The organism is Paraburkholderia sp. GV068 (assembly GCF_003058125.1).
GTDB classification, from domain to species: domain Bacteria; phylum Pseudomonadota; class Gammaproteobacteria; order Burkholderiales; family Burkholderiaceae; genus Paraburkholderia; species Paraburkholderia graminis.
Window position 1 is genome coordinate 1 of record NZ_QBUB01000025.1, and the last position, 57,671, is coordinate 57,671.

At 62.4% G+C, this 57,671-nt stretch carries 47 protein-coding genes and 1 tRNA gene (1 of these 48 running past the window's edge); 27 read left to right on the forward strand and 21 right to left on the reverse strand.

All coding sequences use genetic code 11. The features are described 5' to 3' along the window. The 8 genes from C8K18_RS30940 to C8K18_RS30975 all read right to left on the reverse strand — a co-directional run. The coding region (locus C8K18_RS30940; RefSeq protein WP_181325350.1) for a non-ribosomal peptide synthetase at positions 1 to 11,180 on the reverse strand (11,180 nt) is incomplete at its 3' end. A 103-nt stretch (positions 11,181 to 11,283) separates the two neighbouring features. After that, positions 11,284 to 14,877 (reverse strand): condensation domain-containing protein, encoded by a 3,594-nt coding sequence (locus tag C8K18_RS30945; RefSeq protein ID WP_107710854.1) that lies wholly within the window; start codon positions 14,875 to 14,877, stop codon positions 11,284 to 11,286. A 227-nt stretch (positions 14,878 to 15,104) separates the two neighbouring features. Next, positions 15,105 to 15,929, reverse strand: a complete 825-nt coding sequence (locus tag C8K18_RS30950) for an ATP-binding cassette domain-containing protein (RefSeq protein WP_029972050.1) — start codon at positions 15,927 to 15,929, stop codon at positions 15,105 to 15,107. A gap of 16 nt (positions 15,930 to 15,945) precedes the next feature. After that, entirely contained in the window at positions 15,946 to 17,592 is a 1,647-nt protein-coding gene (locus tag C8K18_RS30955) for a cyclic peptide export ABC transporter (RefSeq protein WP_107710855.1), read from the reverse strand. 39 nt (positions 17,593 to 17,631) lie between these two features. Then, positions 17,632 to 18,516 carry a YqcI/YcgG family protein gene (locus C8K18_RS30960; RefSeq protein WP_107710856.1) on the reverse strand — a complete coding sequence of 295 codons (885 nt, stop codon included), beginning with the start codon at positions 18,514 to 18,516 and terminating at the stop codon, positions 17,632 to 17,634. 167 nt (positions 18,517 to 18,683) lie between these two features. Then, complete coding sequence (locus tag C8K18_RS30965; RefSeq protein WP_107710857.1) at positions 18,684 to 20,120, reverse strand: peptide synthetase; 1,437 nt, start codon at positions 20,118 to 20,120, stop codon at positions 18,684 to 18,686. A 70-nt stretch (positions 20,121 to 20,190) separates the two neighbouring features. Next, the gene (locus C8K18_RS30970; protein ID WP_107710858.1) at positions 20,191 to 21,081 is read right to left on the reverse strand and encodes a thioesterase II family protein; all 891 of its coding nucleotides are present in this window, start codon (positions 21,079 to 21,081) and stop codon (positions 20,191 to 20,193) included. 18 nt (positions 21,082 to 21,099) lie between these two features. Beyond that, positions 21,100 to 21,333 carry an MbtH family NRPS accessory protein gene (locus tag C8K18_RS30975; protein ID WP_107710859.1) on the reverse strand — a complete coding sequence of 78 codons (234 nt, stop codon included), beginning with the start codon at positions 21,331 to 21,333 and terminating at the stop codon, positions 21,100 to 21,102. A gap of 354 nt (positions 21,334 to 21,687) precedes the next feature. Between C8K18_RS30975 and C8K18_RS30980 the strand changes: the two genes are divergently transcribed. From C8K18_RS30980 to C8K18_RS30995, 5 genes are all read left to right on the forward strand, one after another. Continuing rightward, positions 21,688 to 22,311, forward strand: a complete 624-nt coding sequence (locus C8K18_RS30980) for a nitroreductase (RefSeq protein ID WP_107710860.1) — start codon at positions 21,688 to 21,690, stop codon at positions 22,309 to 22,311. A 509-nt stretch (positions 22,312 to 22,820) separates the two neighbouring features. Then, a complete protein-coding gene (locus C8K18_RS30985) occupies positions 22,821 to 24,041 on the forward strand; it encodes a site-specific integrase (protein ID WP_107710861.1) in 1,221 nt (406 codons plus the stop codon). A 150-nt stretch (positions 24,042 to 24,191) separates the two neighbouring features. After that, positions 24,192 to 24,398, forward strand: a complete 207-nt coding sequence (locus tag C8K18_RS34200) for an AlpA family phage regulatory protein (protein ID WP_107710862.1) — start codon at positions 24,192 to 24,194, stop codon at positions 24,396 to 24,398. Then, on the forward strand, positions 24,355 to 24,705 hold the full coding sequence (locus C8K18_RS33135) for a hypothetical protein (protein ID WP_132384641.1): 351 nt from the start codon (positions 24,355 to 24,357) through the stop codon (positions 24,703 to 24,705). Before C8K18_RS34200 ends, C8K18_RS33135 begins: the two co-directional genes overlap by 44 nt. Then, on the forward strand, positions 24,702 to 25,943 hold the full coding sequence (locus C8K18_RS30995) for a virulence-associated E family protein (protein WP_107710863.1): 1,242 nt from the start codon (positions 24,702 to 24,704) through the stop codon (positions 25,941 to 25,943). The genes C8K18_RS33135 and C8K18_RS30995 overlap by 4 nt, the downstream gene beginning before the upstream one ends. Positions 25,944 to 26,479: 536 nt before the next feature. On the opposite strand, the gene C8K18_RS33435 is transcribed toward C8K18_RS30995, so the two are convergent. Beyond that, positions 26,480 to 26,632, reverse strand: a complete 153-nt coding sequence (locus C8K18_RS33435; RefSeq protein WP_165919886.1) for a hypothetical protein — start codon at positions 26,630 to 26,632, stop codon at positions 26,480 to 26,482. A gap of 25 nt (positions 26,633 to 26,657) precedes the next feature. Here C8K18_RS33435 and C8K18_RS31000 point away from each other — a divergent pair, with 25 nt between their 5' ends. From C8K18_RS31000 to C8K18_RS31025, 6 genes are all read left to right on the forward strand, one after another. Next, complete coding sequence (locus tag C8K18_RS31000) at positions 26,658 to 26,921, forward strand: hypothetical protein (RefSeq protein ID WP_132384642.1); 264 nt, start codon at positions 26,658 to 26,660, stop codon at positions 26,919 to 26,921. A 227-nt stretch (positions 26,922 to 27,148) separates the two neighbouring features. Then, positions 27,149 to 27,544 carry a hypothetical protein gene (locus C8K18_RS31005; RefSeq protein WP_107710865.1) on the forward strand — a complete coding sequence of 132 codons (396 nt, stop codon included), beginning with the start codon at positions 27,149 to 27,151 and terminating at the stop codon, positions 27,542 to 27,544. A 99-nt stretch (positions 27,545 to 27,643) separates the two neighbouring features. Further along, positions 27,644 to 28,591, forward strand: coding sequence for a hypothetical protein (locus C8K18_RS31010; protein ID WP_107710866.1), 948 nt, complete (start codon positions 27,644 to 27,646; stop codon positions 28,589 to 28,591). Next, positions 28,588 to 28,977, forward strand: coding sequence for a hypothetical protein (locus C8K18_RS31015; RefSeq protein WP_107710867.1), 390 nt, complete (start codon positions 28,588 to 28,590; stop codon positions 28,975 to 28,977). The genes C8K18_RS31010 and C8K18_RS31015 overlap by 4 nt, the downstream gene beginning before the upstream one ends. 14 nt (positions 28,978 to 28,991) lie before the next feature. Then, the gene (locus C8K18_RS31020; protein ID WP_132384643.1) at positions 28,992 to 29,174 is read left to right on the forward strand and encodes a hypothetical protein; all 183 of its coding nucleotides are present in this window, start codon (positions 28,992 to 28,994) and stop codon (positions 29,172 to 29,174) included. A 163-nt stretch (positions 29,175 to 29,337) separates the two neighbouring features. After that, a complete protein-coding gene (locus C8K18_RS31025) occupies positions 29,338 to 30,063 on the forward strand; it encodes a hypothetical protein (protein ID WP_107710869.1) in 726 nt (241 codons plus the stop codon). Between the two features lie 67 nt (positions 30,064 to 30,130). On the opposite strand, the gene C8K18_RS31030 is transcribed toward C8K18_RS31025, so the two are convergent. Both C8K18_RS31030 and C8K18_RS31035 read right to left on the reverse strand, forming a co-directional pair. Further along, positions 30,131 to 31,600 (reverse strand): PIN-like domain-containing protein, encoded by a 1,470-nt coding sequence (locus C8K18_RS31030; RefSeq protein WP_107710870.1) that lies wholly within the window; start codon positions 31,598 to 31,600, stop codon positions 30,131 to 30,133. Between the two features lie 148 nt (positions 31,601 to 31,748). Next, positions 31,749 to 31,839 (reverse strand) — tRNA-Ser (locus C8K18_RS31035). 110 nt (positions 31,840 to 31,949) lie between these two features. Between C8K18_RS31035 and C8K18_RS33440 the strand changes: the two genes are divergently transcribed. Genes C8K18_RS33440 through C8K18_RS31045 form a run of 3 tightly spaced genes read left to right on the forward strand, consistent with a single transcriptional unit; the run spans position 31,950 to position 33,334 of the window. Beyond that, complete coding sequence (locus C8K18_RS33440) at positions 31,950 to 32,090, forward strand: hypothetical protein (protein WP_161966567.1); 141 nt, start codon at positions 31,950 to 31,952, stop codon at positions 32,088 to 32,090. A gap of 50 nt (positions 32,091 to 32,140) precedes the next feature. Then, on the forward strand, positions 32,141 to 32,953 hold the full coding sequence (locus C8K18_RS31040; protein ID WP_107710871.1) for a hypothetical protein: 813 nt from the start codon (positions 32,141 to 32,143) through the stop codon (positions 32,951 to 32,953). A 12-nt stretch (positions 32,954 to 32,965) separates the two neighbouring features. Then, positions 32,966 to 33,334 (forward strand): hypothetical protein, encoded by a 369-nt coding sequence (locus C8K18_RS31045; RefSeq protein ID WP_107710872.1) that lies wholly within the window; start codon positions 32,966 to 32,968, stop codon positions 33,332 to 33,334. Positions 33,335 to 33,388: 54 nt separating this feature from the next. Here C8K18_RS31045 and C8K18_RS31050 read toward each other — a convergent pair whose 3' ends face one another. The 3 genes from C8K18_RS31050 to acs all read right to left on the reverse strand — a co-directional run bounded on the left by C8K18_RS31050 (position 33,389) and on the right by acs (position 38,030). Continuing rightward, positions 33,389 to 35,407: a sodium:solute symporter family protein gene (locus tag C8K18_RS31050; RefSeq protein WP_006051181.1), complete on the reverse strand. Its 2,019-nt coding sequence runs from the start codon at positions 35,405 to 35,407 to the stop codon at positions 33,389 to 33,391. Between the two features lie 4 nt (positions 35,408 to 35,411). Continuing rightward, on the reverse strand, positions 35,412 to 35,870 hold the full coding sequence (locus tag C8K18_RS31055) for a DUF4212 domain-containing protein (protein ID WP_107710882.1): 459 nt from the start codon (positions 35,868 to 35,870) through the stop codon (positions 35,412 to 35,414). 177 nt (positions 35,871 to 36,047) lie between these two features. After that, positions 36,048 to 38,030, reverse strand: a complete 1,983-nt coding sequence (gene acs, locus C8K18_RS31060) for an acetate--CoA ligase (protein WP_053858991.1) — start codon at positions 38,028 to 38,030, stop codon at positions 36,048 to 36,050. Between the two features lie 703 nt (positions 38,031 to 38,733). On the opposite strand from acs, the gene C8K18_RS31065 reads away from it, so the two are divergent. From C8K18_RS31065 to C8K18_RS31100, 8 genes are all read left to right on the forward strand, one after another. Next, on the forward strand, positions 38,734 to 39,300 hold the full coding sequence (locus C8K18_RS31065; RefSeq protein ID WP_006051184.1) for a TIGR00645 family protein: 567 nt from the start codon (positions 38,734 to 38,736) through the stop codon (positions 39,298 to 39,300). A gap of 51 nt (positions 39,301 to 39,351) precedes the next feature. Further along, positions 39,352 to 40,875 carry a fumarate hydratase gene (locus C8K18_RS31070; protein ID WP_006051185.1) on the forward strand — a complete coding sequence of 508 codons (1,524 nt, stop codon included), beginning with the start codon at positions 39,352 to 39,354 and terminating at the stop codon, positions 40,873 to 40,875. Positions 40,876 to 41,054: 179 nt separating this feature from the next. After that, on the forward strand, positions 41,055 to 41,534 hold the full coding sequence (gene bfr / locus C8K18_RS31075; protein ID WP_006051186.1) for a bacterioferritin: 480 nt from the start codon (positions 41,055 to 41,057) through the stop codon (positions 41,532 to 41,534). Between the two features lie 142 nt (positions 41,535 to 41,676). Beyond that, positions 41,677 to 42,564 (forward strand): glutamate racemase, encoded by an 888-nt coding sequence (gene murI / locus C8K18_RS31080; RefSeq protein ID WP_107710873.1) that lies wholly within the window; start codon positions 41,677 to 41,679, stop codon positions 42,562 to 42,564. A 238-nt stretch (positions 42,565 to 42,802) separates the two neighbouring features. Further along, positions 42,803 to 43,036: a bacterioferritin-associated ferredoxin gene (locus tag C8K18_RS31085; protein WP_029972066.1), complete on the forward strand. Its 234-nt coding sequence runs from the start codon at positions 42,803 to 42,805 to the stop codon at positions 43,034 to 43,036. A 314-nt stretch (positions 43,037 to 43,350) separates the two neighbouring features. Then, entirely contained in the window at positions 43,351 to 44,085 is a 735-nt protein-coding gene (locus C8K18_RS31090; RefSeq protein WP_107710874.1) for an energy transducer TonB, read from the forward strand. 27 nt (positions 44,086 to 44,112) lie between these two features. After that, complete coding sequence (locus C8K18_RS31095) at positions 44,113 to 44,841, forward strand: MotA/TolQ/ExbB proton channel family protein (RefSeq protein WP_006051190.1); 729 nt, start codon at positions 44,113 to 44,115, stop codon at positions 44,839 to 44,841. A 26-nt stretch (positions 44,842 to 44,867) separates the two neighbouring features. Continuing rightward, on the forward strand, positions 44,868 to 45,287 hold the full coding sequence (locus C8K18_RS31100) for a biopolymer transporter ExbD (RefSeq protein ID WP_006051191.1): 420 nt from the start codon (positions 44,868 to 44,870) through the stop codon (positions 45,285 to 45,287). Positions 45,288 to 45,680: 393 nt separating this feature from the next. Here the strand turns inward: C8K18_RS31100 and C8K18_RS31105 are convergent, their stop codons facing one another. After that, positions 45,681 to 46,667 carry a LysR family transcriptional regulator gene (locus C8K18_RS31105; protein WP_053857838.1) on the reverse strand — a complete coding sequence of 329 codons (987 nt, stop codon included), beginning with the start codon at positions 46,665 to 46,667 and terminating at the stop codon, positions 45,681 to 45,683. Positions 46,668 to 46,788: 121 nt separating this feature from the next. On the opposite strand from C8K18_RS31105, the gene C8K18_RS31110 reads away from it, so the two are divergent. The 4 genes from C8K18_RS31110 (at position 46,789) to hemP (ending at position 49,363) form a co-directional block, all read left to right on the forward strand. Beyond that, the gene (locus C8K18_RS31110; protein WP_107710883.1) at positions 46,789 to 47,667 is read left to right on the forward strand and encodes a pirin family protein; all 879 of its coding nucleotides are present in this window, start codon (positions 46,789 to 46,791) and stop codon (positions 47,665 to 47,667) included. A gap of 213 nt (positions 47,668 to 47,880) precedes the next feature. Further along, the gene (locus C8K18_RS31115; protein WP_029972119.1) at positions 47,881 to 48,279 is read left to right on the forward strand and encodes an OsmC family protein; all 399 of its coding nucleotides are present in this window, start codon (positions 47,881 to 47,883) and stop codon (positions 48,277 to 48,279) included. A gap of 86 nt (positions 48,280 to 48,365) precedes the next feature. Further along, positions 48,366 to 48,848, forward strand: coding sequence for an SRPBCC family protein (locus C8K18_RS31120; protein ID WP_006053096.1), 483 nt, complete (start codon positions 48,366 to 48,368; stop codon positions 48,846 to 48,848). Between the two features lie 251 nt (positions 48,849 to 49,099). Continuing rightward, the gene (hemP, locus tag C8K18_RS31125; RefSeq protein WP_006053097.1) at positions 49,100 to 49,363 is read left to right on the forward strand and encodes a hemin uptake protein HemP; all 264 of its coding nucleotides are present in this window, start codon (positions 49,100 to 49,102) and stop codon (positions 49,361 to 49,363) included. Between the two features lie 296 nt (positions 49,364 to 49,659). Here the strand turns inward: hemP and C8K18_RS31130 are convergent, their stop codons facing one another. The 5 genes from C8K18_RS31130 to uvrB all read right to left on the reverse strand — a co-directional run bounded on the left by C8K18_RS31130 (position 49,660) and on the right by uvrB (position 55,401). Further along, positions 49,660 to 51,066: a 4Fe-4S binding protein gene (locus C8K18_RS31130; RefSeq protein WP_107710875.1), complete on the reverse strand. Its 1,407-nt coding sequence runs from the start codon at positions 51,064 to 51,066 to the stop codon at positions 49,660 to 49,662. Next, positions 51,063 to 51,908, reverse strand: a complete 846-nt coding sequence (locus C8K18_RS31135) for an FTR1 family protein (RefSeq protein ID WP_029972116.1) — start codon at positions 51,906 to 51,908, stop codon at positions 51,063 to 51,065. Before C8K18_RS31135 ends, C8K18_RS31130 begins: the two co-directional genes overlap by 4 nt. A gap of 79 nt (positions 51,909 to 51,987) precedes the next feature. Beyond that, complete coding sequence (locus C8K18_RS31140) at positions 51,988 to 52,320, reverse strand: cupredoxin domain-containing protein (protein WP_006053100.1); 333 nt, start codon at positions 52,318 to 52,320, stop codon at positions 51,988 to 51,990. 128 nt (positions 52,321 to 52,448) lie between these two features. Then, a complete protein-coding gene (locus C8K18_RS31145; RefSeq protein WP_006053101.1) occupies positions 52,449 to 52,997 on the reverse strand; it encodes an iron transporter in 549 nt (182 codons plus the stop codon). A 310-nt stretch (positions 52,998 to 53,307) separates the two neighbouring features. Beyond that, positions 53,308 to 55,401, reverse strand: coding sequence for an excinuclease ABC subunit UvrB (uvrB, locus tag C8K18_RS31150; protein ID WP_029972115.1), 2,094 nt, complete (start codon positions 55,399 to 55,401; stop codon positions 53,308 to 53,310). Positions 55,402 to 55,732: 331 nt separating this feature from the next. Between uvrB and C8K18_RS31155 the strand changes: the two genes are divergently transcribed. Continuing rightward, complete coding sequence (locus C8K18_RS31155; protein WP_107710876.1) at positions 55,733 to 56,932, forward strand: amino acid aminotransferase; 1,200 nt, start codon at positions 55,733 to 55,735, stop codon at positions 56,930 to 56,932. Between the two features lie 110 nt (positions 56,933 to 57,042). On the opposite strand, the gene C8K18_RS31160 is transcribed toward C8K18_RS31155, so the two are convergent. Then, positions 57,043 to 57,671 carry the 3' portion of a patatin-like phospholipase family protein gene (locus C8K18_RS31160; protein WP_029972113.1) on the reverse strand. 610 nt of this gene lie beyond the right edge of the window, so 629 of the gene's 1,239 nt are visible here — the last part of the coding sequence; the start codon falls outside the window, past its right edge; the stop codon is at positions 57,043 to 57,045.

Consider the following 57,671-nt stretch of genomic DNA (forward strand, 5'->3'; position numbering starts at 1 on the left):
CACAGCGCCGTCGGAATCCGCGCGAATGTCACTTGCCGTTTCACCAGCCGTTCGCTCAGGCTTTGCAGATCCCACGGCTGCATCCCGCGCATTTCCACCGTCGCGCCGCGCAACAGCGCGGGCAGCGTTTCGTGCAACGCGACGTCGAAATTGATCGTCGATGAGTGGAGCACTGTATCGTCGTCGCTGATTCCGTAGGTTGTGAGGAAGTCCCGCAGGTGGGTCCATAACGCGCCGTGGCTCACGCCCACACCCTTCGGTCTGCCGGTCGAGCCCGAGGTGTACAGCACGTAGGCGAGCTGGTCGGGGTGCAGCGCGATGTCGGTGTGGTTCGCTGACTCCGGCTCCATCAGTGACTGCGAACCCACGTCCAGTACTTCACATTCAGCAAGCACCTCCGCCACCCGCGCCGCGCTCGCCGCATCCGCCACCACCTGCACGATCCCGGCATCGCCGATCATCTGCGCGAGGCGCGCGGCCGGGTAATCCGGGTCGAGCGGCACGAACGCACCACCGGAGCGAATAATCCCAAGCAACGCCGCGATCAGCGCCGGCCCTCGCGCGACACACAATCCCACGCGCCGCTCAGCACCGACACCTCGCGCGATGAGCCGCGAAGCAATTGCCGCCGACCACGCATCGAGCTCCGCATACGTGAGCGACTCATCTTCACAGCGCAGCGCAATCGCCTGCGGCGTACGCTTTGCCTGCGCCGCAAGCGCCATCCCAAGCGACTCGAACGCATAAGACGTCAGCGGCTTCGCTTCACGCTGCAAAGGCAACGTCAACGACCCAACCCGTCGCTCCACATCATCGACCATCTGCACAATCACCGCTTCGTACTGCGCTTCGATCCGCTCCACGGTCTCGCGGTCGATGCGCTCGCCGTCCCACGCCCATTCGAGCGAAAGCGCCTGCCCGCGCGGAATGATCGCGAGCGCGAGCGGGTAATGCGTCGGGTCAATTGAATCGACGGACGCGACCTTCAGGCCCGCATCGCCGTTTCGAGCGGCATCGACGGGATAGTTTTCGAACACGACGATGCTATCGAACAGCGCATCGCCGCTGCGCCCGCTCCACTGCTGCACGCGCGCGAGCGGCGTGTGTTCGTGCTGGCGCAGCTCGGTCAGTTCGCCTTGCAGTTTGCGCAACCATGCGCCGAGTTCAGCGCTCGCGTCCACATCGACGCACACCGGCAACGTATTGATGAACAGCCCGAGCATCCGTTCGACGCCCGGCAGATGCGCCGGCCGTCCCGCGAACGTCGTGCCGTAAGCGACGCCGCGCCGATGTCCATAGCGCGCGAGCAGCACCGCCCACGCGCCCTGCATCAGCGTATTGAGCGTGATCTCGTGACGACGCGCCGTCGCCTGCAAGCGCGCGACGAGCGTTTCGTCGAGCGCGCGGCGCCGCGCATGCGCGCCGGGCTCGGCCGCGCGCGGTTCGCCGAGACTCGCGGTGAGCGTCGCGGGATCGTCGGCGCGCGCGGCCCACGCGCGCCACCATGTCTCGGTCGCGGGATCGTCGGCGGCCTCGCGAATCCATTCGACGTACTGACGATATGGCGGCGCCGTTTCGAATGCCGCAGCAGCACCGCTCGCGCGCATCCGATAATCGCGCAGAACTTCGGCGAACAGCAGCGACACGCTCCAGCCGTCGAGCAACAGATGATGGTGCGTCCACACGACGTCGGCGGTGTGCGCGTCGCGAACGAAGAGCGCGATGCGCATCAGCGGCGCGGCGTCGGGCGCAATGCCATCGGCGAGGTCGCGCGCGCGCCACTCGGCGAGACGCGCGTCGTAGTCCGCGGCGGCTGACCAGTCGTGCGTCTCGAACGGCAGTGCGATCTTGCGATGGACGATCTGCATCACCGCACCGCCGTGCTGCCACGCGAAAGCCGTGCGCAAAATCGCGTGACGTTCAAGCGCGGCCTGCCACGCGGCCTGCATCGCGGCGACGTCGAGCGCGCCGGACAGCGTCGCGCGCATCTGATTCAGATACGCGCCCTGCCCCGCGTCGGCGAGCGTGTGATAGAGCAAGCCGGCTTGCAGCGGCGTCGCCGGATACACGTCCTCGATATGCTCGGGCGTGAGGCCGAGCGCGCGCCACAAATCGGACGATGACGAACCGTTCGCGCCAGGCACGGCGTCCGCAGCCGTGGTGGACGTGAACGTGGACGTCGATGTCGACCCCGACTCAGCGGCCAACGGTCGCGCCGCGCGCGCGAGCTGCTGCACGGTCGGCGCTTCGAACACCATGCGCGGCGTGACCAGAAAACCGGCATCGCGTGCCTTCGAGACGATCTGCAGACTCAGAATCGAATCGCCGCCGATCACGAAGAAATTGTCGGTCACGCCAATGTCGTCGCGCCTCAGCACCGCGCGCCAGACGGTCAGCAAAGCAGCCTCGGCAGGCGTCGATGCGGCGACGGCTTGCGCGGCGTTGGCGACGTCCTCGGGCGCAGGCAACGCGCGTCGGTCGAGCTTGCCGTTGGGCGTCAGCGGAAAGCGCTCCATCTCCACATACGATGACGGCACCATGTGCGCCGGCAAGCGCGCGGCAAGCCATGTCTGCCAGCGCGCGATGTCGCGCGTATGCGGTTCTTCGCGCGGCACGATGTAAGCGACGAGGCGCTGGTCACTGGCGTTTGCGTTCGCACCGCCGCCCGACACCAGCACCGCAGCCTCGCGCACTTCGGGATGCGCAAGCAGTGCGGACTGGATCTCTCCCAGTTCGATCCGGAAGCCGCGGATTTTCACCTGATCGTCGTTGCGGCCCATGTATTCGAGGTCGCCATCCGGCAGCCGTCGCGCGAGATCGCCTGAGCGATACAGACGCGTGCCAGGTGCGCCGTATGGATCGGGCACGAAGCGTTGTGCGGTCAACTCGGCGCGGCCCTGATAGCCGCGCGCGAGACCCGCGCCGCCTACATACAGTTCGCCCACCGCGCCCACTGGCACGCGGTTCATATCGGCATCGAGCACATGCAGCGTGAGATCGTCGAGCGGCGCGCCGATCACGCTGCGGGCATCGCGCAACGCTGGCTCATCAAGCGCGCGATGCGTGACGTGAACCGTCGTCTCGGTGATGCCGTACATGTTCACGAGCGTCGGCAGTACGCCCTTGCGACGCGCGCCGTCGGCCCATCGCGCGAGCGATGCGGGCTCGAGACGCTCTCCGCCGAAGACCACCACGCGCAGTGAATCGAGCGTGTTGTCATCGTCGGCGTGCGTCAGTTGCGTGAATGCCGAGGGCGTCTGGTTCAGCACCGTCACGCGCTCTTTGCGCAGCAGCGCATGAAACGCCGCGGGTTCGCGTGCGCTCCAGTGCGGCACGATTACGAGCCGTGCGCCATGCACGAGTGCGCCGAAGATTTCCCATACTGAGAAGTCGAATGCGTACGAATGGAACAGTGTCCAGACGTCGGATGAATCGAATGCGAAGCTCGATTGCGTTGCGTCGAAGAGGCGTGCGATGTTTTCGTGTGTGATGCCCACGCCCTTTGGCACACCCGTCGAGCCCGAGGTGTAGATCACGTAGGCAAGCTGTTGCGGACGCGGATACATCGCGACGTCGAGCGGCTCATCATTCTGCAACGCATCGCGCAACGCTAGAGCATCAAGCGTCGGCCGCGTGCCGAACAACGCCGCATGCTGCGCGAGACTCGGCGCATCGGTGACGATCAGACGCAACTGCGAGTCATCGACGATATGCGCAAGGCGCTCCGCCGGATACGACGGATCGAGCGGCACATACGCCGCGCCCGCGCGGAGCACGCCGAGCAACGACGCAACCAGCGCCGTCGAGCGCTGCATCGCGACACCTACGCGCACTTCCGCTCCCGCGCCGAGACGAATCAACTCCTGCGCAATCGCGCCCGACCACGCATCGAGTTGCGCATACGTCACCTCTTCATCGCCATCGACGAGTGCAACAGCGTCAGGCCGCGCGTGTGCCTGCGCAACAATGCGCGCAGTCACCGGCTCGTATGCAAACGCGGCGGGCATACAACGCGCCGCGTCGTCACGCAACTCACGCAATTCGAACGACGCAAGCCTTCCCTGCGGCGCCGCGCTCCACTGCTCGAGCAATCCCGTGAAATTGTGCGCGAGCCGTTCGATAGTCGACGCGTCGAACACATCGGTCGCGTAGGTGAACGTCAGGTCGATCGCGTCGCGGGCACTCTCAGCGATGTTGAGCATCAGATCGAACTGCGCCTCGCCGTTGTCGACTTCCTGCAGCGACACGCGCAACCCATCGCCAAACGATGCCATCAGATTGTGGCGCTGCTGCTGATTCACGAGCACCTGAAAAAGCGGCGTGTGCGTGAGATCGCGCTCGGACTGCACCGCCTTGACGACGCTCGCAAACGGCACGTCCTGGTTGGCATATGCGTCGAAGAACCGCTCGCGCACATCGTCGATGAGTTGCGCCGCGCGCATCTCGCCGCGCGGCGCGGTGCGAATCACGACGGTGTTGACGAAAAAGCCCACGACGTTCGCCGTATCCGGCGAATCGCGGCCCGCGAGCGGCACGCCGATGCGAATGTCGGATTGGCCCGAGTATCGATAGAGCAACGCGTCGAACGCAGCGAGAAGCGTCATGAAGAGCGTCGCGCGATGCGTGCTCGCGAGCGCGCGCAGCGCATTCGCGGTGGCGGCCGGCACGCGTGTGCGATGGCGCGCGCCAGGCGCGCGGCGCGTGCCGGTGCGAACGCGGTCGTAGGGTAGCGCGAGCGTCGCGGGGGAATCGTCGTCGGTGGCGAGCGTGGTGCGCCACCATGCGAGTTGTTCGGACTCGCGCTCGGGTGTGAGTTGCGCGGCGCGTGCGGCGACGATGTCGCGATAGGCAGCCGCTGATTCGGCTGCGTCGTTCGCATCGTTAGTGGCGGGTTCGACGGAACCCGTGAGCGCTGCCGCGCAATGCTCGCGATACAGACGCGAGAAGTCGGCGAACAACAGGCCGATCGACCAGTCGTCGCTAACGATGTGATGCAGCACCAGATGCAGCGCGTGACGATTTTCGTCGATGCGCACAAGCGTTGCGCGGACGGGCGGCTCAGCGGTGAGATCGAAAGGGATGCGGGCGAGCGCTGAGAGACAATCGGCCAGTGCTTTGTCGCCGGCGTTGTCTGTGTCATCGGACGCGGACTTCTCTTCTGTCGGCGGCAGTTCGAGCAGGTGGATCTCGCTGTGGCTCGCGGCGTCGATATGTTGAAACGGAACGCCCTCTACTTCGGCGAAACGCATTCGCAGTGCGGGGTGTCGTTGGGTCAGCGCGCGGAACGCGGCACGCAACGCATCGACATAGAGGCGGCCGTCAAAACGCAGCGCACCGTTCACGTGGTATGCCGCGCTTTGCGGGTCGAGCTTCCATAAAAACCACAGGCTTTGCTGGGATGGCGATAGAGGGATCGGTGCGGTTAGGGTGGATTGAGTGGGTGTGTTGGTGAATAGTTGTTCTGTGGTGGCTGGCACTGCGCGCGCATCAGACGAACTGGTGTCCACAGTAGCAATAAAAGCGCCGACTACTTCCGACGCCTGCGCCAGCGCATCACCGCTGAAAATTTGCGCGCCGCGCAGCAGCGTCGCAAAGTCGTCGAGCCGCGGATGCTCGAATAACGCGCGCAATCCTGGCGCATCGCCGAAGGCCGTCCGCACCGCCGATACAACGCGCACCGCCAGCAGCGAATGCCCGCCGAGCAGGAAGAAATCGTCGAGTGCGCCGACACGCTCAACCCCGAGCACCTGTTGCCAGATCGCTGCAAGCCGCGCCTCGGTTTCGTCGCGCGGGGCGACGTAAGATGCACGGCCCTTTGCGTTGGCGACGTCCTCGGGTCCGGGCAACGCGCGTCGATCAAGCTTGCCGTTGGGCGTCAGCGGAAACCGCTCCATCTCCACATACGATGACGGCACCATGTGCGCCGGCAAGCGCGCGGCAAGCCATGTCTGCCAGCGCGCGATGTCGCGCGTATGCGGTTCTTCGCGCGGCACGATGTAGGCGACGAGGCGCTGGTCACTGGCGTTTGCGTTCGCACTGCCGCCCGACACGAGCACCGCAGCCTCGCGCACTTCCGGATGCGCAAGCAGTGCCGACTGAATCTCTCCGAGCTCGATCCGGAAGCCGCGGATTTTCACCTGATCGTCATTGCGGCCCAGGTATTCGAGGTCGCCATCGGGCAGCCGTCGCGCGAGGTCGCCCGAGCGGTATAAACGCGCGCCCGGCGCACCATACGGATCGGGCACGAAGCGTTGTGCGGTCAACTCGGCGCGGCCCTGATAGCCGCGCGCGAGACCCGCGCCGCCTACATACAACTCGCCCACCGCGCCCATCGGCACGCGGTTCATATCGGCATCGAGCACATGCAGCGTGAGATCGTCGAGCGGCGCGCCGATCACGCTGCGGGCATCATGCAGCGCTGCGTCATCGAGAGTGCGATGCGTGACATGAACCGTTGTCTCGGTGATGCCGTACATGTTCACGAGCGACGGCAGCACACCCTTGCGACGCGCGCCGTCCGCCCATCGCGCCAATGACGCAGGCTCGAGACGCTCGCCGCCGAAGATCACCACGCGCAGTGAATCGAGCGTGTTGTCATCGTCGGCATGCGTCAGTTGCATGAACGCCGAGGGCGTCTGGTTCAGCACCGTCACGCGCTGTTCGCGCAGCAACGTATGAAAGGCCGCGGGTTCGCGTGCGCTCCAGTGCGGCACGATTACGAGCCGTGCGCCATGCACGAGCGCGCCGAAGATTTCCCATACCGAGAAGTCGAATGCGTACGAATGGAACAGGGTCCAGACATCGGCTGCATGGAATGCGAAGCGGGATTGTGTTGCGTCGAACAGGCGTGCGATGTTTTCGTGTGTGATGCCTACGCCTTTTGGTGTGCCCGTTGAGCCCGAGGTGTAGATCACGTAGGCAAGCTGTTGCGAATGCGGATAGATCGCGACGTCGAGCGGCTCATCATTCTGCAACGCATCGCGCAACGCTAGAGCATCAAGCGTCGGCCGCGTGCCGAACAACGCCGCATGCTGCGCGAGACTCGGCGCATCGGTGACGATCAGACGCAACTGCGAGTCATCGACGATATGCGCAAGGCGCTCGGCCGGATACGACGGATCGAGCGGCACATAAGCGGCACCCGCGCGCAACACGCCGAGCAGCGATGCAACCAGCGCCGCCGAGCGCTGCATCGCGACACCTACGCGCACTTCCGCTCCTGCGCCGAGGCGAATCAGCTCACGCGCAATCGCGCGCGACCACGCATCGAGCTGCGCATAGGTCACCTCTTCATCGCCATCGACGAGTGCAACAGCGTCAGGCCGCGCATGCGTCTGCGCAGCAATGCGCGCGGTCACCGGCTCGTAGGCAAACGCCGTTTTAGCAACGGCGACAGAATCCGCAGCAAGACCACTCGTCAAATCACGCAGCCGCACATCGGTGCCATTGCTGTCGACAAGCGCCTTCGCGATCCCATCCAGCATCCGCTCGAAATATTCGGCGACGCGTGCAACGTCTTCCGCCGGCACACGCGCCGCATGCCGATGCCACTCGAGCCTCAGTGCATCGCCGCCGCCGACGTGACGCGGCGCGACGACCAGCATCAGCGGAAAATGACTGCGGTTGTGCGCGTCGACGGCGCGCACGCGCGGCACGCCGCCGATCGCATCGAGCGCGTCGTCGAGCGGATAGTTTTCGAACACGATCAGGCTGTCGAACAACGCATCGACGGTCGAGTCCGCCCACTGCTGCAAGCTCGCGAGCGGCGTGTGCTCGACTTCGCGCAACTCCGCGTTATGCCGCTGCAACGCGGTGAGCCACGAGCGCAACGGCGCATCGGATTTCACATCGACCCACAGCGGCAAGCTGTTGATGAAGAGACCGACGATCGACTGCGCATTCGGCAGATCCACGGGCCGACCGGACACGGTCATGCCGAATGCCACTTGCGTGCGCCCCGAAAAACGCGCGAGCACGAGCGCCCACGCTGCCTGCACGAGCGTGTTCAGCGTGACCTGTGCACGCTGCGCGGCGCGCTTCAGGCGCGCGTGTGAGTCGCCGTCGACTTCGCGGATCAGTGCTTGCGCCACCGAACCGTCGACACCGTTCGACGACGATGACCGCAACGCACTGCCGAGCGCGTCGGCAAGGCGCGCTGGGTCATCGCGCGTCGCGAGCCGTGCGCGCCAGAACGCCTCGGTGTCGGGTTGGTTGCGCAGCCAGTCGACGTAATTCGCATACGGCGCGCCAGGCGACGCATCGGCCGCACGGCCTGCGTCGAGCGCGGCGTACGCGCGCGCCACTTCGGTGACGACCTGCGCGGTGCTCCAGCCGTCGGTCAGCGCATGATGGTGAGTCCACAACAGATCGTGCGCGCCGTCGGGACGCTCGAATACATCGACGCGCATCAGCGGCGCGACGCCCGGCTCGAAACCACGCGCGACGAGCGCCGTCCGCGCGGTTTCATATGCGTCGTCGTACTGAGCATTTATCGACGTGGTATCCGACGAACCAGGCGCAACAGGAACGATGCACGCATGGACTTCGAACGGCATACGTACGTGCCGCTCGACGACTTGCAACGGCTCGCCGCCAGCAGGCCACACGAAACGCGTGCGCAAAACCGGATGACGCGCGATCACCGCGTGCCACGCCGCGCGCATCGTGTCGAGGTTCAGCGCGTCGATCGTCAGACGCAATTGCGATACGTACATGCCGGGCTCGCCGTCGAGCATCCCGTGAAATAGCAGACCCTGCTGCATTGGCGTGGCCGGATAGACGGCCTCTACTGACTCGCGGGAGGCGCCGGCTTGTGCGAACAAGAGGTCGTCGCCGGCCGCGAGTTGCGCGGTGGGCGATGGATGTGTGGTGGCGTTCGTGGCTTGCGCTGCCGCGATTGGGGTGGCGTTGGTTGCGTTGGTTGCGTTGGTTGCGTTGGTTGCGTTGGTTGCGTTGGTTGCGTTGGTTGCGTTGGTTGCGTTGGTTGCGTTCGTGGCGCTGCTGGCGTTGTTGCCGGCGTTGGTGCCGACGCGAGTACCCACGAAGTCATACGCAGACGCACCGCCCGATGCGCCAACGCTTCCCCCACCGCTCGCCTGCATGCCCGCCCCAGCATTCGCACTCGCATTCCCCACCACCGCCACCGCGACCCGCGCCGCGGCCTCGATCGTCGGATAGTCGAACATCTGCTTCGGCGTCAGCTTGAGCCCTGCGCTGCGCGCCTTCGCGATGATCTGCAAGCTGAGAATCGAATCGCCGCCGATCTCGAAGTAGTTGTCCGTTACGTCGATGTCCTCGCGTTTCAGCACACGTTTCCAGATCCCGGCAAGCGTGCGCTCGGTGTCGTTGCGCGGCTCGACGCGCGCGGCATTCGCGGCCTCGTGTTCGCGCGGCGCGGGCAACGCGGCGCGATCGATCTTGCCGTTCGCGGTGAGCGGCAACGCGCCGAGCACTTGCAGCGACGACGGCACCATATAGTCGGGCAGTTCCGCGGCGAGACGCGCGCGGATCGCGTCAACGTCGAGCGCCTCGGCGGAACTCAGATAGGCGACGAGGCGCGGCGCGCTGCTGGCCGCGCCCTCGCTATCCGTGTGCGCGATCACGACCGCGTCGCGCACGCCATCCTCGGCACGCAGACGCGCCGCGATCTCTTCGGGCTCGACACGAAAGCCGCGGATCTTCACCTGGTCATCGAGACGGCCAAGAAACGCGAATTCGCCGTCCGGCAGACGGCGGCTGCGGTCGCCCGTTCGATAAAGCCGCGTGCCCCGACCGTCGGGGTCGGGCACGAAGCGCTCAGCCGTCAGCGACGGCCTGTTCAGATAACCATACGCGACACTCGCGCCGCCGATGCACAGCTCGCCCGCCGCGCCCTTCGGCACCGCGTTGCCGTCAGCATCGACGATGCGTGCGTCGACGTGCGCGAGCGGATGCCCAAGCGGCAACGTCGCCGCGCGGCTTTGCGCGCCGCAGCGCGTGAGCACGCCGACAGCCGTCTCTGTCGGCCCGTAGTGATTGATCAACCGGCATTCGGGACGCAGCGTCGCGATGCGCTCGGCAAGACGCGTCGGCGCGGGCTCGCCGCCCATCACGAGGCAACGGCGCGGCAGCACGCGCTCGGGCAACTGCGCCTGCAACAGCGCGTCGAGATGGCTCGGTACGATCTTTAGGAGCTCGACGGAATGCGTGTGCATGTAGACGGCGAAGGCATCGGGATCGGCGGCGATGTCGGCATCGATCAGATGCAGCGTCCAGCCGTGCCAGAGCGCGCCGAACAACGACGTGTGGCCGAGATCGGCGGCAGGCGTCGACAGATATGCGGCGCTCGCGATGTCCCCGGGCAGCCGCTCGGAGACGCCGCGCAGATATGCAGCGAGCGCGGCATGGCTTTGCACGACGCCCTTCGGGCGGCCAGTGGAGCCCGATGTGTAGATCACGTAGGCGGGCCAGACGAGGATGCCGTCGTTGAGTTGCGGATAGGCGGCGGCATCGCCGAGATGAGCGGCGAGTGCGGCGCTGTCAGTAGCGTCGCGTAGCGTGTGTGGGTTCAGCGTCGCGATGCCGTCGGGTAGCCATGAGGGCGCGGCTGACTTTGGTGTGGCGTTAGCGTCCGAGTTCGTGGCGGCAGTTGTAAAGAGATTCGTTGAAGCGTTCGCTGCGGGCTTCGTTGCAATGTCGGCTACGGCGCTCGCTGCCGTCTTCGTTGCAATGTCGGCCACGGCGCTCGTTGCCGTCTTCGATGCAATGTCGGCCACGGCGTTCGCTGCGCGATGGACCGTGACATTGGCCACATCATCGAAGCCCGCATCGCTCGCTGCGCTAACCACTGCGTCCAAAGCCCCGCCCATCACAACCACCCGCGCGCCGCAATCCTCAGCCTGCCAGCGCAGCCGCGCTTGCGGCGACGCCGGATCGAGCGGCACGTAACACGCGCGCAATCGCCACACAGCCAGTATCGCCGCGACGAGCGCCGAGCAGCGCGGTAGCGCGAGCACCACGCGGTCTCCCGGCCGCACGCCCTGGTCGGCGAGCGCCGCGGCAAGCCGCCCCGACCACGCCCACAAATCGTGCCACGAAAGCGGCCCGTCGCTATCGACAAGCGCAACGGCGTCAGCCCGTTCGATGGCAAACCGCGCGACGCGGGCGGGCAGGAAATCGGTATCGAAATGGATGGCTTGCATGGTGTCCGTGAAGAATGCAGATGTATTCAGATGTCTGACGCCCGCGCGCGTAAGCGCGGGCCGAGATGAGTCGATGCGCGTCGACACGCGATAAGCAGCGCGCTCAGAACGCGTACGCGCCCGCAACCGGCGACGCGCTGTTGGCCGCTTCTTCGTCATCAAGACGCAATTCGCCGATCGCGCAACGCGGCGTGTCCACGACCTGTTCGAGCAGCGAGACGTAGTGCCGCGCGAACTGCGCGACGAACGCATCGTCGTAAAGCTCGGCCGCGTACGCGAACACGCAGCGCAGTCCGTGGTCGCCCTCGCGCAGCACGTCGAGCGCGAGTTCGAAGCGCGCGTCGCTTGCGTCCGCATCGATCAACGCGCAATGCACGCCATCGAGGTCGAGCGCGGTGTCGAACTCGTCGTGCAGCACGAACTTGATCTGCGCGAGCGGACTGCCGCCCGCGCGGCGCCCCGAGTGCAACGCGGCCACGACGCGCTCGAACGGCACGTCGGCATTCGCCTGCGCGTCGATGCTGTCGTCGCGCACTTCGCGCAGCAATGTGGCGAACGGCTTCGCGCCCTTCACCGACGCGCGCATCGCGAGCGTGTTGACGAAGAAGCCGATCAGCGGCTCCGTTTCCAGCCGGTCGCGGCCGGCGACGGGCACCGCGATCGCCACGTCCTGCGCGCCGCTGTAGCGCGAGAGCAGCGCGGCAAACGCGGCGAGCAGCACCATGAACAACGTGGCGTTTTCCGCGCGCGCAAGCGACTCGAGACGGCTCGCAAGCGCAGCCGGAATGTGTGCGCCGACGCGCGCGGCGCGAGGCTCATAAGGACGGCCGCGTTCGTGCAGGGTCGGCAGATCGAGCAAAGTGTCATAGCCCGCGAGACGGCCGCGCCAGTAGTCAAGCTGCGCGTCGAGTTGCGCGCCGCCGTGGATCGCGAAACGCTCGCGCTGCCACGCGGCGTAATCGGCGTATTGGATCGCTAACGCAGGCAGCGCGTTTAGTGCCTGCTCCGCGCCCTGCTGCGCCGCGCGATAACAAGCAGCGAAATCGCGCAGCAGCACATTGATCGACCAACCGTCCCCGACGATGTGATGCATGACGAAATGCAGTACATGTCGCTCATCGTCGCGGATGAACAGCGTCGCGCGAAACAACGGACCGCGCGTCAGATCGAACGGCTCGCGGGCAAGGCGGCGCAATTGCGCGTTGAAGGCGTCGTCGGTTAGGTTGCGTGCGTCGACGGTTTCCCAATGCCATGCGTTGCGAACAGCCGCCAGGTCTTCTACGGGCGCAATCAGTTGACGCGGCGCGTCGCCGCTATCGTCAAAACGCGTGCGCAACATCTCATGACAATGCACCAGCGCATCGAGCGCGCTTTGGACGGCGTCGCCGTCGAGCGGACCGCCCATCGCGAGTGCGGCCGAAATGTTGTACGCGGGACTATCCGGGTCGAATTGCCACAATACCCATAGACGTTCCTGCGGCAACGAGAGCGGCGCCTCGCCGCGCTCGCCTTCAGCGCGGCGCGTGAGAGCGGCAACCGTTGATGTGTCCTGCGACGGGGCGGCCCAGCGCTTATCTAGCGCATCCGCCAGAACACAAAGCTTCGGATGGCTAAACAACAGGCCAACCGGCACTTCGTGCCCGAACTGCGCGCGCAACCGCGACGCAACCTTCGCGGCCAGCAGCGACCGCCCGCCGAGCGCGAAGAAATCATCCGATGCGCAAGGTGTCGGCACGTCGAGCACCTCGCTCCACACGCGGGCGATAACTTCCGCGGTCGGCGTTAATGCACCGTCCTTCGTGTTTGAAGCGAGTGCATCCGTCCCGGCACCTTGCGTCGGCGCAATTTTCGCATCACGTACCGCAAACGGCACCAACGCACCGCTTTGCCATGCTGCAACGCACGCGCTGCGCTGCAGTTTCCCGCTCGAAGTACGCGGCAGATCGCCGGGTTCGAGCAGTAGAATCAACGCGGCTTCGTACTGAAATGCGTCACCGAGCGCGGCCGCGATCGCATCGAAAATCGTCTCCGGCGACACCTGCCGCGTTCTGCCACGCGGTACTTCCGCCGCGACGCCGATCGCTTCGGCGCCATCCGCTCCTTCAACCGGAAACGCGGTGATGCGCCCACGGCGCAGCCACTCGACGCGATCCGCGAGCATTGTTTCGAGATCCTGCGGATACACGTTCTCGCCGCGCAGCACGATCATGTCCTTGCGCCGTCCGCAAAAAAACAACTGACCGCCGTCGACGAAACCCAGGTCGCCGGTGCGCAGCCAGCGTCCGCGGAAACCGGGCGCGTCGTCGAGAAACACAGCGGCTGTGGCCTCCGGGTTTTGCCAGTAACCGTGCGTGATGCTCGGGCCGCCGCACCATATCTCGCCGATATGCCGTTCCGGCAAGCGCTCGCCTGTGCGCGGGTCGACGATTGCAAGCTCGTGACCGAACGCCGTCACGCCGCAACCGACGACGGCCTTGCTGTCGTCATCCCTCTCGTTGTTCGAAGCGACGGCGCGCGCAATCGGCGACGGCTGCGCGAGCGCCGATGCCGAAAAGCGCGTCTCGGGCGAACCTGTGCCGACCTCAACGCCGGTCAGAAACAGCGTTGCCTCAGCGAGCCCATAACAGGCGTACATCGCGCGTGGATCGAGACCGTGCGCGCTGAAGCGCGCGGCGAAACCGTCGAGCGTCGTCTGGCGAATCGGCTCCGAGCCGCAGAACGCCACACGCAGCGACGACAGATCGAGTCCCGCAAGCTGCGCATCGCGCACGCGGTCCGTGCAGAGTCGATACGCGAAGTCGGGACCGCCCGTGACGGTCGCGCGTTCTCGTGCGATACCGGCGAGCCAGCGCGCCGGCCGCTCCAGAAAATGCAGCGGCGAAATCAGCGTGACCTGGAAGCCGCACAGCACCGGCATCAGCACGCTGCCGATCAGTCCCATGTCGTGATAAAGCGGCAGCCACGAGAACATGCGGTCGCCGGCGCGGCAACCCATGCCGCGCGACATCGCGCTCACGTTCGCACATAAGTTGGCATGACTAACGATGACGCCTTTCGGCGACGCGGTCGAACCGGACGTGTATTGCAGGAACGCGACCGCATCGGGTTCGGCGCGCTCGATGCGAAAGCCGTCGTCGCTGCTTTCGTCCGGCGACACGAGCGTCGCGCCGTTCAAGCCCGGCTCGTGATTCAACGCTGCAAGCGACGCCTGCGATGCGCGCTCGACCACCGCGATGCGCGCCATGCAGTCACCCGACATGCGCCGCAGCCGTTCGATATGTCCGCTTTGCAGCGCTTCGGCCGGATACGCGGGAACCGCGATCATTCCCGCATACTGGCAGGCGAAGAACGACACGACGTAATCGAGCCCGCTCGGCAGCATCAGCAGCACGCGGTCGTTCGGCGCACCATGTTGGCGAAGGACCGCGGCAAGACGCCGGGCGCGCGCATCGAGCGCTGCGTAGGTGAGCTCGTGCGCGTCGGTGTCGCCGTCGACGAGAAAGCGCACTGCCAGTTGATCGGGGCGCTCGGCAACATGCAGCTTCATCACCGAGACAAGGTCGTTCGCGGGAGCCGCCGCGGTCTGGAACGGCGCGTCATCGAATGCCGCCGTATTGCTTACCGCGTGTTCGTGAGCAGCGCAATTCGCCGCGTGCTTGTCCGCGCCATCGTGGCGCGGCGTATTGATAACAGACATCCTCGCCTCCCGAGATTTGCCGCGCGCCGCGCGGCCGTCGTCGCGCTGGACCGCATCGCGCGGCGCACAGCGATCGCCGCCGTCGCATGCGTTGCGACGGCGGGCGTCAATTTCGTAGTCATTGCGGGGAGCAAGGCGTCTCTTGGGAACGCCGTTATGTGATGCGGGTCATGCGGTGCCGGTTACGGTGCATCACAGCGATGCAAACGCGGCCCGGCACATGACGATCAATACGCGAAACTGATTGGCGTGCCGCCGCGCGGATGCGCAACCGTGCCCATCGGCACGCCGTAAATTGCGCCAAGCATCTCTTCTTCGATCAGCTCGTGCGCGCTGCCGCTCGCAAGCAGGCGGCCGCCCTTCAGCGCGATCAGGTCGTCGCAGAAACGCGCTGCCATGTTGACGTCGTGCAACACGACGACCACGCCGAGACCGCGCTGCTGACTCAGCGTACGCACGAGGTCGAGCACTTCCAGTTGATGCGCGATGTCGAGCGCCGAGATCGGCTCGTCGAGCAGCAGGCACTGGCTGTCCTGCGCGACCAGCATCGCGATCCACGCGCGTTGCCGTTCGCCGCCCGACAGACTGTCCACTGCACGGTCCGCGAAACGCGTGATGTCCGTCAACTCCATCGCCTCATGAACCTTCTCGCCGTCGACGCCGGTAAAGCGGCCAAGCGCGCCGTGCCACGGATAGCGGCCGAGCGCGACGAGTTCGCGCACCGTCATGCCGCTCGCCGCGGGCTGCTGCTGCGGCAAATACGCCACCTGGCGCGCGAACTCGCGGTTCTCCCACTCGCGCAACGGACGGCCCGCGAAACGCAGCGTGCCCGCACTCGGCGACTGTTGACGCGCGAGCAGCTTCAGCAGCGTCGATTTGCCCGAGCCGTTGTGGCCGATCAGACCGCACACGCGGCCCTTCGGCAGCGTGAGCGCAAGCGGATGCAACAGCACGCGTTCGCCGATGCGAAACGACACGCCGTCGAGTTCGTACATCGGCTCGCCATGCGCGAGCTGCGCGGACGCGGAAATAACGGACGGATTGGCATTCATGAGCGGTGAATCCTGATCAGTGATAAGCGGACGCGAGACTCGCGGCATGCGCGGCGCCCGAGCCGTCTTCGACGATCTGGCCGAAATCGAGCTTGATAAAGCGCTCGGCGAGATGGAAGTAACGGTCGTCGTGCGTGATGACGAGCACGGTCTTGCCCTTGGCCTTCAGTTCCGGCAGCAGGCGCTTGTAGAAGACGTCCTTGAAAAGCGGGTCCTGGTCCGCGGCCCATTCGTCGAACACATAGAACGGCCGGTCTTCCAGATACGCGACGACGAGCGCGAGCCGCTTGCGCTGCCCTTGCGACAGATCGAGCGTCGAGAACTTGCCGTCCTTCACGCTGACCTTGTGATCCAGTTGCAGATCGGCGAGCAGTTGTTGCGCGAGCGCATCGAGTCCGTCGGCGTGCATGCCGAGCAGCGTGTCGAACAGAAAGAAGTCGCTGAATACGACCGAGAAATGTTGACGGTAGGCGTCGCGCCGCGCTTCGTCGACGGGCTCGCCGTTCAGCAGCACGCTGCCGCTTTCCGGCACATAAAGTCCGACCAGCATTTTCGCGAGCGTCGTCTTGCCGCCGCCGTTGCCGCCGATCAGATACACGAGTTCGCCCGGACGGAACGTGAGGTCGATCGGTCCCAGCGTGAACACCTCGTTTTCTTTTTCCCGGAAGTAGCGATGCGTGGCGCCGTCGAGCGCAATGCTTTCGAACGATGCCGCGACAGACGGCTCGAGCATCACCTCGCGCGGCAGTTCGGCATTGACCTGCTCGATGCGTTCCAGTGCGACGCGCGCCGAACTCAGGCTCGGCATCGCGGCGAGGACGGCTTCGATCGGCATGATCATGTAGACGAACACGATCGCGTAGCCCGACATCACATGCGGATCGACGCGGATGTAGCGCGCGAACACGAAGAGCGTCAGGCCGATGAACGCGAACAGAATGAAGTTGCCCCAGCTCGACGCCGCCGCGTACAACATGTAGCCGCGCGTGCGCTGCACGCGCACCGCTTCGACGTTGCTCGCGAGCGTGTCTTCGACGAACGCGTGCTTGCGGGCGCGATGCAGCTTCAGTTCCTTCGCGCCGTCAAAGAGCGCGCGGAAGTGCTTGACCAGATCGTCCTCGCGCTTGCGCGACGCGCGCAGATGAAACATCGCGCGGCTATGCGCGTAGCGAAAACCCGTCATGCCGAGCACGATCGTCACGATCGCGACGATGAGAATCGGCCACGACATATAGCCGAGATACGCAAGGCAGCCGACGATCACCGCGCTTTGCATCGCGAGCGAAGGCAGGCTCACGAAAAACACGACGATGGTATCGAGGTCCTGCGTGAGCACCGCGAGCGATTTCGCCGCGCCCTGCTTTTCCAGATGCGCAAACGCGGCGTCGCCGATGCGACGAATCGTACGCATGCGCAGCGTCGCCTTCGCCTGCTGACCGAGCCACATGAAGAGCGACTGCGCGAGCGCGCGCATCGCGAGCACGCCGAGGCCCACCGCGAGAAACTGCAAGCCGAGCCGCGCGAGGCCATCGGGCGTCGCGACCAGCGCCTGGTTGATGAGGGCGAGCAGCGCGGCATTGCCGAGGCCGCCGAGCACGCTCGCGATCAGCGCGACGGCGATCATCCAGCGCGATTTGCTGACCAGTTGCAAAAGTACGGACATGAAGCTCCTTTCGTCGCGGCGTCAATGCAAGGGGCCGCGTCAGTTATCGGCGCCCCGCGCATCGTCCCGATGCGCGAAGGCTTTTTCGTGTTCGTTACGCGCGCCGTGCGCGGGCACATGACGGCGCGCCTGCGCCGAATGTGCCGCGGCCTGCGCGCGGCGCTTCAAAAACGGACAGCGCTCCTCGATGGGCGCGTTTGCGTCGTCCAGAAAGTACTGCTTCCATTCGAGGTTGCCCGGATCGCCGTAAAAGCCGAGATCGGGATGCGCGGGAATGTCGTCCCATGTTTCCAGACGCTTGCGCACCTGATTGCGTGCCTCACGGCCAATCACCTTGTTCGTGATGGTATCGACAAATACCGAACGCGGCTGGAACAGCAGCACCATTCCAGGACCTAAATTACGGCTATGGCGCGCGCGAAACGACGGACACGCGCACACCACGAACATCTGCACACCCGCATATGAAAACTCCCACGCTTCATCCATCGGGTCCGGCTGCTGGTCTGCCGCCGGGTCCGGGTCGATGTCGTGCAACCGCTGCAGAATGCCCCAGAAAAGCGTTCGATATGCATCGTGCGAAAGCGGCTCCGGGTCTGGCTCGAAGAATACCGCGATGTTATTTCTCCTGTACTCCGGCCGCACCGCGAGCTCCGCGAAAGTTTGCATCGTCGCGGGCAGATCGCGCAGATCGCGGCCGTTCACGAACGAATAGAACATCTCGCCGCGCCGCTCCGCCATCGTGCCGAAAAAGCACGGATACGCCGGATCGAGGACCTGCTCGCGCAGCGTCGCATATGAAGCGTCCAGCCACGCGGGCGCGGACACCGCGGCGCCCGTCGCTCTGCCGGCAATGATCCGGCTCTTCCAGTCGCTGACCTCGAATCGATCGGCCTCTCCGACAGCACTGTTGCCTGCTTGCATCGTTCGCTCTCTCTTCCTGACCCACTGTTGTGCGCGCCGAGCGCGCGAGGCATCCCGGACCGCGTGGCCGGGACGTCGATACTGTCGTGGGGAAGAGGCACCTCTGTTGTCGATCTTCGCCGTGGGCGCCTGCATGGTGCTGCGGTTTTCTTCTTGTTTGTATTCGCTTACGTCGTGGCCGTCGCCGGTTCGTCGAGTTCGGCGACGAGGGCCTCGATCCACGCATCGGGAATGATCGGCTGGTGATACGTGCATTCGTTCGACACCACCGTCGAGCCATGCAGACGTCCATCGGGAATCAGCACCATGTCGCCTTTGTGCATTGCGTGCTGCATGCCGACGTTGCCCCAGAAGAGCATGTCGCCCTCCTCGATCGTGACGAGGCGATGATCGTTGTGCACGTGCGTCGTCGAACACATTTCGTGCGGTTCGACGAACGTCTCGCGGTCGATGCCCGGGCACTCGGTGTCGATGCGCGCGCTGATGCGATGCGCGAACGCAACGTACTCGCGAATCGATGCAAGCCAGCGCAACTGCTCGCCGAGATCCCAGCGACCACGTGCGGCAAGCCGCTCGCCCGCGACGATGCCTTGCACATACTGCGCACGCGCCGCCGCACCGAAATTATCGGCCACGCGCCGCAATGCTCGCGCGCAGCGCTGTTCGAGCGCGCTTTTCAATGCTTCGGCATCCGTATGATTTCGGCCAGCCGGCTGCAAGTGCGCGCAGGCGCGTTCGAGCGCGAGACCGAAGGCGAGCCATTCGGCTTCGGCCGCGAATGCCGCGCCGATCAGTCCGAACGCGCGATCCGGCCGACGCGCGAGCGCGTACAACAGGTTGCATTTCGCGGTGCTGGTCGGCAGATAGAACTGCCAGTACGCGTGCTGTCGACGCGTCACGCCGCTCGCCGACGCGACGCGTTCGAACAGCGCGTCGTCAGGCGTTTCGCGATGAAGGCTGGGCCGCTCGTCGGGCGGGAGCATGTCGAAGAAGCCGCTTGCGCCGGCGCGCGCGAGCGCGCGGCGCTTGGAGACCGCGAGCGCCCAGCGCTGAACCATGATGAAGCGCAGCCCTTCTTCGAGGTAGTCGTTGCGCATGAGCCGCGCGAAGGTGTCGCTCCAGAACGCAAGCTCGTCGTCGACAATGCGCGTGATGCGCGCGCTCGCAGCGCCGATATCTTCGCTCGTGTTGACGTCTTTCGTCAGGTATTCGAATGCGTACGCTTCGAGAAACGGCGCGATCTGCGCGCCCAGTTCGCGTTTGTCTTCGCTATAGAAATCGGTGAAGCGTTGCCAGTCGGCAGGCTCCGCGCTCAGCGGCGGACGCGCGAGATCGAGCTCATAGATCGACATCAGCGTGCGCCCGGACGCGAGCGCCGGAAGACGGCTCACGTTGTGCTCGCGCACCGGCTTCATGAACTTGAGGAACTCGAAGTCCTCGGGACGCAACGGGCGGCGATGGAAATCGTCGTCGAGCAGCAACTCGTCGACCGTCGCGCTGCGAAACGGCTGCGCCGCCGCGAACTGCTTGATGAGCGCGACGTAGCGCTCGCTGTGGCCAACGAACGGCGAGAAATCGAAGATCGGCAGCGAAGCCTGGCTCATGGTCATTCGGTCCTTATCCGGGTTGCCTCAAACTGCGAGTGTTGGTTGCTGGGCGTTTCGCGCGAGCGAGTCACGCGAGGGCCCGGTGCAACGGTTGCGTCGTCGTGTTGGCGGGCTGCGGCGTTTGTGCGGTTTGCGGCTGGTGTGTTCCTTGCGCTTCTTGCATTCGTTGCGCGAGCGACTCGGCGACCGCTGCAAGTACCACGTCGCGCGCCGTGTCGATGAAAAAATGCCCGCCGTCGAACCAGTGCACCTGGCATGGGCCGCGCGTCTGTTGTGCCCACGCATCGACGTCTGTGCTGTTGGCCGTGGCGGGATCGTCGCGGCCGACGAATACGTCGATCGGACAGTCCAGCGCCGCGCCGCCAGCCGACGTGCCGGCGTGCGCCATCGTATGCGTCGTCATACGCGTCGGATGCGTGCCGCACAAATGAAAATCGGCGCGCAGCAGCGGCAACATGAAGTCGACGAAATCCGCGTCGTCGAGCAGTTCGGCCGGCGTGCCGCCGCGCTCGCGCAGGCATGCAATCATTTCGTCATGCGAACAATCGAGCCAATGCGTTTCGTGTTTGCGGCGCGCCGGCGAGATGGTTGCCGATGCACCGAACCAGACGGGCGCCGGCTTGCCCCGCTCGCGCAGCGCATGCATGAGTTCCAGTCCGACGAGCGAACCCATGCTGTGGCCGAACAACGCGAATGGAGCGCCGCCATCGACGAGCGCGAGCAGTTCGTCCGCGAGTTGCGCGACGAGCGCTGGCCATTCGGTATGCGGCGCTACGGAGCGGCGCATGCCGTGACCCGGCAGCTCGAGTGTGCGCACCTGCACGAACGATGGCAGCCGATGCTGCCAGTCCCGATACAGCGCCACGCTGCCGCCGGCATGCGCGAGACAGACGAGCGTCAGCGTGGTGGGCGCGTCGTGCATCTCAGGCACATTCGGCATGCGATTCGGCGAGCTCATCGGTTCAATGCTCGCGCATCACGAGTTGGTCACGCGGTCGGCCGCTGCGCTCTCGGCCATCGCCTTGCGCAAGCTCAGCGGACGCATATCCGTCCAGACTTCGTCGATCCATTGCAGGCATTCGTCCTTTCTGCCGGACTTGCCCGCTTCGCGCCAGCCGGCGGGAATGGCCTTGTAGTCAGGCCAGATCGAATACTGTTCTTCATCATTTACAACGACAACGAAATTGCTGTTTTCGTCACCCCAGCTCATCGCGGCTCCTTGCTGAACGAAGTTGTGTACGTCTGGTTGATCGGGTGAAGGCATCGGCTGCCCTTCTGTGCCTTCAACATCAAAGCACTGCTGCTTCACTTCGATCGACGGCTTATCCGTTTCGCATTTAAATGCGAATCATTTGCATTTAAATTTACTCGTCGGCCGCTGTGAATGTCAAGGCCGGCGACGTCCTGCTTTTGGTCGCCGTTCTCGCAGCCTCACGCAAACGTGTGCGGCTGCGGAAAAGGAGCTTAAGCCAAAACGTTTCATCAGACAAGCAAATAAGAATCATTTGCATTGTCATGCGTTTGTCGCCATCATCGGCGAGATTGGAAACTCGAGGCACTCGTCATGGACAACTCGCAAAGCGGCAACGTGGACGACACCGCGTCACGGGCGCGGCACGCTTTTTTCGACACCCTGCTCTCGCGTCAGTCGCACTGGCCGCTCGCCGAGCCAAGGCCCAGCGAGACGGAGCTGGGTCTCATCTTCGATGCCGCGATGCGAGCGCCGGATCATGGCTCGCTGCGTCCGTGGCGCTTTGCACTGATACGCGACGACGCGCGGGCCGAGTTTGGCGATGTGCTCGTCGATGTCGCGGCGCGTCGCGAGCCTGCGAAGCCTCGCGCGGAGTTGGAGCATCGGCGGCAGCTTGCGTACACGGCGCCGCTTATCATCGTGATCGCCGCGGCGCCTTGCGCGGACTCGCATGTGCCGGAAACGGAGCAACTGCTGTCGGTCGGCGCGGCCGCGATGAATATGCTCAACGCGATTCACGCGCTCGGCTACGGCGGCTTCTGGGCGACGGGCGCCGACGCCTACGATCCGAATCTGCGGGCCGCGCTCGACTTTGAGCCGTCCGAGCGCGTGCTGGGATTTATTTTCGTTGGGACACCGAAATCTCGTGAGCCTTCGGCGGTGCGGGTGTCGCATTCTCTTTATGTGCGTGAGTGGTTGGGGCGTGCGTCGATTTGAGGTGGCGAGGGGAAGCGTGGAGGAGCGTCGGTGAGGGCTGCGGGCCTGTTTAAAGAGGAGCAGCGGCAATGTAGTCCGTATACGTCTTCGCGCGACCGGAGGGGGCAGGCGGTGCGCTTCATCGGGACAGACGAAAACGTTGCGTGCAGCGGCAATCTTGCCGCCGCGTTTTCTACTGTGAGCGTGCGAGGATCGTCCGAGCAGCCGGCATCGCCGGTTATCACGTGGCAGTCACAATGAGCGGATCGAACGATCGGCAGCAGAGTGCGGGTCGTAGCGTGGGAATTGGATTTGACGCAAAAAAGCCCACGAAAAATCATGGGCTTAATTGGTTTCCTGGGGAGAGAGGGTCCGCATACGACGAGTATCCATGAGTTTGCAAGAGTCTTTATGTCGGCCTGAAACCACCGCCCGGTAAGGCTTTTTGGTGTGCTTGAGTTTGCGTCAGTGTGGTACCATCTGCTCAACAAGTGTGGGTAGAAACGTGGGTAGCTCAACGAGGCGGAACAATGGCGCGACCAATTAAGAAGCTGTCGGCAACCAAGGTTCGACAGGAAAAAACACCTGGCTACTATAGCGACGGCGGAGGCCTGTATTTGCAGGTCAGTCCTAGTGGCTCGAAATCCTGGATCTTTCGATACGCCAGGAACAAGAAGTCGCACGAAATCGGGCTGGGGGCTTATCTGAATGTCTCGCTGGAATCAGCCAGGGAAAAAGCAGAGGGGATGCGGCGGGCGTTGGGGAATGGCGATGATCCGTTGGCCATGCGCCAGTCAGAGCGTGCCAAGATCGCGGCGAAAATGACTTTCACGGAGTGTTCGGACGCTTACATTGAGGCGCACCGACACGGATGGAAGAACGAAAAGCACGCGGAACAATGGACCAACACACTGGCAACGTATGCAGCCCCGTTTATTGGCAAGAAGGACATTGCCCTGGTTGACACGCACGACATCACGCGAGTGCTAGAGCCGATCTGGACGACAAAGAACGAAACGGCTTCTCGCGTTCGCGGCAGACTAGAAAAAGTGCTGGCATGGGCGACTACTCGCGGCCTGCGTAGTGGAGAAAACCCGGCTCGATGGAAGGGCCATCTAGACACTCTGCTCGCAAAGCCAAGCGCGGTGCAGAAAGGCGAACATCACGCGGCGCTGCCCTATGGCGACATTGGCACGTTCATGGACGATCTTCGCGGCATGCAGGGTGTGGCGGCTCGCGCGCTGGAATTCTGCATTCTCAACGCATCCCGAACGGCTGAAATTATCGGCGCACAGTGGAGCGAGATCGACCTAGATGCCAAACTGTGGACTGTTCCAGCGGAGCGCATGAAGATGAAGAAGGAACACCGCGTGCCGCTAAGCAAGCGCGCTGTTGCGATCTTGAAGGAGATGCAAGCGGCGCGCCATGGCGACTTCGTGTTTCCCGGTATGCGTGAAGGGACCGGCCTTTCTAACATGACCTTGCTGGCGGTGTTGAAACGCATGGAGCGCCAGAACCTAACCGTGCATGGGTTCCGCTCGACGTTCCGCGATTGGGCCGCCGAATGCACCAACTTCCCGCGCGAACTGGCGGAAAAGGCTCTCGCCCATGCCGTTCGCAGCGAGGTCGAGGCAGCCTACCAGCGAGGCGATTTGCTCGCGAAGCGCGGAAAGATGATGGAAGCTTGGGCCGCATACTGTGCGAAGAAACGCCAAGACGGCAACGTGATACCGATTCAACGCCAAGCCTAACGCCCAGTACTAAGCCCGTTTAAACGGGCTTTTTTGTATCCATGTGCGGGCTGAGAAACCCTCATGTGGAATGCAAAAACCCCCACGTGGAGAATGTCTGCATCGGTCTTCAAAATCCGACACACACCAACGAAACTTCGGGTACACACGATGCAAACACACCAGCAACCGACGAAGATTATCCGCATTGCCACCGTGCTTGATCGGACCGGCCTATCAAAGCCGTTCATCTATCAAATGATCCGGCGCGGTGAATTTCCAGCGTCTATTCGATTGGCGCCACGCTACGCCGGGTGGGTCGAACAGGAAGTGAATGATTGGCTCGATCAGCGTATCGCGGCCGCCCGTGGTCGATAAAAAAGGGAGCACCACGACCATGGCACTCCCTCAAGAAAAGCAAGCTACCGTCGAAAATTTTAAAGCGTGGGCTGCTGCGACACAAGCGCGACGACAAGCGCTGGAAGCAGCTATCCGCGATGATGCGCGAGAGAACGTTGTTCGATTCACGACGCGGGAAATGCGAAAAGGCTATTCCCTGGATGAAGCTGGCGATATGTTTCTGAAAATCGCTAGGTCGGCCCCGCGTCGCCCGGAAGCGTTTATCCAGGCTGCCCGCGAAACACTAGCCGAAATGGGCTGGACCCCGAAGCGGGAGCGCGCATGACCGATAAGGCAGTAACGGGCGCAGTCGTGACCAATCCGTGGCTGGCGTTTCAGCGCCTCGCTGCCGCTGGGGTCAACGTGCATCCGAACGGACGCGGCGAACCGATTGGAACCGTCTCTAACGTCCGTGAGGTACTGGAAAGGCATCCGCGCTTCACCGGCCGCTTCTGGAACGATACGTTTCACCAACAAGTTTTTACGACATGGGATTGCGAGAAGCCGCGACGCTGGACCGACGTGGACCGCATCGCAATCGCGGATGTGCTGCAAGGCGAAATGGGGTTGGTGAAATTCACGCCCGATATGGTGGAACAGGCTGTGATGGTCCTGGCGATGAAGCACCAACGCGACGAATTGCACGCCTGGCTGAGATCGCTTCGCTGGGATGCTGTGCCGCGTTTGGATTCATGGCTGACGCAGGCGGCCGGTGCGCGGCACGACGAATACCATAACGCCGTCGCACGAAACTTCCTCATCTCTATGGTTGCTCGCGGCATCGCGCCGGGTTGCAAGGTGGACACTATGCCCGTGTTCGAAGGCAGCCAGGGCAAAGGCAAATCGACACTGCTAGCGACGCTGGGCGGCCCGTTCTACGCGGAGCTTACCGACTCCCTAGACAGCAAAGATTTCTTCGTGTCCATCCAAGGCAAATGGCTGGTTGAGATTGCCGAACTGGACGCGTTTCGAAAGTCGGATATTACGCGCATCAAGCAGGTCCTTAGCTCACAAACTGATAGATTCCGGCCGCCATATGCCAAGCATTCCATCGACGCTCCCAGGCGAACCGTATTCGCAGGCACGACGAACGAAAGCGACTATCTGCGCGACGCAACGGGCGCGCGTCGATTCTGGCCGGTAGCTGTCGGCAAGATCGACATCGAATGGCTCGCGCGTAACCGCGAACAGCTATTCGCAGAAGCCGTGGAGCGCTACACGGACCGGGCGACTTGGTGGGAAGTACCCGAGCAGGCGCACCGCGAGCAAGCCGAAGAACGGCGCGAGGATGACGCTTGGGAACCGGCAATCTCCGATTACTGCTTGGGACGCAGAGAAATTGTCGTGTCCGATCTGCTGCGCGACGCCATCGCGCTGGAAATCGCCAAGCAGGGAAAGGCCGAGCAAATGCGCGCGGGAAAAATTCTTCGCGCGCTGGGGTGGGAGCGCAGAACCACCCGAAAGGGAAGCCGACTTGTCAAATCGTGGCTTAGAGTCGCACCCGAAACCGCCACACCTTTTTGACCTATACCCGCTTCGGCGGGTTTTTTTGTTCCCAGCTTGTTACCGGCTTCGCGGCGAGGTGGTAACGCGGAAACCCGTGCCGTATATAGGCTGTTACCTCGTTACCTCTGTTACCACCTCAAATCAAAGAAAAATCAAACTTGAGTAAGTAGGGGTAGAAGATCAGATTGATTGTTTTTGCGGTAACAGTGGCAACACTTCGCGCAGACCAATACCAGCAAGCATTGCGGCGTAACCACCCAATTCCCCAAGGCGGATACGCGGTAACGTGCCAATCCAAAGAATGCGTTTAAACGCATTAAAATCGAGAATTACATAAGATAGAAAAATACAATGACGTCTAGAAAATGTTTCCATAAGAAAACAAATTTGAGAATTTACTCATCAAATTCAACTAGTTACGAATTCAGCACGCGGCTTTGTTTCCATTAATCAACGTTGCAGGCAATTGCGCGCCATCTTAGTATTCGCGTCATCAATTAATGTCTAGAGTACTTCAAATGTCAGAAAGACTTAGCGACGTGGTTCTGGCTGCCTTAACGCAGCAGGTAGCCGGTGAAATGGAACACGTTCTGGTTAGCCGGATTCACGCGATGGGGATTGCAACCGTAACGGTCGGACTGAATACCGACTCCGCGAATGAGTTGCGCCGTGTGGTGCGTCGGATTATCGGAGAAACTGCTCTTCAATATCGCGCTGCGGTGGGGAGCGACGATGCAAACGCCTGATGTCACGAAGAAATATTTGGCTGCTCGTGATGCGCTGGGCAGGCGGCACATGCAAATGCTGCGTGAGGTTGAACGCGGTGACGTCTCCGCCTGGATGACATGCGGATGCATCGTGGCTGCGGAGGCCTTCGCCAACGGATTGAGCGCATGGGACCGCCGCGCAGATGGGATTGTCAGGCCGCGCAGCATTGCGCCGACCGAAGGCAACGGCTTTGCGTACGCGCTGACTCGACGCGGCGTAACAGCATAGCCGGTGCATTGAAGCGACAGCGCGCCGCCTAGACCCTCCCCCCTACATGGGTCCTTCCTGAGGGGGTGACGGCACGGGGTCCAAGGCACCGCCTGAATAAATTTCTGAGAGGGTTCTAAAACCTCACGCTACGACTATGTTCGATATACGAACATTTTGATTCGACAGCCGAAAGCGACTTTCCAGAAGTAGTTCCCGACGCACTTTAACCAACAAGGACCGCCACGATGCACGACGCTACAAACCACGCGATGAACGACCACAGCCCCGCATATGCTTGTACGGCAGAAAGGATGGCCATGCTGTTTGGCATCCCCGCGCAAAACGTTGAGTTGTATGCACGCAATGGCATGCTTCCCAGCCTGGCTGACGGGAAACATGATTGTGTATGGCTTCTCAACCTCGCAATCGGCCAACAAATCACCGCTGGCCAAAATGCATCGTTGCCTGTTACCGCCACTGTCGTGCTGGGCTGGCTGGATTCCATCGGGGATGATCTTGAAGACGATGACGTTCGCGCCTTCATTGCAGTATTCGAGCGCAACGGCTTCACTCGCAGCGATTTCAATTCTGCTCTAGATGCAGCGCTTTACTTCTGCGATTCCCGACAGGCATTGCGGTAGGCGCAAGCAAAACCCCCATGTGTAGTTAGTGCGCAGAAGTCTGAATAATGCAGATGAACGCGCACTTGTTCGGATTCCTACTCATTTGTTAAACCAAAAATGCCCACACAAAACAAGCTTTCAGACCTTTTCGACTTTGCCCGCAACGCGCCAGGCGATAAGCCGTTGTTTAACCAGAATGGCGACGTGCGCGCCGTCATTCCGGGCAGCCCGTCCGTGCGCGGCACTATCGACCTGAACAGTGACGAGCTGCCGAAAATTCAGGCCGCAGATGGCACGCTGAAGCGCCCGCCGAACGGCAGGCCCGCAGTGGAAAACCTGCGCATCGACGCAGCAATCGTGCGCCAGTCGCTGGTGGCACAGGCTGGCGCCGAAATCATTATTTACAAAGACCCCACCGAAGCCGTTTCGACAGGCGTATTGGGCGACGTAGTGATGATGAGCAAACAGGCTTACTTCGAAACGTTCGAAGCTGCGCCGTTTGCCCTTGTTGCGGACGGCTCGGAAGTGGCCGCCACGCCGCTGCCGATCAAGCGCGCTGCCATTCATCTGGACGCAGCAGGCGGCCCGCAAACCAATACGGCCATTTATGGCCTGCGGTTCGAGTTCAGCCGGGCCACCCTGAAAGGCTACCCGTCGATTGAAGACTCGATCATGCACGCCATTGCTCAAGGCCTGGCGCGCACGACGGATGCCGTACTGACGGGCGCAATCATCGCAGCGAATCCCGCCGCGTTTAGCCTGGCTGACGCTGCCGCCGCAGGTGTTCGCATGAGGGAGCTGCGGGCACTGGTCGGTACGGCTGGCCACGGCGCCGCAATCGACAACAACGGCGTGTTGCGCGCTGCTGGCATTGCTGCCGAACTGACGCCCGATATGGCTGCCACCATCGTGGGTTCGTTTGCACGTTCGGCCGTGATGATTCGCAGCGACGTGGACGTGATCGTGGACCGTACCAACATCGACGGTTCGCTGGCCGTGACGGCATGGGCTGCCCTTCAGTCGCTGCTGCCGGATACGACGCGTTTCTGGACGGTGCAGGCATGAGCGGCGGAATTCATGCCTATCTCAAAAAGATGGCGCGCCTGACCGGTCGGAAGAAATCGCCAAAACTGGTTAAAAAATCGGCGCCCATCATGCTGCCGCAGGAAGTCCAGCACGCGGTGGACAGCGCTAGATATATGGCGCGCACTCCGACCCAAAACGGCCCGCGCGTGATCGTTTCCATGGTCGGATTGGGGCGGCTGGTCGTGCAGGATACGACCGATCTGGAAGCGCGGATTTTGCGGGCATGGCCAGAACTGGACCCGGCACAGGTGGCCCGCGTGATACGCGCCATCAATGTAGGGGTTGCCAATGAGCTTGCGCAGCCCGGCTTAGGTTTCAGGTTGCCGGATTCTGCAAAGCCCTGGATGGAACGGTTTAAAGATTGAAAGGCGCTGTCAACATGCAAACAAACACTTTTGAAGCAACGGCAACCAAAGGCCGCTTTACCGTGGTGGCTGAAGCTGAATTGATGAAGCACATCGAACAGCACAGGCAGCGAGTGCAGCAGCAAACGGGTGTGCGGCTGTCACTGAGCCAAGCCGCCACCGGCCTGCTGCGCCGTGGACTCGAAGTAGCGCAATAGTTTTCCTCCCGGGTTGCCGTGTTGGCCGAGCGGTAGTGTGACGGGCAAATCACACTGATTCGGCTGTTTTCGTTCCGCGCTGGCCCCGACGCCGGAAGTATCGGGGCAATCACAACGACAATCAGTGTCGTGCATTTCCGGTGTCTCGCTATATACTTAAAGCATGAAACTGGACGCCGAAGCGCTGTACGTCAATCTAGGCACTCTCGTCGCGACGATGCCTGATTTGAGCGCGAACGGTCCCATCGCTCCAGAAACGTATCAATGGATGGGGCGAGCGTCCGCGTTGATAGAGCAGTGCGCGCCACTTGCAGACACCATTGCTTTCAATTTCGCGATGCAAAATTTGGACGCTGCTTCTCGGGAGCGCCACGCACGAACCATCGCCGCCGTTTTACACCGAGCATTGGCGCGCGCGGAACTGGCGGCACCCGCCGAAACCCAAGGCGCATTCATCACTGTGGGAGAGCAATTCTCCGCAATATCGGCAGTTTCAAAAATACTTGGCAATGCCCGCGACGACGTACTGATCGTGGACGCTTATGCGGATGCAACTATCCTCACGGATTTTGCCGTGTTGGCGCCGGAGACAGCGACCATTCGCGTCCTCGGCGACGAACACTCTGTTAAGCCAAGTCTACGGCCAGCGGCGACGAGATGGGCCGCGCAGTACAAGGCCGTTCGGCCGCTAGACGTGCGGCTCGCGCCCGCCCGGGCTTTGCATGATCGTCTGATTGTGACCGACGGCGGCTCGGTCTGGATTTTTACGCAATCGCTCAAAGACTTCGCTGGGCGCGCGCCCGCATCGATAGTTAAGGTGCCCGTTGATATCGCTGCAATGAAGGTAGCGGCTTATGATGCGATCTGGCAAGACGCGACTCCACTGTGACATTCGCACCGCTCAACGGGCAAAAATTTACAATTCAGTGATCGCCGAGATGCATGGTCTGCCGCAGTTATGTCCCGGCACCCTCACTTATCTTGAACGAATCATCGAATTGCAAAAAGACGCACTTTATCGCGGGGGAAATTGACGCATATTCGACTGCTTTTTTGCGCAGAGCGGAACTAAGTCCGTCGGTAAACGGCATCGACACGAATGCTATCGTGAAGGTGGCATAGGACTTAGATGTAACCTCCATCGTGCAGTCCAGAAAGAGACCGAGGAGATTTGTTTCCATCCCTCGCATGTCGTCGTATACGCAATGAATACCACGTGCCTTGGCTTCGTCGCGGAGTATAAATTCCGGGAATCGACCGAAACGCGTATCGACGGTTTCGTCTGGAAGGCGCTGATCTTGGACCCAAGCCAGCACGGCTTGGCGCACGACGCTCGGTACGTCCTGTCCCGTCGTGGAATACATGCTGCGCCGGTTTTTCCGCGACTTGGCGAATCGTGAAACGTAAGAGTGACTCACTCCGGAATTCATCAGGCGCAATACGCTCAACAGTTCGATCGGTTCGTCGGCACCAGAGGATGCCTCCGACACTTGCGCGACATCTTGTGCAGCTACTTCTCTGACCTCTGTTACGGAAGATTCGTCGATTTCTGCATTCAAAAATCGACGTGCGTGGACAAGAAACTGGTCCACGGCATACATCCAAAACGCCTCTACTCCCGCCTCTCGCCGTATTTCCTGTATGAGTTGTGGCTGCGGTCCGAGAGTTTTACCGGATTCTCTTAGCCACCAATCCTCTTTCTTGTCGTTGGTAACAAAAATAACCTTTCTCAAGCTACTGTTTTTAGCATGAGCAATCACCTGACGCCACACGATCAAGTCGCCATATTCTGATGGATACTCGATACCATCATGAAAAAATTTGGCGTCGGCGGGATTTCGGCCTTTCGCAGCATCCTTGAAACCGGGTGGAATTTTTCTCTCATATCGAGCCTCCCCATCGGAAACGAACGCATTTACAGCGGCCTGATTTTCTGGAGGTGGCCCCACGTTGTCGCCCAGAATCGTCTCCAATCGCTCGCGAACCTCGTCGTCGTGGCTGATTGCCAACTGCCGCGATTTTCCCGCGCTCACGGCGCTCCTAATCTCCTGGATGGCACCCTTCAGTGACTCACGCAGAGGCGCAGTGTCAATGCCCAATCCACGGCGGTCCAATTCCAGTTTCTCCACTGCCTGGACGAGCTTCGACTCGGCCGCATCCAGTTGCTCCACAGTCTCCTCGAACTTCGCGTTCTCACCGGCGATAACCGACACTCGGTTTCGCTGAAACTCCAAAGCAACGTTGAAAGGTATCCACAAGCGGTCGGCAATGCTCTCCAAGACTTTGAAAAGGTCATCACGAGCTTGTTGCGGGTAGCGGTACAAACTTAGCAGAACGTTGGCGTCCAGTACGAAAACGGCCTCACGCCAAAGACCAACAAGATCGTCAGAGGTGGGTTGATAGAATCCCGCAAATGCCTTGCGCATACCGCTCCACTCCGATGTTTCACTAGAACAATGCCGCAGCCTGGCCAAAAGTCAGTGACGAGCCGCCGCGCTCAATGTGGGTAAAAACGTGGGTAGATCTGCCTCGAAAACAAAAAAGCCCACGAAATCATGGGCTTAGTTGGCTTCCTGGCGGAGAGAGGGGGATTCGAACCCCCGATAGGCTATTAACCTATACACGCTTTCCAGGCGTGCGACTTAAACCGCTCATCCATCTCTCCGCGGGGAGCCGAATTATAGCAAACTTCGGGCCGTCCGCCAGACCCTTTGCGAGAATCGCGTTTGACCAGCGCATAGGCCGACGGCGCATCGCATCCTGCACCGAGCCGGCGTGAAAAAAATGATCGTCAAATACGCGCACCGCAATATCGGCGGCAGCGCCGTTCTCATCGACGAGCAAAATAAAACTACCGGGGAACCGTTCGCGAACCGCACGCTGGACCAAATAACGGCAAACATCCCAAAAACATGAGCGCCGGGCAATCTGCTAGCGTTACGTCATCACGAGCGACGAGGCTGACGATGGGTGGAACTGAACTAAAGACAGATTCGTTTCAACGCTGGCTGATGTACAGCAAGGATGCCTACGCGAGCGGGCGCATCTTTCTTTCCACCGAGCAGAAAGAGGCAGTTGAAGAAGGCAAGAAGTTCTCCCAACGCGCATATGCCGATATATGGGCAAAGGACGCCGCGCTCGTTGGGCGGGTCCGCGCTTTTCTCGGGACGAATTTCCATTGGCACCAGCGGCTGGCAAAGAATGGCGCTGACCTCGAGGTCATAGAAACATTGCAGTCCATGATTCGCGGCGAGAGTGTTGTTCTGATTGCCGAGCAATCGCGCACAGGCGGCGCGGGCGGCAATCCGTCACCGAAGCCCCAAGGGCTTCCCGACTTCCGCAGCTCGTTAATGAACGATTGCGGAATGTCCTACGATGCGGCGACGGCTTACATTGACCGCTATAACGACATGGTGGACCGGATAAATGCGGGTGCAGCCCGCAATGCGAATGCGGCCCCTTCGTCACTGGCCGACGCCAGGAGCAATCTCACGGACACTGCTACGCCGCTAAGTGATGCACAGCCGTTCGAGTACGAAGCAGACACAACGACCGGCGATTCCTTCGAGATAGCGAAAACGCCGAACCTGGGTGATGCTGGTTGGTACACGAATCCCGGTTCAGGGCAAATGCGTCTATTCGGCGATGACCGAAAGCCGATAGTCGATCTGGACTTTGATCACATTCATAACGGGCTGCAGCCTCATGCCCATAACTGGGGACCTGGGGGACGCGATTCGGGCAATGATGTCGTTCCCTTCAGCCCCTGGAACCCCTAACGAGAAGCCACGATGCAACAATACCCCTCATTTCACGATTGGTTTCTCGTCGGAGTCGCAGTCGAAGCCGACACGAAAACCGTTGTGGTCGTCTTGCGCAGTGACGACAAATCCAATCAAGCGCAGCTGGTATTCGCGGGCGCGTCGCGCTGTCTGGCGAATGGCTTTGCCGCACAGAACATCGTCTATCAATTGAAGATTCTCGAGGACTTCGATTCCGCCGAATACAAATCGGCAGTCACTGCGCTGGAGGAGGCGCACCCGTGGGGCAGCCACTGGCCGCGAAAAAAAATTGCCTCGTTTTCGAGTTCGGTCGGCGCGGAAGTACTGGTTGAATATCTCACCCTGACGGTGACTCAAGAACCGCTTCCCGCCACGTGAACGATACCGCGCGCAGTTCCACTTCGGGCCGTCCCCGCTGCCGCAACGCCCCCCCTACGGATGCCGAATATAATCCACCAACGCCCTCGTATAAGCATCCGGCTTCCGATCAAAAAGACTCACACCCACCGCCACCAGAAAACCCGCCGGTACGCCGAACACGCCCGAGCTGATCGGCTCGATGCCGAACCAGCGCGGTCCCGCGAAGCCCGTCATCTGCGCGAAGAACGGATACGTCGACACGATGTAGTAGATGCACACGAGCAGCCCCGCCAGCATGCCGGCCACGGCGCCGAGGCGCGTCGTGCGCTTCCAGAACACGCCGAGCACGAGCACCGGAAACAGGCTCGATGCCGCGAGCGAAAACGCCGCGCCGACCAGAAAGAGAATGTTGCCGGTATTCAACGACGCCACATACGACGCAAACAGCGCCACGCCCAACAGCAGGATCTTCGAAATCGTCACACGCCGCTGACTCGACGCGCCCGGGTCGACCATGTGGTAATACACGTCGTGCGATAAAGCATTGGCGATCGTGAGCAGCAAACCGTCGGCTGTCGAGAGCGCCGCGGCCAGCGCGCCCGCAGCAATCAGCCCGGACATCACATACGGCAAGCCCGCGATCTCCGGCGCGGCCAGCACCACCATGTCGGGCTGCATCTGAATTTCGCTCCATCGCACGATGCCGTCGCCGTTGGTGTCGGCGAGACTGATCAGCGTCGGCTCGACCTTGCGCCATTGCGTGAGCCATTGCGGCAAATCGGCGAAGTGATGACCGACGAGATTCGTCAACATCTCATACTTGATCAGCACCGCGAGCACCGGCACGGTCACGTAGAAAAGCGCCACAAAAAACAGCGTCCAGCCGACCGAGCGACGCGCCGACGCCACCGACGTCGTCGTGTTATAGCGCGTCAGAATATGCGGCAGACTTGCCGTGCCGAGCGACAGACACAGCAGCAGTGAAAGAAAATTGCGCTCGTGCATGCGCCGGTCTTCGTCGCTTGCTGTGGGAAACGGCTCGTGCATCGGCAGCGGCGCGGCCGCGCGCATCAGCATGTCATCACGCTGCTGAGTCCACACGACCTGCGCGGCGGCGGCATCGCGTGGAAACTGCTCGAGCGCTTTTTCGCGCTCCTTGATTTCGCGCAGCGGACCATTGCGCCGCCGCAAATCGGCCACCTGCTGCGTGAGCCGCAGTTTCTCCTCGACGAACGAATGCGGCAGCATGTCGAGCCGCTGCTGCATCAATGCGGCACGGCGTCGATAGTCGTCGCGCACGGTCTGCTCGAGCGGCTCGTCGCGCACCTGCTTCTCGAGACTCTCCATGCGCTCCATCAACCGGCCGTAACTCAATTGAGGCACCCAGCCGAGTCCGTCCTTGTGCGCGATCATCGAAACAGGAATCAGGATCGCGGCGATCAGAATGATGTACTGCGCAACCTGCGTCCACGTCACCGCGCGCATGCCGCCGAGAAACGAGCACACGAGAATGCCCGCGAGTCCGCAGAAAATCCCGACGGCGAAGTCGACGCCGATGAAGCGCGTCGCAATCAGACCGACGCCCTGGATCTGCGCGACGAGATAGACGAACGAACACAGAATCGCGGACAACGCCGCGAGCCCGCGCACCGCATTGCTCGAAAAACGCGTGCCGAGGAAATCGGGAATCGTATAGCGCGCGAGCTTGCGCACGTACGGCGCGAGCAGAAACGCGACGAGGCAATAGCCGCCGGTCCAGCCCATCAGGTAAGCGAGGCCGTCGTAGCCCGTCGCGTAGATCGAGCCGGCGAGCCCGATGAACGACGCCGCCGACAGCCAGTCGGCCGCGGTCGCCATGCCGTTGAACGCCGACGGCACGCGCCGCCCGGCAACGTAGTATTCGACGAGATCGGACGTGCGCGACAGCAAGCCGATCACCGCATACACGGCAATCGGCACGAACAGAAACACGTAGCCGATCCACATGCCCGGACCGGTTGTGCGCTCGATGCGCCACATCACATAGATGAACAGCAGGAAGCCGAGCGTATAGAACGCGTATGCGCGGATCAGCCGGTTCGTGAGCTTCATCGGCTTAGAGTCCGCGCGTGCCGGAATCGGCGGCAATGCGGTTCGCAGCGGCGTCCGTTGTGTGATTTATAGCCTGATTTACAGCGCTATTCTCGACGTCGTTCGCATCGGCAACAGCAGCGGCAGCAGCATCGGCATCCGCAAGAAACGCGCGCTGCAACCGGCGATCCGCGCGCTGCATCGACAGGATATAGACGACGATCAACGCCAGGTAGATCAGGATCGCGCCTTGTGCGCCGAAGTAAAACGGCAAGCTGAAGCCGGCGATCCGCACATGCGCGAGCATCGGCGCGGCGAGCGGCAACAGGAACGACACCGCGAAGCCAACGCTCATCAACGCGGCGATCAACGTGACGTTAAAGCGCCAATACTTTTGATGCGCGCGCGCCAACGCCTCCGACACCGCAGGCGGTTCGGGCGGGGGATTGTGCGTGGCATGAGAGGTGGAGTGCGGCGCGGCCATGCGCCTATGTATCAAAAAGGCACCGCGCAGGCAATCGGGATTGTCCGCGCGATGCCGGATCGCGGATCGCCGATCGCGGAACGCGGCATCGGGCGAGAGGCGCATCGATCGACACGCCTCCGCCCTTCATAGGCGCCGGAATGATCCCAGCGTGATCCCAGCGCGAGCAGAGCAGCCTTACAGCGACTCGCCGAGCTGATCGAGAATCGCCGGGTTCTCCAACGTGGACACGTCCTGCGTGATCGCCTCGCCCTTCGCAAGCGAGCGCAACAGACGGCGCATGATCTTGCCCGAACGCGTCTTCGGCAGGTTCTCGCCGAAGCGGATGTCCTTCGGCTTCGCGATCGGACCGATTTCCTTGCCGACCCAGTTGCGCAGTTCATTGGCGAGCTTCACCGCCTCTTCGCCTTCCGGGCGCGCGCGCTTCAGCACGACGAACGCGCACACCGCTTCGCCCGTCGTTGCATCGGGACGTCCCACGACCGCCGCTTCAGCGACGATCGGATTCGACACCAGCGCCGATTCGATCTCCATCGTGCCGAGACGGTGACCGGACACGTTGAGCACGTCGTCGATGCGGCCCATGATCGTGAAGTAGCCGGTCTCCTTGTCGCGCACCGCCCCGTCGCCGGCGAGATACAGCCTGCCGCCGAGTTCCTCGGGGAAATAGCTCTTCTTGTAGCGGTCCGGATCGCCCCACACATTGCGCAACATCGAAGGCCACGGCCGCTTCACGACGAGAATGCCGCCCTGCCCGTTCGGCACGTCCTGACCCGTTTCGTCGACGACCGCCGCCATGATGCCCGGCAACGGCAGCGTGCATGAACCGGGTACGAGCGGCGTGGCGCCTGGCAGCGGCGTGATCATGTGACCGCCGGTTTCGGTCTGCCACCACGTATCGACAATCGGGCAACGGCCGCCGCCGACGTTCTCGTGATACCACACCCACGCTTCCGGATTGATCGGCTCGCCAACGGTGCCGATGATGCGCAGCGTGGACAGGTCGTAGCTTTTCGGATGCACTTTCTGGTCCGCTTCGGCGGCCTTGATCAGCGAGCGGATCGCGGTCGGCGCCGTATAAAAAAGCGTCACCTTGTGCTTCGCGATCATGTCCCAGAAGCGGCCGGCATTCGGATAAGTCGGCACGCCTTCGAACACGACCTGCGTGCCGCCGAGCGTCAGCGGACCATACGTGATGTAGCTATGGCCCGTGATCCAGCCGATGTCCGCGGTACACCAGAACACGTCGTTGGCCTTCCAGTCGAAGGTCCACTTCATGGTTTGCGCGGCCCACAGCAGATAGCCGCCGGTGCTGTGCTGCACGCCCTTCGGCTTGCCCGTCGAACCGGACGTGTAGAGGATGAAAAGCGGATGTTCCGCGCCCACCCACTCGGGCGCGCATTGATCGGACTCGGCTTGCATGAGTTCATGCATCCACAGATCGCGGGCTTCGTCCCATGCGATCTTGCCGCCCGTGCGCTTGTAGACGATCACGCTCTTCACCGCGTCGCAACCGCCCATTGCAAGCGCTTCGTCGGCGATATTTTTCAGCGGCAGCGCCTTGCCGCCGCGCATCTGTTCGTCCGATGTCACGAGCGCGACCGCGCCCACGTCGACGAGACGTTCGTTGAGCGACTTCGACGAGAAGCCGCCGAACACCACCGAGTGCGTCGCGCCGATACGCGCGCAAGCCTGCATCGCGACAATGCCTTCGATCGACATCGGCATATAGATGACCACGCGGTCGCCCTTCTTCACGCCGCGCTTTTTCAGCGCGTTCGCAAAGCGCGATACACGTTGCAGCAGATCCTGATAGGTGACGTTGGTGACGGTGCCGTCGTCGGCTTCGAACACGATCGCGACGCGCTCGCCGTTGCCCGCTTCCACATGACGGTCGATGCTGTTGTACGACGCGTTGAGCTGACCGTCTTCGAACCACGTGTAGAACGGCGCGTTCGATTCGTCGAGCACCTTCGTAAAGGGCTTGTTCCAGCTTAGCGTCTCGCGAGCAAGACGCCCCCAGAAGCCCTCGTAATCCCGCTCCGCCTCGGCGGTCAGCGCATGGTAAGCGTCCATGCCGGAGATCGTGGCGCCGGCCGCTGCTTGCGCGGATGGCGGGAAAACACGGCGTTCCTGAAGAACCGATTCAATCGCAGACATCGACAACCCCTTGGTGAAGATGAAAACCTGTGCCGGCGCACGTTCGTGCGCCATGTCATGTAGACGCCGCAATCGAAGCACGATTGCGGCGCGCTGTCTCCCGCCCTCGCGCGAGCGACCCGCGATGGATCGCCGCGCCGCGGCCGGCCCGCCTCTCCTTCACTCGTACGGCAATGCAGCACGAATGGAGGCGAGGCCGCGTCCGCTCTCATGTTGAACCATAAGCGGTGCAACTTACCAGCCACTTACGCGAGCCGCATCGGCGTGCCCGCAAAAACCCTTATGCGATTCGTACGACGCTTTGCACAAAAAGCGCATGCTGTTGACGCTTGTTCGCGCAACGAGGCGCTTACGGGGGGCCCACTTAACCTCGCGGTCAAGCGGCTAACACAATGCTAACTGAACTAGCCGCCCGCATTCCAGTTCGAATCGCGCGTCTCAGGATGACGCGCCGCCGCCCTGCCCGCCGCACCGCAGCAAGTCCGGCCGACGCTGTACAATAGCGCGCGCTGATACGAGCGCCGCGGCTCACATCTTGTTGTGCGCCCGCGCCGCGCCGTCCGCGCCTCGCTTTGCGTGCCGACCCGCGCGCGTGACCCGCACGCTGGCCCGGCGCATTTGGTTCACGTTCCGTCACCTGCGTTAGATCCGACTCTTGCCTATGTCCGCTTCGCGACCCGACTCCGCGCGTTCACGCCGCCCCATGCGCCCGCTGCCCGCCGTCATCTTCATGAGCCGCTGGCTGCAGGTGCCGCTCTATCTCGGCTTGATCGTCGCCCAGGGCGTGTATGTGGTGCTGTTTCTGAAGGAAGTCTGGCATCTGGTCACAGCGTCGATGACTCTCGACGAAACCAACATCATGCTCGTGGTGCTGGGTCTCATCGACGTGGTCATGATCTCGAACCTGCTTATCATGGTGATCATCGGCGGATATGAGACCTTTGTGTCGCGGCTCGGTGTCGAAGGTCATCCTGACGAACCGGAATGGCTCGATCACGTGAACGCGGGCGTGCTGAAGGTGAAGCTCTCGATGGCGCTCATCAGCATCTCGTCGATCCATCTGCTTAAGACGTTCATCAGCCCGGACCAGAACACGACGCACGCGATCATGTGGCAGGTGATCATCCACGTCGCGTTCCTGATTTCCGCGCTCGTGATGGCGTTTGTCGACCGCCTCACCACGCACACGCATCCCACTCATTTTCAGGAACCCGCGGATTTGCAGCCGCTGGGTTCCGCCGGTTCCTCTCCCCTGAAAGCGCACGACTGACCGCATAGCCTGCGAACAGAAAGAAGCGCACTGTCCCCACCGAGCTTAGCCATGACCGTCATCAAACAGGAAGATCTGATCCAGAGCATTGCTGATTCGCTTCAGTACATCAGCTACTACCATCCGCTCGACTACATCCAGGCGCTCGGCCGCGCATACGAACTCGAACAGAGCCCGGCCGCGAAAGACGCCATCGCGCAGATCCTCACCAACAGCCGCATGTGCGCCGAAGGCAAGCGCCCGATCTGCCAGGACACCGGCATCGTCACGGTGTTCGTGAAGGTGGGCATGGACGTGCGTTGGGACGGCGCGACGATGAGCGTCACGGACATGATCAACGAAGGCGTGCGCCGCGGTTATCTGAATCCCGACAACGTGCTGCGCGCGTCGATCGTGAGCCCGCCCGAAGGCGCGCGCAAGAACACGAAAGACAACACGCCGGCGGTGATTCACTACGAGATCGTGCCGGGCGACAAGGTCGACGTGCAGGTTGCGGCCAAGGGCGGCGGCTCGGAGAACAAATCGAAGTTCGCCATGCTCAATCCGTCGGATTCGATCGTCGACTGGATTCTGAAGACCGTGCCGACCATGGGCGCAGGCTGGTGTCCGCCGGGCATGCTTGGCATCGGCATCGGCGGCACGGCTGAGAAAGCCATGCTGATGGCAAAAGAATCGCTGATGGACCCGATCGACATTCAGGACGTGATCGCACGCGGCCCGCAAGACTGGATCGAGGAACTGCGCGTCGAACTGCATGAGAAGGTCAACGCGCTCGGCATCGGCGCACAAGGTCTCGGCGGTCTCGCCACCGTGCTCGACGTGAAGATCATGGCCGCGCCGACGCACGCCGCGTCCAAGCCGATCGCGATCATTCCGAACTGCGCGGCCACGCGTCACGCTCACTTCACGCTGGACGGCTCGGGCGTCGCGAAGCTCGAAGCGCCGTCGCTCGACGCATGGCCGAAGGTGCAGTGGGAGCCGAACACGGAAACCAGCAAGCGCGTCGATCTGAACACGCTGACGCCAGAAGAAGTCGCCGCATGGAAGCCGGGCCAGACGCTGCTGCTGTCGGGCAAGATGCTGACGGGCCGCGACGCCGCGCATAAGCGCATCGCCGATATGCTGGCGAAGGGCGAAAAGCTGCCGGTCGACTTCACGAATCGCGTGATCTACTACGTCGGCCCGGTCGATCCGGTGCGCGACGAAGCAGTTGGTCCGGCAGGCCCGACCACGGCCACGCGCATGGACAAGTTCACCGAGACGATGCTCGCGCAAACCGGCCTCATTTCGATGATCGGCAAGGCCGAGCGCGGACCGGTCGCAATCGAGGCAATCAAGAAACACAAGGCCGCGTATCTGATGGCCGTGGGCGGCGCCGCTTATCTCGTGTCGAAGGCGATCCGCAGCGCGAAGGTGCTGGCATTCGAAGACCTCGGCATGGAAGCGATCTACGAGTTCGATGTGCAGGACATGCCGGTCACGGTCGCGGTCGATTCGAACGGCACTTCGGTGCACCAGACCGGCCCGAAGGAATGGCAGGCAAAGATCGGCAAGATTCCGGTCGCAACGGTCTGATTGGCCGCCTGACGCGTCAAGCGTACTGAGAAGCCGGGGCCGCGGTCCCGGCTTTTTTCATGGGCGGCATGCGTCACATGCAAAGCCGGGAACCGCGTCAAGATGTTCTGTTCTCTTGGCTTTTTCAGGCATGGCGTTTATTGTTGTTGAAAAATTGAAGTCCCCACCAAGGAAAGATCATGCAAGGCGACAAGAAAGTTATCGAGTATCTCAACGCCCAGTTGAAGAATGAATTGACCGCGATCAACCAGTACTTCCTGCACGCGCGGATGTACAAGCATTGGGGTCTCGAGAAACTCGGCAAGCATGAATACGACGAGTCGATCGGCGAAATGAAACACGCCGACTGGCTGATCGAACGGATTTTCATGCTTGACGGTCTGCCGAATCTGCAAGACCTGCACAAGCTTCTGATCGGCGAGGAAACCAAAGAGATTCTCGAATGCGACCTGAAGCTCGAGCAGATTTCGCAGAGCACCTGCAAGGAAGCTATTGCGTATTGCGAATCAGTTCGCGATTTCATCTCGCGTGAAATCTTCGTGAAGATTCTCGACGACACGGAAGAGCACATCGACTGGCTCGAAACGCAACTCGACCTGATCGACAAGGTCGGCATTCAGAATTACCAGCAAACCGCGATGGGCTCGGTGGAGTCCTAAGCGGATCGCATCGCAAGGCCACGCACCGGCGCATGAGCTTCTGACTATTCATTCGGGATAGCATGCGCCGCGCTGGCGATATACTTGGCCGCTTCCCTTTCCCCGCTTTGCCTGACCGTCGCGCCGCGCGTCCCGATCGCCCATGCCAGCAGAATCGCCGTCTTCGAATGCATCAATCGCTCGGTCGAGCGTCGCTTCGCGCGCGCCCGTCGGCATTTTCGACTCGGGTCTCGGCGGCTTGTCGGTGTTGCGGGCGGTTCGGGCTCAATTGCCCGACGAGGCGCTGCTGTACGTCGCCGATTCGTTGTACGCGCCCTACGGCGAGCGCGACGACGACTTCATCGCGGACCGGACACTCGCCATCGGCGAGTGGCTCGCGAGGCAAGGCGCGAAGGCGCTGATCGTGGCCTGCAACACGGCGACCGCGCAATCCATCGCGCTGGTTCGCGAAAAGCTGAGCATCCCGCTTGTCGGCGTCGAGCCGGGCATCAAGCCCGCCGCGCTGCAATCGAAAACGCGCGTGGCGGGCGTGCTCGCCACCCAGGTCACGTTGCGCAGCGCCCGTTTTCAGGCGCTGCTCGAGCGCTACGCGGCCGATTGCCGCTTCATCTGTCAGCCCGGTCACGGGCTCGTGCAGGCCGTCGAGCGCTGCGACGTCGGTTCGGCGGAGTTGCGCGCGCTGCTCGCAAGCTATCTTCAGCCGATGCTCGCCGCCGGCGCCGATACCCTCGTGCTCGGCTGCACACACTATCCGTTTCTCGATGCGGCGATCCGCGACATCGTCGGCGACCGGATGGCGTTGATCGACACGAGCGTGGCGATTGCCCGCCAACTCGAGCGCGTGCTCGAACAGCACGGCGTGCGCGCAACGCCCGAAACGGCAGGCGCCCCGCCGCCGCGCTTTTATTCCACCGACAACGGCACGCATCTGCGGCAGCTTGTCGCGACGCTGCTGAACATGGACGCGCAGGTCGAGCGCGTGCTGATTCCGTCGCGCCGTACCGCTGCGCTCTCGTCGCAGCCGGCCTAGCGCCCTTTCGGCGCGGTTTCCGACGCCGTTTCTGACGCCACTTCCGACGCCACCGCGCGCGTTTTTATGCGGTTTAAGCACCCTCCGCTGCGCCGCGCGCCGCCAGCCCGCGCCGTCGCGTCATAGTCGAAACCCTTCTAAGAGTCTGGTTTTGTTACAAAAAACCACCTGAGACGCTTGCCAAACCGGCCAAACAAAATGATAATAATTCGCATTAACGTTAGCTATGACGCCCGCCATGATTGTCTGTGTCTGCAAGTCTGTTTCTGACCGAAAGATCCGTGCCTCGATCGCGGAAGGCGTTGACTCGTTCGACGAGCTGCAATTTGAGCTCGGCGTCGCCACCTGCTGCGGCAAATGCGCGGACTCGGTGCGCGACGTGATGATGCAAAGCGGCGTGTGCTCGAGCCGCTGCGGCTTCGAGCATCAGCAGGCCATGCCGGTGACGTTTTACGAACGCAAGGCGGCTTAAGGCAAGTTCACGACACGCGGCGCGAGGCGCACAAAAGCACCTGCGCCGTCTTGTTGCCGCACTGCCCCCGCCGCTTCGCGTTGAGATGCGTTTTTGATGCTCATCTTTCGGCGCTTTCGAGCGCTTTTTATTTAGTCCACTGCCGTCAGCAAGCCAGTATTCCTGCCAGCCAGCGACCCGCTCACCCGTCAAAGGAGCCCGAGATGGAATTGCTGATTGGTTTCGTGACCACATTGTGTATTTCGCTGCTGATCTTCCGAACATGACGAAGTATTGTCAGGCGTGCTGCATCGACAGCGCGCCGCCACGCTAACATGCAGGCTTCGCATACCGTTTCAGCCGGCGCCGCACCGGCTTGGTCCAACCGAATGAATCCCCGCGTCCTGACCGCGACCGCCTTGGTCGCGGCGGTTCACGTCGCGTTGCTCGCCGTGATCCTGACACTGCGTCACGACCCGGTGCAGCCCGCGCTCGAGTCGCGCGTGATGACCGCGCAATTGCTGCCGCCCGCGCCGGTTGCCGCGCCGGCCGCGGTGCAGTCGGTCGCGCCGCCGCCGCCCACGCCCACGCCGCCGGTCCACAGCAAGCCGAAGGTGCAGCCCAAGCCGACGCCGAAGCCTACTCCCGCGCCGCTGCGCGAGGCGCCTGCGCCGTCGCCCGTGACGGTCGCGCCACCGGAGCCGGCCGCGCCTGCCGCTCCCGCCGCGCCGCCGACGCCTGCCGCACCGGCCGCGCCCGCGATCGGTCGTCAGACGATGGAAATCTCTGCGCCGAAGAACGTCTCGCACCTCGACTGCAACATCGCGAAGCCCGACTACCCGGCGCTGTCGCGGCGCCGCGGCGAAACCGGCACCGCCTATGTGAAGTTCGTGGTCGGCCTGACGGGCAAGCTCGAGAACATCGAATTGAAGAAGAGCAGCGGCTTCAGCCGTCTCGACGACGCCGCGCTCGCCGCCGCGCATGCGAGCGCGTGCAAGCCCTATCTCGAGGACGGCCAGCCCATTCGGGCCGCCTACACCCAGCCTTACAACTTCAATCTCGAAGATTGAAGCGGATTTCAAAATAAAGGAATTGCAATGCAAAACTACGGATTGGCGCACGTCTGGGCGCAAGGGGATTTCGTCACGCGCGGCATCGCGCTCGCGCTGCTGGTGATGTCGGTGATGTCGTGGAGCGTGATCGTCATCAAGGGATGGAACGTGATGCGGCTGAACCGCCTCACGAAGAACGCGGAGCAGGCGTTCTGGCATTCGGACGATCTCGCCGACGGCGTGAAGAAGCTCGGCGCCGGCGCGTCGACGCCGCAAGACAATCCGTTCCTCGCGCTCGCGCTGTCGGGCCAGGAAGCCGCCGATCATCACCATCAGACACAGCCGCATCTGCATGACCGGATGGATGTGTCGGACTGGGTCACGCGTTGCCTGAAGGACACCATGGACGAAAGCGTCGCGCGCATGCAAAGCGGTCTCGCGATTCTCGCGTCGATCGGCAGCACGGCGCCGTTCGTCGGCCTGTTCGGCACCGTGTGGGGCATCTATCACGCGCTGCTCGCCATCGGCGCGAGCGGCCAGTCGTCGATTGACCAGGTGGCCGGGCCGGTCGGCGAAGCGCTCATCATGACCGCGTTCGGTCTCTTCGTTGCGATTCCGGCCGTGCTCGGCTATAACGCTCTCACGCGTGCCAACAAGGCGATCGTGGCGAAGCTGAGCCGCTTCGCGCATGGCCTGCACGCATTCTTCGTGACGGGCGCGCGCCTGTCGTCGACCAAGCGCGACGGCCTGCGTCTCGCCGCTCGCGCCAATTAAAGTGCACTGAACGACGAGGCACACCGATGGCAATGAGCCCCTTCGCCGGCGACGATGACGACGGCCTGATGAACGAAATCAACATGACGCCGCTCGTCGACGTCATGTTGGTTCTCCTGATCGTTTTCATGGTGACGATTCCCGTGATCCGTCACGCGGTGAAAATCGATCTGCCGCATGCAAGCAGTCAGAAAGAAGACACGAAGCCCGCGCAAGTCACCGTCGCGGTCGACGCGGACGGCAATGTTCTGTGGAACGACAAGAAGGTCGACGAAGCGCAGTTGAGCGCGAAAATTGCAGAGGCCGCGCAGGCGAATCCGCAGCCGGAACTGCATCTCGACGCGGATCGTAAAGTGCCTTACGAAAAGGTCGCGCAGGTGATGTCGGCCGCGCAGGCAGGCGGCCTGACGAAGATCGGTTTCGTTACGCAGCCCAAGGGCAAGTGAGCGCTTTGAAACGCTGGCCGATCGCGGCCGGCATCGTCGGAAAATGAAGAAAAGCCCTTGAAACAGGGGCTAAAAAGTAAAAGGCCTTCATCGTCGGATGAAGGCCTTTTTTTGTGCGCGCTCGGCGCCTTCGGGCGGCGGGATCATTTGCCTTCGGTCGAAGACTGCTGGCTCGGATCACCGCATGCGACAGCCGTGCTCGACACGGACAGCGCGGTCAGCCCTATCAGGCTCGCTATGATAGCGGCCATGAGTTTTCGCATAAGAGACTCCTTAGCGAAGGGATTTCAATATAGCGCCGTGAGCTCGCGCATTCAAGCAAACGCTGATTGAAAGTACTCATGACAGGCCACGCTTCAATGCTAAAAACGATGCCGCACAGCGCGCGATCTGCTAGGGCGACACCGCCGCCGCAGTTCGCGAGACGGGCCGCTCGGCCGGCGCCGGGCATTCGGGCAAGATGTGCTTGCCGTCATCGGGATCGAGCATCTCGACCAGATAATCGACGAAAGCGCGCACGGCCGGCACCATCCCCTGCCGCGACACGAATACGGCGTACAACTGCGGCGCCGGAAAGGTCCAGCCCGGCATGACCGGCGACAATTGCCCGGTGCGCAACGGGGCGCCGTACATCATCTCCGGCAACGCGGCGATGCCGACGCCGCACAGCACGGCTTCGCGAATCGTCGACAGATCGGCGGTCACGAGACGCGGCTCGTGTTCGTGCACGTGACGGCTGCCGTCGGGCGCGATCAGGTGGTAGACGTGGCGGCCGTCGGTCGTCGGCACATCGAGCGTTTCGAAGCGCGCCAGATCGTTCGGCTGCAACGGCGGCGCGTTCTGCTGCAGCAAGCTCGGCGCGCCCACCAGCATCTGCTGCGTACGCCACAGCGGACGCACGACGATATTGGCGTTTTCCGGCGGATCGGAGCGCACGCGCAATGCGACGTCGATCGAATCTTCGAACAGATCGACGACGCGGTTCGTTACGCGCATGACGACCCGCACTTCGGGATACCGATGCATGAATTCCGGCAGGATCGTCGACAGAATGGTCTGCGAGACCGTGACGGGCACGCTCACGCGAACGGTGCCGCGCGGCGACGAGCGTAATTGCTGCACGACGTTCACGGCCGCCTGCGCTTCGCTCAGCATCGCCTGGCAATGCTGGTAGAAAAGCTGGCCGGCTTCGGTGAGCGCGAGCTTACGTGTCGAGCGCTGCAGGAGCCGCACGCCAAGCGACGCTTCGAGCTCGGTCAGGCGGCGCGACAGGCGCGATTTGGAGATGCCCAGCACGCGCTCGGCGGCGGAAAAGCCGCCATGTTCGACGACCTGCGAGAAATACATCAGGTCGTTCAGGTTGTGTGAATCGATCTTCATCTATCGTTCCAGTAATAGAACAATCCATTGCGTGGCGGCGGCTGGCGCCCCGAAAAACGGTCCCTATAATAGCCCTATGTTTCAAAAACAACGCTATTCCCGAATTTTCGAGGTGACATTGATGAGCACGACACGCACGATCGAACGCACGTTTCCCGCCGTTCGCACGACTGAAGGTGGCGGCTTCGTCGTTCACCGCCCTTTTCCCACCCGCATGCTGATGGACTTCGATCCGTTCCTGCTGCTCGACGAAATGGGACCGATCGACTACGCGCCCGGCGAAGCCAAGGGCGCGCCGGACCATCCGCACCGCGGCTTCGAAACCGTGACGTATGTGCTCGAAGGCCAGTTCGGCCACAAGGATTCCGCAGGCCACTCGGGCACGCTGCAGGCCGGCGACGTCCAGTGGATGACCGCCGGCGCGGGCGTCGTGCATAGCGAAATGCCTGACCCGTCGTTCGTGCGTACCGGCGGACGCGTGCATGGCCTGCAACTGTGGGTGAATCTGCCGCGACGCGACAAGATGATCGCGCCGCGTTACCAGGACGTGCCGTCGGCGAAGATTCCGGTGGCGACTTCCGCGGACGGCAAGGTTCGCGTGAAGGTGATTGCGGGCGAGGCGCTCGGCGTGAAAGCCGCCGTCGAAACGCGCACGCCGATTCTTTATCAGCACTTTTCGCTGCAGCCGGGCGCGACGATTCGTCAGCCGGTGCCGGCCGACTATCGCGTGTTCGCGTATGGCCTGTCGGGCAAGGGCTTTTACGGCGAAGACGAAGCGCGCCAGGAAATCGACGCGCGCAAGATGGTGGTGTTTAGCGACGACGGCGACGCGGTCACGCTGACAGCGGGCGCGGAACCGCTCGAGGTATTGCTGCTCGGCGGCGTGCCGTTGAAGGAGCCCGTGGTGCGTTACGGTCCGTTCGTCATGAACACGGAAGATGAAATCCGCCAGGCGGTGGTCGATTATCAGGCCGGCCGGATGGGCGCGATCACGCATTGAACGGGCCGCGCGCGGGCGGCGCCACGCCGCGCGCGTGCAACCACAGCCACTTCTACCCAGCCTCGCGCCAAAGTACGGTGTGAGGCGGCCTCATGGCGCAAATGCCGCCGACTTCGTTCACAATAGCGATTCCTGCCGCGCGCCCGTCTCTCCGACCTTTCAGGCCATAGAACCGCCGCGCGCGGCGATTTTGGTCCCTGCATAGGAGCGCGCATGGCAGAAGCCACCGTCACCGCCCATATCGGTTCGACGAATTATCAGGTCCATTTCGACGACGGCAAGCACACGTGGCTCGCCGACGAACCCGAATCGCTCGGCGGCGGCGATCGCGGCCCCACGCCGGTCTCGCTGCTGCTGTCGAGCCTCGGCGCGTGCACGTCGGTCACGCTGAAAATGTACGCGCAACGCAAAGAGTGGCCGCTCGACGAAGTGCACGTCACGCTGAACATCGAAACCGGCGACGAAGGCTCGACCATCGACCGCAAAATCACGCTGCACGGCGAACTGTCCGACGAACAGCGGGAACGGCTCTTGCAAATTGCCAATGCGTGTCCGGTTCACAAGATCCTCACGCGCTCGATCACGATCCGTTCCGGTCTGACCGTCGCGTGACTTGCGAACGGCCCGGCAAGCGCGTAGCCGGCCGTGTTGAGTTAACGCTTGCAGCGCTTGCAACGCTTTCATAGGATGCTGTCGTCTTGAATTTCGAACACCTTATCCAGATCAACGATCCGTTGAACCCGTTTGTCGACTCGATGACCCGCGAGCAGTTGTGGGAAGGGCTCGTGCTGCGCGCCGAACAGCCGCAACTGTTCGTGATCGGACTCGACAGTTGCACGATTCTTTCGCGCGAAGGCAACACGCTCGAACGCGAGCTGCACTACGGCCAGGCGACGGTCCGCGACCGCGTCACGCTGCACGAAAGCCAAAGCGTGCGCTACGACATCCTGCCGACGGCGGATTACGTCGGCGGCTCGCTGACCATGACCATCGAACAGCCGGACGAGCTGCAGCTATTCTTGCGCTTCGAATACGCGACCACGCTGCCCGTGTCCAACGACCAGGACGCCGTGCAGACGCAGGAGATCGTGAAGTCCGCGTATCGCGAGAACGACATCGACACCGTGCGGTTAATCCGTCAGTTCGTGCAGGCAAAACAGGAGCCGGGTTCGCTGCACTGACTCGCCGTAGCCAACGTGAGTCGACGGCCGGAGCCGCGCTGGCGAGTTGCAGCGGGCGGAAGCCGTACCTTCGGTTGCAACCAAAGGCGCGGCGCCTCGCACCGCCGCGACCGCGTCCAGGCCGCAACCCGCGCTGTACCACCCACCTCCCCCGACTATCGAAACGCTGACCCGATGAATTTCTGCCCCTTGTAAATAGGAATGGTTATCATTTAGAATTCATCCATTGAATCAAGCAACGGCAAAGACGAATGACCGATACCACTCGCCCTACCACGCTCAGCCTGCGCCGTTCGGCTGCCGCGCTGACCAGCCGTCCGAAATCGGCGGCGGTCACATCGACGGCTGCGGTCAGGCCCGCTGCCAGCCGAGCGAACGAATCGGCGGAAACGGGCGAGCGCGTGTTGCGCAGCGACGCTTTGCTGCAAGGACACAGTCACATCAGCATCGTGCACAACGGCGAGACGTACCAGTTGCGCGCCACGCGTCTCGGCAAGCTGATTCTGACGAAGTAACGACGAACCGGATTTCAGTACCAGGTATTGTGGGGACCACCTCCTCGAGAGGTGTTGGGCATTAGCCAGCCACGACGGCTTGCACGTGAGAACTAGACCCCTTCGTGCAGACACCAAGCCAGCCGTCGCAGCCAGCCAGGCCGCTTTTTTCGGTTCCCGCCGACGCGCGCACGAAACGCCGTGCACGGTCATGCCAATGAAAAAGCCGTGGAGATGAGGTCATCTCCACGGCTTTTGTTTTTGCGGCCGACGATTCGAGATCGAGGCGAACGGGACGGATTGCCCGAAAGACTCGTCTACTTCGACGCCCAGCCCCAGAACATCAACCACCACGCGCTATCCACCACGGCCAGTGCCGCGATGAACCACAGCATCGCAAGACCGCGCCGCACGAAGTGCTCGCTGTAACGTCGCGTGACGAGCCATGCGAGCCACGCGCTCCACACGTTCGCAATGGCAAGAATCGCGATGCGCACGTCCGATGCCCACCACAACGGCACATGCTCGGCGCGCAGCAGCGACAGCGTGGTCGCGGACAAACCCAGAAACACGCCGGCCCCGGCAAGCGGAATCAGCCCTTGCGTCAGATGATGCAGACGCACGCTGCTGAAACGTCCGAGCGTGCGCGTCGCGCCCACCATCAGAACGAGCAGCGCGGTGCCGTAGACGAGCGCCGTCGCGAGGATATAGCCGATCACCATCGTGCCGTCGAGCCACGAGAACACGTCGTTCTGTTCCGGGTAATGCGTGAACAGGAACCACGGCGCATTGGTCTGCAGCGGCCAGGTGATGTCGCGATCCACGAGCCAGGTCGCGAAGAACATCTTCAGGTCGATGAACCAGCGCGAAGCTGTCCAGTGAAATGCGCCGATCGCGATGCCGAGCAGGCCGTACAGAATCAGCGCGGTGTCCCACACGTTCGCCTGCTTGTCGCCGAGTTGCACGACTTCCGACGACGGCGCGCGCCACGTCAGCGCAATCGCGTCGCGGTGGCCACTGCAACGGCCGCACATGTGGCAGTCGGACGCGCCCTTCATGTTGCGCAACGGCACGAGCGGCGCGCAATTGATCGGAATCACGCGATGCCCGTGCTCGCCGTTCTTGTACGAACGGCGCCACGCGTCTTCATCGACCTTGTAGTGGAACGGCGCGAGGCGCGCCAGAAGCGAGAAAACCCCGTTCACGGGGCAGAGGTATTTGCACCAGACGCGCTTCTCGCGCCCGTAAAGCAGGCCGATGACGATAGCCGCGAGCGTCGAGCCGCCGAGCACCAGCAGCACCGCTTTCGGATACTGGTACACGCTCACCATCTGACCATAAATGGTCGTGATGCCGAACGCGACGAACGGCCAGCCGCCCCAGCGCATCCAGTGCGGAATCGCCCTGCCGCGGCCGTGCTTGCTGGCGAACTCCGCGAGCGCGCCTTCCGGACACAGCACGCCGCACCAGACGCGTCCGAGCATCACCATCGACAGCAGCACGAACGGCCACCAGATGCCCCAGAACACGAACTGCGCGGCAAGCGTCAGGTTGTTCCACAAATGCGCGCTGTCGTCGGGCAGCGGCATCACCGCCGGCACGACGATCAGCAGCGCATACACCGCGACCACGACCCACTGGATGCCGCGGATCACGGAACCGTGCCGCTGCATCCACTGCCCCGCCGCGGCGAGCCGCCCCGGACGGGTCATCAACGTACTCATGCTGCGCGCCCTGCGGCCTGCTGCGCCGGCTTGCGGTTCGCGCGCCGCAGCAGCAGATAGACGACCGCCCAGTACACCGCATACGCGATCAGGTTCATCAGCGCCGGATGCGCGCGATAGCCGGTGAGCGTGGCGACCAGCGAGCCGAAGGTGCTCGAATCGTCGAGAATGCCCGATGTATTCCACAACTGGTCGACGATGGTCGGCAGGACTTCCTTGTCGATGAGCTTGTCGACGCCCGTCTGAAACAGACCCGCGCCCAGGAACAGCAGCATGATTTCCGTGACGCGGAAAAAGAGCCGCCACGAGAAGACCTTGCCGCCCAACTGCAGCACGTAGAACGTGAGGAGCGCGAGCGCGAGGCCGATCAGCACCGCAAGCATCTGCGCGCCGTCCACATGACCCGACTGGCCGAAGCCGAGGCCGTACAGGAAAATCACCGTCTCGCTGCCTTCACGCGCGATGGCGAGTGCGACGAGCAGCGCCACGCCCCACCAGTTCGAGTCGCGCTGGCTTTGTTGCAGCGAGCGTTCCATGTCGCGCTTGAGCGAGCGGCCGTGCTGCTTCATCCACAGCACCATTTGCACGATCAGCACGCAGGCGACCAGCACCATCGCGGTCTGGAAGTAGTCCTGCGCGTCGCCGGACAGCACTTCGGTGAAGCCGACGAGCGCCGCGCCGAGCGCCACCGCCGCAATCAGGCCGGCCACGACGCCGCCCCACAGGTACGGCAAACCGCGGCGCGCGTCGTCGTCGCCATTTTTCAGCCACGCGTACAGAATGCCGACGACCAGCAACGCCTCGACACTTTCCCGCCACACAATGAATAGAATCTGACCCATCAAGCACTCCCTTCTGCACTGCCACTGCTGTCGCTGGCGACGGCGGGCCGGGTGCCCCGCGTCCGCCTCGCCAGCACCGCTACTTCGCGACGATCACGCCCTGCGCCTGCTGGTGAAAATCGTCGAAAAACTTGTACTCGCCCGGCGAGAGCGGAGCGATCACCACGAACGAATCGGCGCCCGGCGCGAGGACTTTTTCCTTGCGCAACTGGACGCTTTCGAATTCGGCCGCACCCTTGCCCGTATTGCGCACTTCGATCTTGATGCGCTGCCCTGCCGGCACTTCGATGCGCGCCGGCGTCAGCTTGCCGTCGTTCATTTCGAGCTTGAAGGTGAGCAGATCGGCTGCCTGAGCCGCGCCCGCCAGCAGAATCGACGATGCCAGGACTGCGATCTTTCGGTTGATTCTCATTGGTGTTTCCAGAAAACGCGGCGCGAGGCATGACTCCACGCGCCGCCTGCTGCATTCACTCGCATTCACTCATTTGCCACGGATGGCTCGCATACTGCGATGCGACCCGCTGCGGCAAAGCGTGGAGATCAGTACCCGCCCTTCTTGCCGATGCCGGCGAACGTGAAGTCGTATTCAAGCGTGAACGGTTTGAACCACGGACCCACGCCGGTTTCCTTGTCGACGTGACGGCCGAACGCCATGTGGCCGGTTTGCATCGGCGCTTCGACGGTCAGCTTCAGGTGATATTTGCCCGGGCCTTGCAGCTTGACGTTGTCGCCGTAGTGCGGGCCGTCGTTGGCGACCATCGCCATCAGATCGCCCTTTTGCGTGTCCTTCGAACCGGCCTTCGTCAGTTCGTAACGCACTTGCAGATACGGCATCCAGTCGCCTTCCGCGAAACCGGTCGGATTGTTCTTGACTGCGTGGATGTCGGCTTCCAGGTGGATGTCCGAGTCCGACGCCTTGCGCATCATGCCTTCGGGCTCCATCGTGATCGGCTGCAGATACACCGCGCCGATTTCCATGCCGCCCTGAATCTGCTGCTTGCCGATCGGATACTCTGCCGCCGTTGCCGACAGCGCCGCGACGGCCGCCGCCGCTGCAACCCCAGCGCGCACAAATGAAGAAATCCGCATTGAAACTCCTTGTTTTTATCTGACTCGATTCGATCCCATTGGAACAGTGCGTCGGACAACCAACCGAAGCAGATCGCATATTTGAACGTTAATGCGAACCATTCTCAATATTGGGCGAGTTTATCATTGTTCGCTTGCCGGAACAAATACGAACGCACGCGAAGCCTTATGGCAGCAGGGTCTTAAGGGTGTCTTAAGAAACGACGTGTGGGAGATGGCAGGCGGGCCAAGCCGCCTTTTCGGATGTAAGAACAGGACGCGGCGGATTGCCGCGCCTTGTCCTTGTCCTTGCTTTGGGCCGCCGCGTGATTTATTCGACGCCCGATACGTGATCGCCGACATTCGCCCCGAACACGCGCTGCCGCAGCAACGCAAGCTGGTCGCGCGTCTGGGCCGCTTTCTCGAACTCGAGGTTCTTCGCGTGCTCCATCATCTGCTTTTCGAGGCGCTTCAGTTCCTTGGCAAGCTGCTTCTCGGACATGTCCTCGAACTTGGCGCGCGTTTGCTGCTCTTTCAGTTCGGCGCGCGCGTCGTCGACGTTGTACACGCCGTCGATAATGTCGCGGATGCGCTTCACCACGCCGCGCGGCGTGATGCCGCGCTCGAGGTTGAAGGCGATCTGCTTCGCACGCCGCCGCTCGGTTTCGTCGATCGCGCGGCGCATTGAGTCCGTCACCTTGTCCGCGTACAGAATCGCCTTGCCGTTCACGTTACGCGCCGCCCGGCCGATCGTCTGGATCAGCGAGCGTTCGGCGCGCAGGAAACCTTCCTTGTCGGCGTCGAGAATCGCGACGAGCGACACTTCCGGAATGTCCAGACCTTCGCGCAGCAGGTTGATACCGACGAGCACGTCGAACGTGCCGAGCCGCAAGTCGCGGATGATTTCGACGCGCTCGACCGTGTCGATGTCGCTGTGCAGATAGCGCACCTTGACGCCGTGGTCGGCGAGAAACTCCGTCAATTGCTCGGCCATGCGCTTGGTCAGCACGGTGACGAGCACGCGGTCGCCCGCCTTCACGCGCTCGTTGATTTCGGCGAGCACGTCGTCCACCTGGCTGCGCGCCGGGCGCACCTCGATTTCCGGGTCAACGAGTCCGGTCGGGCGCACGAGCTGCTCGGCCACCTGGCCCGCGGTCTTCTTTTCGTAGTCCGCGGGCGTGGCCGACACGAACACGACCTGGCGCATCTTGCGCTCGAACTCGTTGAACTTCAGCGGCCGGTTGTCGAGCGCGGACGGCAGACGGAAACCGTAGTCGACCAGATTTTCCTTGCGCGCGCGGTCGCCGTTGTACATGCCGTTCAACTGGCCGATCAGCACATGCGACTCGTCGAGCAGCATGATCGCGTCTGGCGGCAGGTAATCGACCAGCGTAGGCGGCGGCTCGCCGGGCGCCGCGCCGGAAAAGTGCCGCGAGTAATTCTCAATGCCTTTGCAGAAACCCAGCTCCTGCAGCATTTCCAGGTCGAAACGGGTGCGCTGTTCGAGCCGCTGCGCTTCAACGAGCTTGCCCTGGCTATAGAAGAACTCCAACCGCTCGCGCAACTCGGCCTTGATGGTTTCCACTGCTCGCACAACCGTATCGCGCGGCGTCACGTAATGCGACGACGGGTACACGGTGAAGCGCGGAATCTTCTGACGCACACGGCCGGTAAGCGGATCGAACAGTTGCAGCGTTTCCACTTCGTCGTCGAACAATTCCACGCGCACCGCCATTTCCGCATGCTCGGCCGGGAAAATGTCGATGGTGTCGCCGCGCACGCGGAACGAGCCGCGCTGGAAGTCGGCTTCGTTGCGGTTGTACTGCATCGCGATCAGCCGCGCGATGATGTCGCGCTGGCCGAGCTTGTCGCCGGTGCGCAGCGTGAGAATCATCTGGTGGTATTCGGACGGATTACCGATACCGTAAATGGCCGACACGGTCGCGACGATCACCACGTCGCGCCGCTCCATCAGGCTCTTGGTGGCCGACAGCCGCATCTGCTCGATATGCTCGTTGATCGACGAGTCTTTCTCGATGAACAGGTCGCGCTGCGGCACGTACGCTTCCGGCTGATAGTAGTCGTAGTACGAGACGAAGTACTCGACCGCGTTGCGCGGAAAGAACTCGCGGAACTCCGAGTAAAGCTGCGCGGCGAGCGTCTTGTTCGGCGCGAACACGATAGCCGGACGGCCGAGCCGCGCGATGGTATTGGCCATCGTGAAGGTCTTGCCCGAGCCGGTCACGCCGAGCAGCGTCTGGAACGAGAGACCGTCCTCGATGCCTTCGACGAGCGTCTCGATTGCCGTCGGCTGGTCGCCGGCGGGCGGATATGGCTGGTAGAGCTGAAACGGCGAGCCTTCGAAGCGGACGAATTTGGATTCGTCGAGCGTATCTTCGGCTTCGGTCAGATGTTGTTCGGACATGGGACGGCAGCGCCTTGGGCAAAAAACTATTCTAACGGGTTGCGGAAAGTCGGATCGGGCACGGACTGCACGGATCCGCGTAGGACGGCAGCGGCGCGAGAACAGTCCGTCTTGCATTTAGCGGCGCCCTGCCTGTTTTTCAAGCAAATGAGCCCGCCAACGGGCGCTATCGTCCGAAAAACGTTCGCAGATTCGTTACAATGCGAAGTTGCGCTCGCTTGCCTCTGTCCGCGTTTTGCGTCATCCGGCGTTTGCGTTTTGCATCAGACGCAGCCGGCACGGTCGCGCATGCTCGTAGCCGCCCTCTTTTCACTACTGCTGGCCACCCACCATGTCTCTGTTCTCCGCCGTCGAACTTGCTCCCCGCGACCCGATTCTGGGCCTGAACGAAGCCTTTAACGCCGACCCGCGCCCCACCAAGGTCAATCTCGGCGTTGGCGTGTATTTCAACGAAGAAGGCAAGATTCCGCTGCTGCGCGCCGTGCGCGACGCGGAAAAGGCGCGTGTCGAAGCTGCGCTGCCGCGCGGTTATCTGCCGATCGAAGGTATCGCCGCCTACGACGCAGCCGTGCAAAAGCTGCTGCTCGGCAACGATTCGCCGCTGATCGCCGCGGGCCGCGTCGTGACGGCGCAAGCGCTGGGCGGCACGGGCGCGCTGAAGATCGGCGCGGACTTCCTGAAGCGGCTGAACCCGAACGGCAAGGTCGCGATCAGCGATCCGAGCTGGGAAAACCACCGCGCGCTCTTCGAAGCCGCGGGCTTCGACGTGGTCTCGTATCCGTACTACGACGCGCATACGCACGGCGTGAATTTCGACGGCATGCTGAGCGCGCTCAACAGCTATGCCGCGGGCACGGTCGTCGTGCTGCATGCGTGCTGCCACAACCCGACGGGCGTCGACCTGAGCGTCGAGCAGTGGAAGCAGATCGTCGAAGTCGTCAAGGCGCGCAACCTGGTGCCGTTCCTCGACATCGCCTATCAGGGTTTCGGCGACAACATCGAAGCTGACGCTGCGGCTGTGCGCCTCTTCGCCGCGTCGGAATTGAACGTGTTCGTGTCGTCGTCGTTCTCGAAGTCGTTCTCGTTGTACGGCGAGCGTATCGGCGCACTGTCCATCATCACGGGCAGCAAGGAAGAAGCCACGCGCGTGCTGTCGCAACTCAAACGCGTGATCCGCACGAACTACTCGAACCCGCCGACGCATGGCGGCTCGGTGGTCGCCGCGGTGCTCGCGTCGCCGGAACTGCGCGCCACGTGGGAAACGGAACTCGCTGAAATGCGCGACCGCATTCGCGCGATGCGCAACGGTCTGGTCGAGCGCCTGAAAGCGAGCGGCGTGGATCGCGACTTTAGCTTCGTCAATGCGCAGCGCGGTATGTTCTCGTACTCGGGTCTGACGGCGCCGCAAGTCGACCGTCTGCGCGAAGAGTTCGGCATTTATGCGGTGGGCACGGGCCGCATCTGCGTGGCCGCGTTGAACACGCGCAACCTCGACGTGGTGGCCAACGCCGTTGCGCATGTGTTGAAGTAAAGCTTTTTGCAAAGCGCGCTTAGGTGCGCTTTTATTGAAGCTGAATATGAAACGGCGCCCCATGAAGGGCGCCGTTTCTGTTTGCGGCTCAGAACTTGCCGACTCGCCTGTCAGCGCCCGTCGCGATGAATGTCGTGCGTGACGAAACCCGCGTCGTTATCCGGCATGGCAAGCCAGTCCGGTTGCGAAAGCGAATGACGGATGTCGTCCAGCCCGCTTTGCCAATGCTCACGCATGGTCGACAAGCCGAACTGGAAGTCCTTGTAGTGCCCTTCGTACTCCTTCTGCCGGTAGATGAGATGGATCACGTTGTAGCGCTTCGAGCACGATAGATCTTCCGCGAGCTTGCACCAGGGGTCGTCGCGCTGGTCCGGCGACACACGGTCCAGCACCTCGCGCAGCACGTGCCGGAAACGTTGCGAGCGTTGCAGCATGTCGGTCACGAGACGAGTGCGGCTCGAATACTGAATGTCTTTCATGCGCCCCTGCACGTCGGTGATGCTGTCCGGCACCGGCCCGATTGCGCTCCACAGATCGACCTGAAACGCGAGCGTGTCGCGCCGCGGCGTGGTCTGCATCACCTCGTAGAGCGGCGTATTCGACATCAGCCCGCCGTCCCAGTAGTACTGGCCGTCGATTTCCACCGCCGCGAAGCCAGGCGGCAACGCACCGGACGCCATGAAGTGCTCGGCCCTCAGCGTGGTGTGCGTATTGTCGAAATACGCGAAATTGCCCGTGC

Excerpts from the sequence above, each read along its gene's own strand:
- C8K18_RS30945 (WP_107710854.1), bottom strand. The coding sequence starts at position 14,877 with ATGTCTGTTATCAATACGCCGCGCCACGATGGCGCGGACAAGCACGCG.
- C8K18_RS30950 (WP_029972050.1), bottom strand. The coding sequence starts at position 15,929 with ATGAATGCCAATCCGTCCGTTATTTCCGCGTCCGCGCAGCTCGCGCAT.
- C8K18_RS30955 (WP_107710855.1), bottom strand. The coding sequence starts at position 17,592 with ATGTCCGTACTTTTGCAACTGGTCAGCAAATCGCGCTGGATGATCGCC.
- C8K18_RS30960 (WP_107710856.1), bottom strand. The coding sequence starts at position 18,516 with ATGCAAGCAGGCAACAGTGCTGTCGGAGAGGCCGATCGATTCGAGGTC.
- C8K18_RS30965 (WP_107710857.1), bottom strand. The coding sequence starts at position 20,120 with ATGAGCCAGGCTTCGCTGCCGATCTTCGATTTCTCGCCGTTCGTTGGC.
- C8K18_RS30970 (WP_107710858.1), bottom strand. The coding sequence starts at position 21,081 with ATGAGCTCGCCGAATCGCATGCCGAATGTGCCTGAGATGCACGACGCG.
- C8K18_RS30975 (WP_107710859.1), bottom strand. The coding sequence starts at position 21,333 with ATGAGCTGGGGTGACGAAAACAGCAATTTCGTTGTCGTTGTAAATGAT.
- C8K18_RS30980 (WP_107710860.1), top strand. The coding sequence starts at position 21,688 with ATGGACAACTCGCAAAGCGGCAACGTGGACGACACCGCGTCACGGGCG.
- C8K18_RS30985 (WP_107710861.1), top strand. The coding sequence starts at position 22,821 with ATGGCGCGACCAATTAAGAAGCTGTCGGCAACCAAGGTTCGACAGGAA.
- C8K18_RS34200 (WP_107710862.1), top strand. The coding sequence starts at position 24,192 with ATGCAAACACACCAGCAACCGACGAAGATTATCCGCATTGCCACCGTG.
- C8K18_RS33135 (WP_132384641.1), top strand. The coding sequence starts at position 24,355 with ATGATTGGCTCGATCAGCGTATCGCGGCCGCCCGTGGTCGATAAAAAA.
- C8K18_RS30995 (WP_107710863.1), top strand. The coding sequence starts at position 24,702 with ATGACCGATAAGGCAGTAACGGGCGCAGTCGTGACCAATCCGTGGCTG.
- C8K18_RS31000 (WP_132384642.1), top strand. The coding sequence starts at position 26,658 with ATGCAAACGCCTGATGTCACGAAGAAATATTTGGCTGCTCGTGATGCG.
- C8K18_RS31005 (WP_107710865.1), top strand. The coding sequence starts at position 27,149 with ATGCACGACGCTACAAACCACGCGATGAACGACCACAGCCCCGCATAT.
- C8K18_RS31010 (WP_107710866.1), top strand. The coding sequence starts at position 27,644 with ATGCCCACACAAAACAAGCTTTCAGACCTTTTCGACTTTGCCCGCAAC.
- C8K18_RS31015 (WP_107710867.1), top strand. The coding sequence starts at position 28,588 with ATGAGCGGCGGAATTCATGCCTATCTCAAAAAGATGGCGCGCCTGACC.
- C8K18_RS31020 (WP_132384643.1), top strand. The coding sequence starts at position 28,992 with ATGCAAACAAACACTTTTGAAGCAACGGCAACCAAAGGCCGCTTTACC.
- C8K18_RS31025 (WP_107710869.1), top strand. The coding sequence starts at position 29,338 with ATGAAACTGGACGCCGAAGCGCTGTACGTCAATCTAGGCACTCTCGTC.
- C8K18_RS31030 (WP_107710870.1), bottom strand. The coding sequence starts at position 31,600 with ATGCGCAAGGCATTTGCGGGATTCTATCAACCCACCTCTGACGATCTT.
- C8K18_RS31040 (WP_107710871.1), top strand. The coding sequence starts at position 32,141 with ATGGGTGGAACTGAACTAAAGACAGATTCGTTTCAACGCTGGCTGATG.
- C8K18_RS31045 (WP_107710872.1), top strand. The coding sequence starts at position 32,966 with ATGCAACAATACCCCTCATTTCACGATTGGTTTCTCGTCGGAGTCGCA.
- C8K18_RS31050 (WP_006051181.1), bottom strand. The coding sequence starts at position 35,407 with ATGAAGCTCACGAACCGGCTGATCCGCGCATACGCGTTCTATACGCTC.
- C8K18_RS31055 (WP_107710882.1), bottom strand. The coding sequence starts at position 35,870 with ATGGCCGCGCCGCACTCCACCTCTCATGCCACGCACAATCCCCCGCCC.
- acs (WP_053858991.1), bottom strand. The coding sequence starts at position 38,030 with ATGTCTGCGATTGAATCGGTTCTTCAGGAACGCCGTGTTTTCCCGCCA.
- C8K18_RS31065 (WP_006051184.1), top strand. The coding sequence starts at position 38,734 with ATGCGCCCGCTGCCCGCCGTCATCTTCATGAGCCGCTGGCTGCAGGTG.
- C8K18_RS31070 (WP_006051185.1), top strand. The coding sequence starts at position 39,352 with ATGACCGTCATCAAACAGGAAGATCTGATCCAGAGCATTGCTGATTCG.
- bfr (WP_006051186.1), top strand. The coding sequence starts at position 41,055 with ATGCAAGGCGACAAGAAAGTTATCGAGTATCTCAACGCCCAGTTGAAG.
- murI (WP_107710873.1), top strand. The coding sequence starts at position 41,677 with ATGCCAGCAGAATCGCCGTCTTCGAATGCATCAATCGCTCGGTCGAGC.
- C8K18_RS31085 (WP_029972066.1), top strand. The coding sequence starts at position 42,803 with ATGATTGTCTGTGTCTGCAAGTCTGTTTCTGACCGAAAGATCCGTGCC.
- C8K18_RS31090 (WP_107710874.1), top strand. The coding sequence starts at position 43,351 with ATGCAGGCTTCGCATACCGTTTCAGCCGGCGCCGCACCGGCTTGGTCC.
- C8K18_RS31095 (WP_006051190.1), top strand. The coding sequence starts at position 44,113 with ATGCAAAACTACGGATTGGCGCACGTCTGGGCGCAAGGGGATTTCGTC.
- C8K18_RS31100 (WP_006051191.1), top strand. The coding sequence starts at position 44,868 with ATGGCAATGAGCCCCTTCGCCGGCGACGATGACGACGGCCTGATGAAC.
- C8K18_RS31105 (WP_053857838.1), bottom strand. The coding sequence starts at position 46,667 with ATGAAGATCGATTCACACAACCTGAACGACCTGATGTATTTCTCGCAG.
- C8K18_RS31110 (WP_107710883.1), top strand. The coding sequence starts at position 46,789 with ATGAGCACGACACGCACGATCGAACGCACGTTTCCCGCCGTTCGCACG.
- C8K18_RS31115 (WP_029972119.1), top strand. The coding sequence starts at position 47,881 with ATGGCAGAAGCCACCGTCACCGCCCATATCGGTTCGACGAATTATCAG.
- hemP (WP_006053097.1), top strand. The coding sequence starts at position 49,100 with ATGACCGATACCACTCGCCCTACCACGCTCAGCCTGCGCCGTTCGGCT.
- C8K18_RS31130 (WP_107710875.1), bottom strand. The coding sequence starts at position 51,066 with ATGAGTACGTTGATGACCCGTCCGGGGCGGCTCGCCGCGGCGGGGCAG.
- C8K18_RS31135 (WP_029972116.1), bottom strand. The coding sequence starts at position 51,908 with ATGGGTCAGATTCTATTCATTGTGTGGCGGGAAAGTGTCGAGGCGTTG.
- C8K18_RS31140 (WP_006053100.1), bottom strand. The coding sequence starts at position 52,320 with ATGAGAATCAACCGAAAGATCGCAGTCCTGGCATCGTCGATTCTGCTG.
- C8K18_RS31145 (WP_006053101.1), bottom strand. The coding sequence starts at position 52,997 with ATGCGGATTTCTTCATTTGTGCGCGCTGGGGTTGCAGCGGCGGCGGCC.
- uvrB (WP_029972115.1), bottom strand. The coding sequence starts at position 55,401 with ATGTCCGAACAACATCTGACCGAAGCCGAAGATACGCTCGACGAATCC.
- C8K18_RS31155 (WP_107710876.1), top strand. The coding sequence starts at position 55,733 with ATGTCTCTGTTCTCCGCCGTCGAACTTGCTCCCCGCGACCCGATTCTG.